Below are 57,671 nucleotides of genomic sequence, written 5' to 3'. Positions count from 1 at the left end.
GCATCGCGAACATCGTCGGGCTGATCACCTTGAGGTCGAGCCCGATGTTGAGCACCGCCAGCTCGGTCAGCCCCCGGCAGTTCATCAGCGCGCCCAGCGACCACGCGTCCCGCCGGCCGATCCCGGACAGCCTCGCGGCCGCGAGGCTCCCGCCCCACTTGCCCAGCATCGCCACGACGACGATCAGCGCGCACCACAGCCACAGCGTCGGATCCGCGCCGATCAGGTCGAACTTCGTGCGCAGTCCCGTGTAGACGAAGAACAGCGGCAGCAGCAGGGTCACCGTCAGCGCGTGCATCTGCTCGGTGGCCTGGCGGATCGGCAGCGACCCGCGGGGCGTGACGGCGCCGAAGAGGAACGCGCCGAAGATCGGGTGGATGCCGATGGCGTTGGTGGCCAGCGCGGACAGCAGCAGCCCGGCCAGCAGCACGGACACGACCGCCGTGGTCGGCAGCGCCTTCTGGCCGTGCTCGGTCGGGGCGAACAGCCGGCGCAGCAGCGGGCGGACGACGAAGAGCATCAGCGCGAAGAACGCGATCGTGAGCCCGATGGTCAGGCCGGTCGCGGCCAGGGAACCGGCGCTCGCGATGGCGACGACGAGAGCGAGCAGGCACCACGCGGTGATGTCGTCGACGGCGGCGCAGCTCAGCGCCAGTGCGGCGATCGGCAGCTTCGTCATCCCGCGGTCGGTGATGATCCGCGCCAGCACGGGGAACGCCGTGATGCTCATCGAGATCGCGAGGAACAGCGAGAACGGCAGCCGGTCGACGCCGGCGCCGAGCGTCGGGTGCAGGGCGAACGCGAGCAGCACCCCGGACAGGAACGGGATCGCGACGCTGACGTGGCTCACCAGCACCGCGGCCTTGCTGCGACGCCGAACGAGCGCGACGTCGAGCTCGTAGCCGACCAGGAACATGAAGATGACCAGGCCGATCTGGGCGAACGTGTTGATCGTCGAAGCGAGGTAGTCGGGGAAGATCCAGTGGTAGGCCGCGGGCCACACCCAGCCGAGGAACGACGGCCCGAGCAGGATGCCGGCGAAGATCTCGCCGATCACCGTCGGCTGCGCCAGCCGCCGCGCGAGGGCCGAGAGCAACCGGCAGGCCAGGAAGATCACCGGCAGGGCGAACAGCAGCTTGGCCACCGGGTCGGGCGCGCCGCTCGCGTGCCCGGTCGCCGTCGCGCCGCCGTCGGGGCTCGAGCGGAGCAGGAAGAACGCGACGACGACCGGGACGACCACCATCGCGAGGTAGGAGACCCAGGTCCGGCGGCGGCTCGCCGGGGCCGCCGGCTCGGCGGTGCCGGTGGTGCGCTCGTCGAGCGATGACATGACTGGCCTCTCCGATCACGCTGCCGGAAAAGGTCGTGAGCGGGAAACAGCGTCAGAACACTGTTTCCCACTCACGACCGGGAGTCTGGGCTAGAACAGCGCCAGTGCCGAAGAAGACGCCTTCAGGCTGCCGAGGTGCCCGTGCCACAGGTGCGTGGGGTCGGCCTCGACGGCGGCGACGTACTCCTTCATCGCCGTCAGCGCCGCCGGCTCCTCGGCGTCGTAGACGTCGCCCTGGAGCATCTGGATGACGTCCTTGCGGTAGCGGTCGTCGTCGATGAACGCGGTGAACAGCACGTTCAGCCGGTAGTACATCGAGATGAAGTCGTACCAGATGTTGACGCCCTTGCGGAGCGTGTTGACGTAGTTGTCGAACCGCTCGCGGCGGAAGTCGCCGGCCTGGTGCGCGGCGATGACGTCCTTGGCCGCCAGGCGCGCGCTGTTCATCGCGACGCTGACGCCGCTGGAGAAGATCGGGTCGACGAAGCGGGCGGCGTCGCCGATGAGCACCAGCGAGTCGCCGGCGATCTGCTTCATGCCGTAGCTGTAGTCGCCCTCGGTCTTGAACTTCCGCACGCGCTCGGCGTTCTTCAGCGCGTCCAGCATCTCCGGCCGGGTGCCGACGGAGTTCCAGAAGAAGCCCTCGAGGTCGTCCTTGTGCTCCTTGAACTTCTCCTTCTGGGTGACGACGCCGATCGAGGTGATGGTCTCGGTGATCGGGATCTGCCAGACCCAGGTGTTCTCCTGCGGCAGGAAGTGCACGTGGATGTAGTCCGCGTCCTCGGGCCGGCGCGCCAGCGACGCGCGGTCGAGGCCCTCGAACCACGTGTGCACGGCGTACTGGTTGAAGACCTTGTCCGGCACCTTCACCTTGAGCTGCTGGCCCAGCAGCGTCTGGCGGCCGGACGCGTCGAGCACGCAGCGGACGGCGACCTCCACGGGCTGCTCGCCGATCTTGGCCTGCAGCACCGGGCGGTCGCGGTCGGTGAAGTCGACCCGGTTGACCCGGACGCCCTGGTAGACCTTCGCGCCGAGCTCCTCGGCGTGCTTGAGCAGCAGCGAGTCGAACTGGCCGCGGTCGACGTGCCAGGCGTAGACGCGGTCGACGCCGTCCTGGTCGCGCTCCTCGTAGGCGATCTCCGCGACGCCGAGGCCGTGCGAGCCGGCGTCGAAGTCCAGCGTGCTGGTCGGACGGGTGTCGGACGAGGTCCACGCGGCCCCGTACTTGCGGGGGAAGCCGGCCGCCTCGACCTTGCCGATGACGCCGATGTCGTGCATCACCGGGATGACCGCGGGCACGAGGGACTCGCCGACGTGCTCGCGGGGGAAGGTCTCCCCCTCGAAGACGGCCACCGAAAGGCCGGCCTTCGCCAGGTAGGAAGCCGCCGTGGAACCGGCCGGGCCGCCGCCGATGATGCCGACGTCGTAGTCGTAGGACACGGGTTCTCCGTTTCTGGGTCGGGGAAGGGGTCAGGCGACCGGGGCGCGCAGCGACGTCACCAGGTCGGCGATGCTTTCGATGTCCTTGAAGTGGCGGGCCACCATCTCCGTCGGCGGGACGCGCACGGAGAACTCCTCACGGATGTAGGCGACCAGCCGGGTGGTTTCGATCGAGTTCAGCAGACCCCAGTCCAGCAACGGCGTGGTCGTGGTCAGCTCGCCCACGTCCTTCCCGTCCAGCAGGTGCTTCTCGACGAACTCAACGAGCTTTCGCGTGATGTCGACGCGCTCGTCGTCTGCCATGGTTCTTTCCTCCAGTGACGGCACAGGTCCACGCACGGGTTCGTGCAGGATCAGTCGGTGCCCGCGTCGTGCGTGGCCTTGTTGCGCGAGCCGCGGCGCGGGCGCTCGAGCAGCACGGTCTCGGCGTTGATGTGCTTGCGCGGGGCGAAGGCGACGTAACGGCCGCCGGACATCTTGGCCTTGAAGTTCTTCATCCAGCCGTGGTGCCCGAAGTTGCCGAACTTGTCGAAGCCGACCAGCGAAATGCCGCTGCGGTCGTAGTGCCCGCCGACGAGCAGGCACCACTGCCGGTAGTCCGGGTATTCGTTGGTCAGGTGGCGGTAGGTGAGCACGAAGGCGAGGTAACGGCGGAAGTCCATGCCGTCCAGACCCTCTTCGTCGTAGACCCGGGAAATGGCCTGGGTGCTCTGGCCGAGCATTTCCGGGATCGGCGAGGCCGAGCAGACGAGCCAGTGCGACTCGTCGGTCATCGGGCTCTTGATCATGTTCTGCTCGACTTCCCAGCGGAAGTTGGTGTTGAGCTTCCCGGTCTCGATCATCTGCGCCTCGGAGATCTCCTGGGGCACGTAGATGAGCATTTCGTTGGTGGCCTCGAGCTCGTCGATCTCGGCCTGCGTGAACGGGCAGGGCTTCACGGCGATTTCAGTGGTCCCATAGACTCCGTAAACCATGTCTTCGAGGTTCTCGGGCATGCGCATGAGCGACCGTCCTGAATTCCATTTATCGCGTGGCTGGATGTGGCGTCGATTGGTTTTAGCACGGAGCCGACTGGGGAAATGCTCAGTAGAACTGGGACTTCTCCGTGGAATCCATCAGCGCGACGGTGTTGCTGGACGGGTTCACGACCGTGCTCACGAGGTCGAAGTACCCGGTCCCCACTTCGCGCTGGTGCCGCGTAGCGGTGTAGCCGGCCGCCTCTGCCGCGAACTCGCGCTCCTGCAGCTCGACGTACGCCGTCATGCCTTCCTCGGCGTAGTCCCGCGCCAGCGCGAACATCGAGTGGTTCAACGCGTGGAAGCCGGCGAGCGTGATGAACTGGAACTTGTAACCCATGTGCCCCAGCTCGCGCTGGAACTTCGCGATCGTCGCGTCGTCGAGGTGCTGCTTCCAGTTGAACGACGGCGAGCAGTTGTACGCCAGCAGCTGGTCCGGGTACTCGGCCTTGATCGCTTCGGCGAACCGGCGTGCGACCTCCAAGTCCGGTTTGGACGTTTCCATCCACAGTAGATCCGCGTAAGGCGCGTAAGCCAGGCCGCGCGCGACGCACGGCTCGATGCCGCCGCGGACTCGGTGGTAGCCCTCGGGCGTGCGCTCGCCGGTCAGGAACGGCTTGTCCCGGTCGTCGACGTCGCTGGTGATGAGGTTCGCGGCCTGGGCGTCCGTGCGGGCGATGACGAGGCTCGGGACGTCGCAGACGTCGGCGGCCAGGCGCGCGGCCTGCAGTGTGCGGACGTGCTGGGACGTCGGGATGAGCACCTTGCCGCCGAGGTGGCCGCACTTCTTCTCCGCGGCCAGCTGGTCTTCCCAGTGCACGCCCGCGGCGCCGCCGGCGATCATGCCCTTCATCAGCTCGAACGCGTTGAGCACGCCGCCGAAGCCCGCCTCGGCGTCCGCGACGATCGGCGCCAGCCAGTGCGGCGCGTCCTTCTCGTCCTCGGCCCAGCTGATCTGGTCGGCGCGCAGCAGAGCGTTGTTGATCCGGCGCACGACCTGCGGGACGGAGTTGGCCGGGTACAGGCTCTGGTCCGGATAGGTGTGGCCGGACAGGTTCGCGTCGGCGGCCACCTGCCAGCCGGAGAGGTAGATGGCCTTGAGGCCGGCGCGCACCTGCTGCACGGCCTGGTTGCCGGTCAACGCGCCCAGCGCGTGGACGTAGTCTTCGCTGTGCAGGAGGCTCCACAGCCGCTGCGCACCCAGCCGGGCGAGCGTGTGCTCTTCGGTCACGCTGCCGCGCAGCCGCAGGACGTCCTCGGCGGAGTAGTCCCGGCGGACTCCGCGCCACCGGGGGTCCTCGGCCCAGGACCGGGCCAGGTCGGCCGCCGCGGCTTCGCGGGGCGGCGCTGCGGTTACGGTCATGTCGTTCTCCTGACGTACGACGACGCGCGGCTCGTGGACGAGACCATTTAGCACCGCGCGAGCCCCGCCGAGCGCCACCCCGGAGCCAGGACGAAGCATTCCCCTAGTTCTTGCCGCGGGGCCCCGGCCGTCGCCGTGACCGGGGCGGATACTCGGTTCACGAGCCACCTCGCGAACGGAAGGCGTTTGATGGCAAAGGATCTGCGGACATTCCTGGCCGAGCTGGACCCGGACCAGGTGAAGGTCGTGCGCAAGCACGTCGACCCCGAGTTCGAGGTCACCGCGCTCGTCGACCGCATGGAGGACGACCCGGCCTACCCCGGCTTCCCCGCGGTGCTGTTCGAGAACGTCGGCGGCTCGGAGATCCCGCTGCTCATCAACCTGCACGGCACCTACGAGCGGCTCGCCCGCAGCATCGGCGCGGACGTCCACTCGATGGTCCCGGAGTACGCCCGGCGCGAAGGATCGGGGATCAAGCCCGTCACCGTGAACACCGCGCCGGTGCAGGAGGTCGTGCTGACCGGCGACGACATCGACGTCGGAATGCTGCCGCTGCTCAAGCACCAGGAGTTGGACGCGGGCAAGTACATCACCTCGGCCGTGACCATCTGCCGCGACCCCGACAGCGGCAAGATCAACGCGGGCATCTTCCGCCACCAGGCGCAGGGCCGCGACCAGGTCGGGATCCAGGTGAACCCGGCCCACCACACCGCTTACGTGCTGCGCAAACTGCGTGAGCAGAAGAAGCCGATGGAGGTGGCGCTGGTCATCGGCCACCACCCGGCGCTGCTGATGGGCGCGGTGTCCAAACTGGAGGGTATCGGCGGCGAGCTCGACGTCGTCGGCGGGCTGCTCGGCGAGCCGCTGGAAATGGTGCCTTGCAAGACGGTCGACCTCGAGGTGCCGGCGCACGCGGAAATCGTCATCGAGGGTGTGATCGACACCGACCCGGACGCGACGGCCGTCGAAGGCCCGTTCGGCGAGTACCCGCGGTTCTACACCCGCACCGGCCCGCAGCCGTACGTGAAGATCACCGCGATCACCATGCGCCGCAAGCCGATCTTCGTCGACGTCTTCAACGCCCACACCGAGCACAGCATGCTCGGCGGCCTCCCCCGGATGGGCAGCATCCACCGCCGGGTCAAGGAGGCGGTGCCGACGGTGACCGGCGTGCACCTGCCACTGTCCGGGATGGCGCGGTCGCACCTGTACCTGTCGATGAGCAAGCGCGTGGAGGGCGAGCCGAAGCTGGCGGCCTGCGCGGCGCTGGCGGTCGATCCCCTGCTCAAGCACGTGTTCGTGGTGGACGACGACGTCGACGTGTTCGACGAAGTCGAGACGCTCTGGTGCCTGGCGACGCGCTTCCAGGCCGACCGCGACCTGACGATCATGCCGGGTTTCCTCGGCGGCCAGCTCAACCCGGTGACCTACGGGCACAACCGGGACGAGAAGGGCCCGATGGAGACGAAGCTGATCTTCGACTGCACGAAACCCGTGCCGCCGGCGGTGTTCCCGCCGTCCTGCCGGGTACCGCCGGAGGTGGTGGCACGGGTGGACCACCGCGTGCTGCTGGAGGACGGGGACGCGCTGGCGTCCTATCTGGACTGAAGATCGCCCGCACCGCCATTCGACGCCGGTGCGGGCGATCTTCCACCAAAACGAAAGGCCCTTCCGAGGAAGGGGCCTTTTCACTGGGGTGCCGGACCGTGCCAGCGTTCGACCAGCTCGTCCGGCGGCTTGATGCCCAGCACGTCGCACAGCCGGCCGACCTGGTGGTCCACCAGGTCCCCCAACGACTTCGGGCGCCCGTAGAACGCCGGCATCAGCGGCGCCAGGATCCCGCCCATCTCCGTCACCTGCGTCATCGCGCGCAGGTGACCCAGGTGCAACGGCGTCTCCCGCAAAGCGACGACGAGCTTCCGCCGTTCCTTCAATGTCACGTCGGCCGCCCGGACCAGCAGACTGTCGTTCTGCGACCAGGCAATCGCCCCGAGACTGCGCACCGAACACGGCAGCACGATCATCGCGTCGATCGGGAACGACCCGCTCGAAATCGGCGCCGCGATGTCCCCGGGCCGGTAGACGCAGTCCGCCAGGGAAGTCACGGACTCCGGTGTCCAGTCCGTCTCGAACGCGATCGTCTGCCGCGCCGCCGGCGTCACCACCAAGTGTGTCTCGACCTCCGGCATGCCCTTGAGGATCTCCAGCAGCCGGATGCCGTAGATCGCGCCGCTGGAGCCGGACATCCCGACCACCAGCCGGAACGGCTCAGTCATGCTTCGCCCGCCTCCGCTCCGCCTGCTGCTCCTTGACGACCTCGACCGGGCCGCGCCGGGCCTCCTCCTCGACCATCCGCCGCCACTCGGTCAGCGAGACGTCGGGGCGGTACAGCCGCTCCGGCGGGGCGTCGGTGACCTCGACCATCAGCCGGTCCTCGTCGTTGAACATGCCGTGGAACACCCAGCGCGCCCACGTCCAGTAGTAGAGCCAAAACCGCCGGTTGCGCCACTTGCCCTGGTTCATCACGGCGAGCTGGACGTACGTGTGGTCTTCCGCGGTCGCCGCGACCCACCACTCGAAGTGCGACCACTCCGCGTACTTCACCCGCAGCGTGCCCGGCAGCCGCAGCGACACCTTCGTCTTGTTGCCTTCGCGCCGGCGGTACCACTTCTTCTTCGGGAAGTCACCGAGGCCGGGAAAGGAGGCGCTGTAGTGCATCTTGTCCTTGCGGCGGGTGATCCACGGGCCGTCGCGGATCACCTTCATCTCGCTCCACACCGGCATCTTCACGCGCTTGGTCCACAACGCGTTGCGGTGCAGCCATTTCGCGTGGCCGTCGTCGAACCCGTTCTCAGCGCCGAAGCGCCAGTTGCCGTCGCGCACGGTGATCCGGCCGACGACGATCGCATTCGGGTCCAGCAGCTCTTCGGGAACGTCGTCCTCGAAGGGACGCGCCGGGCCGTCGCCCAGCCACAGCCAGACCAGGCCGCGGGCCTCCTCGACCGGGTACGTCCGCACGGTGACCTTGCCGCAGATCGGCGACTCGGGACCGTCGGTGATCGCCGCGACCAGCACACCGGTCTCCAGGTCGAACGTCCAGCCGTGGTAGCAGCAGCTCCACGTGCCCGGGAACTCCTGCGACGACATGTCGTGGCTCAGCGGGACCCCGCGGTGCGGGCACCGGTCGTGCAGCGCGCGGACCGCGCCGCCGTCGCGGATCAGCATGATCTTCTCGCCGAGCACGCGCACCGCGCGCGGCTTGCGGCCGATCTTGCGCGACCACGCGACCGGGTACCAGTACTCGCGGAAGCCGAGCGCCGCCTTTTCGTAGCGCGGCCAGGTCGACCAGTCCCGGCGGCCGGGGCCGCCGACGGTCGCCTGCCGCCGCGCGGGTGGGGCCTCGTCGCCGACGGTGTCCGTCATCGGTCTTCTCCTCGACTGGTCGCAGGGAGTTCACGCAGTTCGGCGCGGTGCCGGGTGGTCACGTCCACCACGACCCCGATGAGCAGGTCGACCAGCCGGCGCATGGCGGGCAGGTCCGCGACGCCCATGGAGAACCCCGCGAAGGGGCTCGGCACGGCGGCGGGCGGCAGGCCGATCCGCGCGGTCGGGATGCCGTGCCGGCGCAGCACCCCGCCGTCGGACAGGCCGCTGCCCGGCTTGCCCGGCACGTGCGGCCGACCCTCGACGTCCTCCCAGGCCCGGATCAGCCGGGTGACGACCGGGCTGTCCGCGGGGGTGGCCGAGCCGGCCTGCCCCGCCACCAGCTCGACCTCGACGCCGACCGCGGGTTCGGCCGCGCGCAGCTCGGCGACGACCGCCTCGAACTGGCCGGCGACGTCGTTCACCGTGGTGCGCGGGTTGACCCGCAGGTCGACCCAGAACTCGCAGGTCGCCGGGTTGAACGCCGGTTTGGTGCCGTCGCCGGCCCGGATCGCGGTGATCGCGCCCTGCGGCGCCACCTGTCCCGAGGAGTTGCGCGCGGTGTACTCGGCGAACCAGCTCTCCAGCCGCCCGATCATCCGGGCGGCGGCGAGGATCGCGTTGGTGTAGTGGCCTTTGTGCCGGCTGCCGGTGTAGCCGACCGAACCGCGCACGACGACGCGGAAGATCGCGAACCCGACCTCCTCGTGCACCACCGAGTAACCCGGCTTGAGCACGATCGCGAGGTCGGCGGAGCACTGGCCGTGGTCCACCAGGAACTGGGTGCCGACGTTCATGCCCGAGTTGCGCCGCGAGGACGTCTCACTGCCCAGCACCGGCATGCTGCCGCCGACCAGCGCGACCACCAGCTGCCCGTCCAGCGGTACGCCGCAGCGGTGCACGGCGAGCGCGGCGGCCAGCGCGCAGCTGGCGAACGCCTTCGGGTTCTCCGCGCCGAGCCCGACGACCTTGTCGCCGTAGCGCTGCGCGGGCAGCGTGAAGTCGTCGCGGGGCCGCTCGCCGAGCCACGGCGAGTCCTCCCGGCCCGGCGCGAACGCGGTGTCGAGCGGCGCGAGCAGGAGCAGCTGCGCCCCCGCGCGGCCGGTGCCGACCCGGGTGACGAGGTTGGCTTGGCGCTCGTCGATGGACTGCAGCCGGCTGTCGAGCCCGGACGAGGTCATCACGTCGCGGAAGTACTCGGCCAGCTCCCGCTCGCAGCCGGTCGGGCTGGGGATGTCGGTGGCGGCCTGGCACAGCAGGGCCAGCTCGTCCTCGTCGACCTCGGCGCGGGCGGCCTTGACCCACTCCCGCTGCCACCCGGACAGCTTCGTGATGTCCGGGTCGATGGCGTCCGGGGTCATGACGTCTTGATCTCGGTGCCGGTCACGTGGTGGTGGCCCCACAGGCTGGTCGGCCCAGCCAGCTGCCGCGTCGACCACCCGTCGGTGTCCACGTCGAGACCGTCCCAGCCGTACTCGATCTCCCAGCCGGACGGCGTCTCGAGGTAGAAGGACACTGCTCGGTCGTTGCTGTGCCGGCCCAGCGTGCGCGTGACGATCCGGCGGTCGTAAGCGACGTCGATCGTCGAGCCGACGTCGTCGAGCGTCGTCGTCTCCAGCATGATGTGGCGCAGGCCGGGCTCGTCGGTCTCCACCAGCGCGATCGAGTGGTGCCGCGGGTTGCAGTGCAGGAACGCGATGAAGCCTTTGAACGTGTCGCTGACGCCGAAGCCGAGCGTGTCCACCAGGAACGCCAGCGTCTCGGCGTAGTTCGTGACGCCGACGACGGCGTGGCCCATGCCGTGCTCGCCGGTCCGGTAGCCGTCGAGGGCGCGCGTCAGGCGCAGCGGCCGGAAGTCGGCTTCCTGCCCGTAGCACAGCTCGTGCCGCAGCCCGGACGGGTCCTCGAGCCACAGCATGCCCGCGACGCGCCGGTCGGCGCACTCCGCCGCGGTCGCCCGGGTCACCGCGACGCCGGCCGCGACCAGCTCGCGCTCGAGAGCGGCCAGGTCGGCGGCGCTCGCCACCTCCCAGCCCAGCCACGACAACCCCTCGGTGTCGCCGTGGCGGACGTCGAAGCGGTAGGCCCGTTCGTCCATGCGCAGCAGCAGGCGCCCGTCGTCGACCCACCGGCCGGGCAGGCCGAGGACGTCCGCGGCGAACGTCTCCCAGGCCGGCAGGTCCTGAGTGGACAGTCCGGCGTAGGCGAGACTGCGGATGCGCATGGGGTCCGTCCTCCTGCTGGTCACTCCGCGCCGCCCAGGAACCCGAGCACCACGCGGTCGTGGTCGTCCGGCTGCTCCCACTGCGGCCAGTGCGCGGCGTCGGCGACGCAGTGGAAGGCCGCGCCGGGGATGAGTTCCGCGATCCGGCGGCCCACGTCGGGCCCGCTGCCGGGGTTGTGGTCCGACCACAGCACGAGCGTCGGCACGCTCACCGTGGCGAGCCGGTCCTCGGAGATCCGCCGGTTCGGCCCGGAGCCGAACCCGAAGGAGTTCTCGAACACCGTGCGCAGCGCGGCGTTCGTGGCCGGCTCGGCGTAGATCCGGCGGCGGACCTCGACCAGCTCGTCGGTGACGCGGTCGGGGGTCGCCATCAGCCACTCCAGCCGGGTGCGGATGGTCTCCGGCGTCGGGTTCCCGATCGCGGCCAGCGACCGGGCGCGCAGGGCCTCGCGCCCCTCGGCCGGTCGTTCGTTGACCGAGCCCGGGTCCCACTTGATGCCGGCCGTGGTGTTGAGCACCAGCTTCCCGACGCGGTCGGGGTGCTCCAGCGCCAGGGTCAGCGCGACCCAGCCGCCGAGCGACTCGCCTTCGAGGTGCGCGCGTTCGATGCCCTGGGAGTCGAGCAGGTCGAGCACCTGGCCGACGTAGCTGCCGACGGCGTCGTGGGTGAACTCCGGCTTGGCGGAGAAGCCGTGCCAGAGCAGGTCGATCGCCATCGCGCGGTAGTGCTCGCCGAGCCGGGTCACGTTGCGCGCGTAGGCCTCGGCGTGCCCGCCGACCCCGTGCAGCAAGACCAGGGCCTCGCCGTCACCGGCCTCGATGACGCGGGTCCGGTGCTGGTCGCCGAGGTAATGGGTCCGGCTGCCGAGCAGGTCGGTCCAGATGGTCACCTCGGTACTCCCAACGGTCGGCGGGCCCGGCCGGGACCGGTGGCGCGGGTGTTCGTGGCAGGGGCGGCAGGACTCGAACCTGCAACCGTCGGTGTTGGAAACCGCTGCTCTGGCCAGTTGAGAGCTACACCCCTTCGCGACCGGTTTCCCGGTGCGAGATCATTGTGCGACGGAACTTTTGGGGAAGTTCCTAGCTTGCCGCCGCGCCGAACCGGTCCGGGGTGAAGACGTCCACCAGGGCGTCGGGCTCGCCGTCGACGATCCGGGCCGCCAGGGCCTTGCCGAACAGCGGCGCCAGCGTGACGCCCGCGCTCGCAACGGCCTCGTAGTACCCCGGCACAGCCGCCAGCGGCCCGACGCTCGGCAGCTCGTCACGCGCACACCGCGCGTCGACCACCTCGGCCGTGCGGACGGTCGCGGTCCCCAGCAGCGGCACGACCTTCGCCGCCCGGTCCAGGAGGTCCTTCACGAACTCCGGGTCGGGCGTCCCCGAGCGCGGGGGCAACCCGCGGTCGACGCGGTCCGAACGCAGGACCACGCGCCCGGGCCCGTCCGGGCGGATGCTGACCTCGGGGGCGCGCAGGATGTACGGCAGCGGGTCGCCGTCGACCAGCAGGTGAGCGATCAGGCTGCGCCGCGGCGGCCCGAGGAACGGACGCGCGCCGGCCAGCGCGCCGATCTCGTCCGCGGCCGAGCCGGTGGCGTTGACCACGACGTCGGCCTCGATGCGGCGGCCGTCCGCGAGCCCGGCACCGCCGGACACCGACGTCACCTCGGCGTCCAGTTCCAGCGTGGCCCCGAGGGAAACCGCCTGGTCGAGCAAGTGCCGGGTGAAGGCGACCGCGTCGATCCAGCCCTCGGACGGCAGGTACGCGACCGGTCCCGATGAGGGGAGGACCACCGACGTGCCGTCCGCGGCGTACTGCTCGACCGGGCAGCCCCACTCCTCGAGCTGGGCGAGGTAGCCGGTGAACGACTCGTCGTCGGTCCACGCGACCGTGCCGGTGCGGTGCCACCAGGGCGCGGAGTCCCCGGCCAGGGCCGTGTGCTCGGCGATGCCGGCCTGGTTCAGCTCGAAGTACGACTTCGGGAAGCGCCGGTAGGCCGTCGCGGTGGCGAAGCCGACTTCCGTGGTGCCCGCGGCGGGCCGGTCCGCGCGGTCGACGCAGTGCACGCGCGCCCCGCGCCGGGCGAGGTGGTAGGTCACCGCGGCGCCGATGACCCCGGCGCCGATGACGACCACCCTCGGCGCCATCAGTAGAGCCCTTCCGGCGCGGCCTGGCTGACCTGCAGCGGGCGGACGTTGTAGACGCCGTCGACCGGCCACTCGCCCTTGGTGTCGTAGCGGGTGGCCTCGTCGCGCTCCAGCAGGTTGGGCAGGAAGAGGTCCTCGTGCAGCACGGTGAGCTTCAACTGTCCTTTGTCGACGTTCTTCCGGAAGTCCGCGGGGTCCACAACGGACATCGTCACCTGCGGGTAGGTCGGGGCGTACGGCAGGATCGCGCCGCCGTCCTCGGGGTGCAGGCTCACCGCGTTGCCGAAGGTGTTGCCGTAGCCCGACCGCACGAGCCCGCCGTCGAGGGCCTTGACGAAGTCCTGGTACATCCGCGGGCTCATGTGCGTACCGCCCAGGCGCACGCCGTCGAGCGCGGCGACCAGCTCGGGCTGGCGCGCGATCAGCTTCTGCAGCAGCGCGGGCGTGGTGTTGAGGTAGTGGACGTGCTGCGAGCGCAGGATGTCGACGATCTGGCCCAGGACGTGGTCGGTGTACTCCCCCAGCTCCTTCATCTTGCCGGCGCGGATGAGCTGCTTGATCCACCGCGGGTCCATGTCGATGCCGTACACGAGCCCAGCGAGCTGCTCGGACAGCTCGATCGCGCCGTTGCCGATCTGGTGCGGCCCGCTCGGCGTCGCCTGCAGCCAGGTGCGCCCGGCCCGGTAGCCGTCGAAGAGGTACGACCAGCGCCGCCACTCGACGCGGTGGGTCATCATGTCCTCGGTGTAGAACACGCGCACCGGGTCGCCGGTGGTGCCGCCGGACTCCCAGACGCGCCCGATCAGCGGCCGCGGCACGATCCGCGGGACCAGGTCGGCGGGGTCCAGGCCGCGCAGGTCGCCGGGCGGGAACGGGCCGAACTCGGCGAGCTGGTCGTACCGCGTGATGTCCATCGGGTCGAAGGACAGCTCGGTGGCGCGCTTGAGCCAGTACGGGCTGCCGAGCTCCGGGTTGAAGTGCCGCCGCACCACGTGCCGCGTCCACGCGTCGAGGTCGAGGGACAACCAGTGGTCGGTCAGGCTGGCACGTTCGTGCGTGCGGGTGCTCACGGTCTCTCCTAGCTTCAGGGGGCGACGAGGTCGACGGCGTGGTCGTAGATCGCGGTCATGGCTTCGGTGACGTGGTGCGGCTCGGTGATGCGCACGACGGGGAACGGGAAGTCGAGCACGCCGGCGGGCAGCGTCGGGCCGAGCACGAACGCGAGCCGGACTCCCCGGGCCCTCATGCCGGCGCAGACGTGCGGCAGGCTCATCGTCGTGGTCTTGTTGCGCTGGAACAGATCCCGGACCTCGTCGGCCGTCGTGAGAGCGCGTTCTTCGAGGAACGAGCAGACCGGGATCCGCGGGTCGGCCACGGTCATCGCCGCCACGGTCGGCGCCATGAAGTCGGTCGCGTACCGGCGCAGCGGCGAGTGGACGGCGAACGGCTGGCCGTCGATGACGCTGACCAGGCCGGGCGGGCTCTGCGCGACGAGCTTCCCGAGGGCCTCGGCCGTGCCGCTGAGCATGAGCAGCCGCGCGGTGCCGTCGGCGAGCACGCCGAAGTCGCCGCCGAGGTACACGCCCGGACGCCGGTCGCCGTAGTAGTACGTGGGGTCTTCGGTGACCGGGAGGAAGGCGATGGCCGCGCCCTGGGCCGGGGGCGCCGGGTCCGGCAGCGGCGTCTTCGCCTCGCGCACCAGCAGGTCGAACAGGGTGCGGCGGTCCACCGAGCCGGCCACGGAGCTCGCGATCAGGCCGCCGAGGCTGATGCCGCCGGCGACGCCGGGGTGGATGCCGGACTCGGCGAGGACGTCGTGGATGCCGAACGCCAGCGCGGCCAGCCGGATGCCGGCCAGGCTGAAGCGGTCGTGGTCGTTGCGGGGTTCGAACTCGCCGCGCAGCAGCACGCGCGGTTCGAGGCCGGTCCAGTCGCGGACCTCTTCGTACGTCCGGCGCATCGCCGGGTAGGCCTCATAGAGGTGCGCGCCGTGGTCCGGGTCGGGATCGGAGATGTTCGCACCGAAGAGATACCCCAGAGTCACCGAATTCCCCTTACGCACGATCCGACGCGGTTGCCGCGACGCTACTGACCGGGTGGTGGGTGCCGCCGGGCTAGCACCCGGGCTCTAGGCAAAACCTCAGCTCCGGGCCCGGGAGTTCTTAAGGGTTATCCCAGGTTTGGCTTGCTAGGGCGGGTATCGCGGGTGAGGCGGGTGGCTCGACGCTGGCGGCTCGACAGCCCATCCGTCGGAGGGATCAGAACGTGGAGTATGGCGTCTCGCTGTTGCCGGACTGCGATCCGCGGACCACGTCCGCCTCGCAGTACTTCCAGGACGTGCTGGAGGTCAGCGTCCTCGCCGACCGGCTCGGCCTCGACTACGTCAAGATGACCGAGCACTACCTGCGCTCGTACGGGGGGTATTCGCCGAGCCCGCTGGCGTTCCTGTCGGCCGTGGCCGCGCGCACGCAGTCGATCCGCCTGATGACCGGCGGCATCCAGGCGTCGTTCCACCACCCCATCCAGATCGCCGCGCACGCGGCCCAGGTCGACGTGATGAGCGGCGGCCGCCTGGACGTCGGCTTCGCGCGGGCGTTCCTGCCGTACGAGTTCGAGGCGTTCGGCGTCGACATGGACACCAGCCGCGAACGCTTCCTGGCGACGATCGAGGCGGTGGTCCGGTTGTGGTCCGAAAAGGACGTCACCGAGAAGACGCCGTTCTTCGAGTACGAGAACGCGAACTCGCTGCCGGCCCCGGTGCAGCAGCCCGGGCCGCCGGTGTGGGTGGCCGCGCTGGCGACCCCGGCGAGCTTCGACTGGACCGGCCGCAAGGGCTTCAACCTGCTGATCAGCTCGACGCAGCTGAACGAGATGGCCCGCAAGCGGGAGTACGTCGAGCTGTACCGCAGCGCCTTCCTCGAGCAGCACGGCGATTCCGGTCGCAAGCCGAAGTTCGCGGTGAGCATCCCGCTGCTGATCGCCGACAGCGACGAAGAGGCCCGCGATCTGGCGGTGCCGTACATGGTCAAGTCGTTCAACGCGTTCAAGGAAGCGATTCTCTCCTGGCACAACGTGGAATCGCCCGCGTACGAGGGCTACACGGCGATGGCCCGTCAGATGGCCAGTTTCGACCTGGAGACCGACGGGCTGGAGGCCAAGGCGGTCGTCGGCTCGCCGGACACCGTGCGCGGGCGGATCGAGGAGGTGCGGGACGTGCTCGGCCCGGACGTCATCCTGTGGAACCTGGACTTCGGCGGCCAGCCGGCCGAGACGATGAGCCGCACGCTGAACCTGTTCGCGGACAAAGTGATGCCCGCGTTCGCCTGACTCCCCTGGAGAGCGCGGAAGGCCCGGTGACCGAGTCACCGGGCCTTCCGTCGTGCGGTACGGGGTCAGCCGCTGAAGCCGAGGCCGCCCTGGGCGGCGATCATCGTCAACCGGATGCCGCGCAGCGCCTTCTCCAGGCCCGGCGCCACCTCGCCCACGCGGTCGGTCAGCTCTTCGATGCGGTCCTTGTACTCGCCCTTGCTCTCCTTGCGCGTCACCACGCTCGGCACCGTGCCCGCCGCCGCCAGGGCCACCAGTGCGGCGTCGTCCGCGCCGATCTCGGCCGCCGGCGTCGAGCCGTGCAGAACCTCGACCGCGTGCTCCTGCAGGGCCTTCGCGATCGCGGGGTCCGTCAGGGTCACGTGGGTCTTCGGCACGACGCCGAGGACCTTCTTCTCTTCGAGCACGAGCAGCTTCTGCTCCACCAGCTGCTCCTCGATCTCTTCGAGGGTCTCCTTGTAGTCGTGCCGGATCCACGACTTCCAGCTGCGCTTTTCGTTGCCGATCTGGGCCAGCAGCCGGTCGAGCACCGGGTCGCCGGTCGGGTCGGACTTCACCAGGACGGCGTCACCGTCTTCGTCGGCGACGTTCCCGCGCAGTGCCAGCTCGGTGAGCACGCCGGCCCGGGTCAGGAACGCCGTGCGCGTGCGGTCGTAGAGGTCTTCCTTCTCGACGTCGTAGGCGAGGAGGTAGGCGCGGTAGTGAACGGAGGTCGGCGTGTCGGTCATGTCGGTCACCCGTTTCTGTGGCATTGCGTACCACTCGATCTTGACGGAGCGGAACCGGTGCGGAAAACGGCCAAAGGTTGACAACCGGTGACGGAAGGTTGTCGGTTCACAACCTTAGTTGTTCCGGCGGGCGGAGTAACCGGGCTTAGCAGTCTCCCCAGACGTCCGCCGATCGGGTGGACTCGCGCCCGACCGGGCCGTTAAGAGAAAGGGACCACTCACCACTATCCGCAATGGACGGCTCATGACCGCTCGAAGTGCCAGGCGTGGGGTGCTGTTCCTCTCCCTCCTCGGCCTGCTCGCCCCCGTCGTGCCCGCCGGCGCCGCACCGCAGGCGGTTCCGGCCGTATCCACCCTCCAGCAGGTCGTGCCGGCCCCGGTGTCGGTGACGCCGGACCCGGCCGTCCGCTACCGGCTCGGCCCGGACGCGGTCGTGTTCACCTCCGGCGGCGCCGACGCCCACCAGGTCGGCGACTACCTCGCCGGCCTGCTGCGCCCGGCGACCCGGTTCCGGCTCCCCGTCATCACCACGCCCGCGCTGCCGATGGCACTGCCCGGGATCTCGCTCGTACTCGGCGGTGCGGACCCCCGCGTCGGCGCCGAGGGCTACCAGCTCGACAGCACCGCGTCCGGCGTGACCATCCGGGCCGCGCGGCCCGCCGGCCTCTTCAACGGCGTCCAGACACTGCGCCAGCTCCTGCCCGCCTCGCTCAGCGGGACGCTCACGGTGCCCGGCGGCCACATCCTCGACTACCCGCGCTACGCCTACCGCGGCGCCATGCTCGACGTCGCCCGGCACTTCCTGCCGGTGGCCGACGTCAAGAAGTACATCGACGACATCGCGCTGTACAAGGTCAACAACCTGCACTTCCACCTGACCGACGACCAGGGCTGGCGGATCCAGATCGCCGGCTGGCCGAACCTGACCGCGAAGGGCGCGAGCACCGGGTCCGGCGGCGGCGCGGGCGGCTTCTACACCCAGGCGCAGTACCGCGACATCGTCGCCTACGCGCAGAGCCGGCACGTCACGATCGTGCCGGAGATCGAGATGCCGTCGCACTTCGGCGCGGCGCTGTCCTCCTACGCGGAGCTCAACTGCGACGGCGTCGCGGTCCCGGTCTACACCGGACTCACCCCGGCGCCGAAGTCGGACCTGTGCGTCGACAAGCCCGTCACGTACAAGTTCATCGACGACGTGCTGACGCAGGTCGCGGCGCTGACCCCGGGCGGCTACCTCGACGTCGGCGGCGACGAGATCCAGGACCTCACCGACGCGCAGTACACGGCGTTCATGAAGAAGGTCGCGCCGATGGTGGCCAAGCTCGGCAAGAAGCTGCTGGGCTGGGCCGAGATGCTCACCGCGACGCCGCCGCAGGGCGCGACCGGCGAGTTCTGGATCTACGACGGCACGCAGAACCAGGTCGGCGAAGCCAGCCAGAAGGGCGCCAAGCTGATCATGGCGCCGTGCGTCTACACCTACCTTGACATGAAGTACGCGCCCGGCGTCCCGGCCGGTGACCTCGGCCTCGAGTGGGCGGGCGACATCAGCGTCCAGGCCGCCTACGGCTGGGACCCGACGGCGGTGGTGCCCGGCGCGCTGACCTCGAACATCGACGGCGTCGAAGCTCCCTTGTGGACGGACACCGTGCGCAGCCTCGACGACGCCCGCTACCTCGCCTTCCCGCGGCTGCCGGCGATCGCCGAGATCGGCTGGTCCCCGCAGGCGAGCCACGACTGGACGTCGTTCGCGTCCCGGCTGGCGGCTCAGGGTCCGCGCTGGACGGCACTGGGCGTGAAGTTCTACCCGGCACCGGAGATCCCGTGGCAGAAGAACTGAGGTCCACCATGGCGAACAAGGACGGGCGGGTCTGGGAGGCCTACTGGACGGACCTCCCGGACCGCGCGGGCGCGGCGTTCTGGGACTGCGAGCCCGCCGACGGCGCGGCCGCGCACGCCGAGCTGTTCAAGGCGCACTTCGACCCCGCGCTGCCGCTCGTCGACCTGGGCTGCGGCAACGGGACCCAGACCCGGTACCTGGCCGGGCTCTACGACCGGGTCGTCGGCGTCGACATCGCCGAAGCCGCGTTGAACCGGGCGCGGACGGAGAACGGCGCGGACAACATCTCCTACGAGCTGCTCGACGTGCTGGACTCCTCGGCGGTGGCGGCGTTCCGGTCGCGGTACGGCGACGTGAACATCTACCTGTCGGGCGTGATCCACCAGCTGCCGGTCGACCGGCGGGTGGCGTGCGCGCGCAACCTGGCCGTGCTGGCCGGGGCGCGCGGGTGCGTGTTCAACCAGGAGCTGACGCCGGCGAGCTACACGTACATGCAGCAGCTCATCGCCGACCCCGCCAACGACCTGCCGAAGCTGGAGCGCGTGTCGATCTACTTCGGCATCGGCCTCCAGCCGGCGGCGGGCGAGGCGGAGCTGGAGACGGTGTACGAGGTGGCCGGCTTCACCATCGTGGACGGCGGCGAGCTGCTGCTGCGCACGACGGAGGCGCTGGCCGACGGTTCGAACCTGAACCTGCCGACCCACTACGTCCTCGCGCGGAACTCCTGAACACGAAGGTAAGGGCGGTCCCGGCTCCGGGACCGCCCTTCACCGTTTCCCGGTCAGTGCACCGCGGCCAGCTTGGCCCGGTCGGTCTTGCCGTTGGCCGTGCGGGGCAGCTCGTCGGCCACGCTCACCTCGTCGACGATCATGTACTTCGGCAGGTGCGCCGCGCAGTGGGCCTTCATCCCCAGCAGCGTCACGCGCTCGCCGGGGCGCGGGACGACCACCGCGCGCAGGCGCGCGTCGATGCCCGTTCCCGCGACGACCACCGCCACCTCGGCCACCGCCGGGTGGCGGGCCAGGGCCGTCTCGATCTCACCCAGCTCGATGCGGTGGCCGCGGAGCTTGACCATCGCGTCGCGGCGGCCCGCGTACTCGAGCTCGCCCGCCGCGTCGTACCGGCCGAGGTCGCCCGTGCGGTAGCCGCCCAGCTGCGGCGGCGCGCCCCAGTAGCCCAGCATCACCGTCGGGCCCTCGGCGACGATCTCGCCCTCGGAAGACAGCGTCAGCGTGGCACCCGAGCACGCCCGCCCGATCGGCAGGCCACCGGTGCGCGCGAGGTCCGCGTCGGTCACCTCGTAGCTGGTGACGACGTTGGTCTCGGTCGGGCCGTACCAGTTGAACAGCCGGACGTCCGGCCACGCGCGGCGCAGCGTCTGCACCCCCGCGATCGGGAACGGCTCCCCGGCGAAGACGCAGACCCGCAGCGACGCCGGGGCCGGCCGGTCAAGGAGGCCGCCGTGGCGCATCATCAGCAGCAGCGCGGACGGCACCGAATACCAGACGCTGATCCCGCGCCCGTGCAGGAACTCCGTCAGCTCGGCAGGCGAGTACGACAGATCCGAACCGGCCAGGTCCACGGACGCGCCGGCGAGGAACGCGCCGTAGAGGTCGAACACCGACAGGTCGAAGTTGAACGGCGCGTGGTTGGCCAGCCGGTCGCCCGCGTGCAGGCCGGTCTCGGCAGCGGCCCACTCGACGAACGCGAGCGCGTTGCGATGGCTGATCAGGACGCCCTTCGGCGCGCCCGTCGAGCCGGAGGTGTAGAGGATGTAGGCGGGCTCGTCCGGCCCGACGTGCTCGAGCGGCGGCGGTGTGTCGCTTGTGGACAGTTCCTCGAACGAACTGAGCGGTGGTGGGTTCGGGCCCCAGTCGGCCGCCGTGTCGGTGACGACCAGTGCCGGCGTGCAGCCGTCGGCGATGAGCCGCACCCGCGAGACCGGGTTCGACGGCGCGACCGGCACGTAGACCGCGCCCAGCCGCAGTGCCGCCTGCATCAGCGCCACGACCTCGACGCTCTTCTCCGCCCAGATCAGCACGCGGTCGCCGCGGCGGACCCCGGCCGCGTGCAGCCCGGCGGCCTGGCGGCCGGCCAGCTCGTCGAGGTCCCGGTAGGTGACGGTCGTGTCGCCGCAGTGCACCGCCGGCGCGTCCGGCGTCCGCTCGGCCGCGGCGAGGACCAGTTCGTGCAGCATCACAACCCCAGTTCCATCGCGACGAGCTGCCGTTGGACGTCGGACGCGCCGGAGAAGATCGTCCCGCCGATCGCGTCCCGCAACGCGGCCTCGATCCCCTGTTCGCGCAGGTAGCCGCGGCTGCCGAACAGCTGCACGGCGTCAGTCGCGCTCGCCACCGTGCCTTCCGACACCGCGAGCTTCGACAGCGCCGCGAACAGCGCCGCGTCTTCGCCCTGGTCCAGCGCCCAGCACGCCCGGTACAGCAGCAGGCGGGCGCTTTCGGCCCGCAGCTTCATCTCCACGACCCGGTTGGACACCGACTGGAACTCCGCGAGCCGCTTGCCGAACTGGCGGCGGTCGCGCACGTGCTCGAGGCAGCGCTCGATCAGCCGGTCCTGGACACCGAGGTACAGCGCGAACAGGCAGGCGCGTTCCCAGCCCATCGAGTGCTGGAAGATCGCCGAGCCCTGGCCGGGTTCGCCGAGGACGGCGTCGGCGGGCACGAAGCAGTCGGTGAAGGTGATCTCGCAGGCCAGGCAGCCTTCCATGCCGAGCTTGCCGAACGGCTCGCCTCGGCTGATCCCGTCCGAACGAGCGTCGAGGGCGAACGCCGTGATGCCCCAGTGGCCGGCGGCCGGGTCGGTGACCGCGTAGGTGACCAGGACGTCGGCGACGGGACCGTTGCTGACGAAGCTCTTGACGCCGTTGAGCCGGTAGCCACCGTCGACGGGGGTCGCTGTGGTCCGCAGCGCGCCGACGTCGGACCCCGCTTCGGGCTCGGTCATCGCGTTGCCCGCGATGAGGTCCCCGGCCGCGAGACCGGGCAACAGCCGTTCGCGGACGGTTTCCGGTGCGAAGTCGACGATCGGCATGGTGCAGGCGAACAGGTGCGCGGCCGCGCCGAAAACCAAGCCGGTGTCGGGGCAGCCCCGCCCGGCGGCTTCGAACACCCGCGCCGTGTCCAGGGCGGTCAGGCCGCCTCCGCCGTGTTCGGTGGGCACGCTGGCGCCGAGGACGCCGAACTTGCCGAGCAGCGCCCAGTTTTCGCGGCTGAACGCATACTCGGGTGCGGCCGGGAAGGCCGCGCGGGTGTCGGCTACCGTCCGGTCGTAGCGCTGCCGCTGGTCCGCGGTCCAGCCGAAGTCCATCCGCCACCTCCACGAGTGTCCGCGCCCGAGGCTAACGGCGGGATGTCTGGCGAAATCCCTGAATGCGCGGTGCGAGCATGGCCGGTGTGACCCGACACGTCGTGCTCTGCACCCTGCCCGGCTACGGACACGTGACGCCCGTTCTGGACGTCCTCGGCGAGCTGGTCCGGCGCGGCCACCGGGTCACGGTGGCGACCGGCAGTGCGTTCGCCGGCCGGGTCGCGGCGACGGGCGCCCGGCCGGTCGGGTACGACGAGCGGGCCGACGACCCGGGTTCCCATCGGCTCGCGGCGGCGCTGACCGGCGCGTCCAGCTGTCTCGAACCGCTGGCGCCCGTGCGGAAGCTCCTGGCGGACGACCCACCTGACGTGCTGGCCTTCGATTCGACGATGTGGATCGCGGGGCGCGTGCTCGCCCACGACGTCCCGTGCCCGACGGTCCAGCTTTCGGCGTGTTTCGCTTCGAACGAGCACTACTCGCTGCCCGCGCACGTCGCGCGTTACCCGGCTCCGGAGTCCACAGTGGACTCCTACGACTTCGTCGCCGACCTTCAAGGCCTGCTCGCGGCCGAAGCTCCCGGCCGGACCGCGGAGGAGTTCCTCGACGACGCCCGCGACCACAAGCTGGTCCTCATTCCCCGCGGCTTCCAGTACGCGGGTGAGACGTTCGACGACCGGCACACGTTCACGGGACCGTGCTTCGGCCCGCAGCGGCCGCTGACGGGCTGGGAACCACCGTCCAACGGGAACCCGGTGCTGCTGGTGTCCCTGGGGACGTCGGCGTTCAACGACCAGCCGGACTTCTTCCGCCAGTGCGCCCGCGCGTTCGCTTCGCTGCCCTGGAACGTCGTCATGACCCTGGGCGGCGGCGTGGATCCGGAGTCGCTGGGCGAGCTGCCGCCGAACGTCGAGGCGCGGCAGTGGGTTCCGCACCCGGCGGTGCTGCGGCACGCGTCGGCCTTCGTGACGTCGGCGGGCATGGGCAGCGTGATGGAGGCGTTCTACTGCGGGACCCCGCTCGTGCTGGTGCCGATGCACGGCGAGCAGGAGGTCAACACCGAGCGGGTGGTGGAGCTGGGCCTCGGGGTCCGGCTCCCGCGCACCGAGGTGACCCCGGAATCGATCCGCGACGCGGTCCTGAAAGTCGCGGCGGACGAAGGCATCGGCGCCCGCATGCGGGCCATGCGCGAGCACACGCGCGAAGGCGGCGGCGCGGTCACCGCCGCAAACCGCATCCTCGCCCTCTGAGACACCGAAGGGGACCTCCCACCACGGGAAGTCCCCTCCGGCACAGCGAAAACATCAGCCGGAGTCGCGCTTGCCCATCAGGGAGAACGCCACCACCAAGGCCACCGCGACCCACGTCAGCAGCGTCCCGCCGCCGGTCAGCGGCCCCAGGTACGTCGCCGAGTCCGTCTTGAGCTGGGCCGTGCTCAGCTGCTCCGCGGCCGACGCCGGGAAGTACGCCAGGATGTCGCGCTGCACCCACGCCGGCAGCAGCGCGCCCAGGATCGCCGGGGCGAAGATGAAGCCGATCGCCGTCGCGATCGCGCCCGCCGCGCTGCGCATCATCACGCCGAACGACAGGGCCAGCAGCGCGAACGCCGCGAACTCCGCGCCCCAGCCGAGGAGGCTGCGCAGCACGCCGGGACCACCGAGGCCCAGCGTGGGGATGTTCGGGTTGATGCCGAGGACCAGCTGGCCGATGAAGAACGCCGCCGCCGCGAACACCGTGCCGAGCGCGAACGCCAGCAGCCCGACGACGACGGCCTTCGAGACCAGGACCCGGCCGCGGTGCGGCGTGATGGCCAGGGTCAGGCGCATCATCCCGGTCGAGTACTCCCCGGACACCGCCAGCACGCCGAGCACCGAGATCAGGATGAGCCCGAGGTTCATCCCGACCATGGCGGTGCCCGCGGAGTCGAAATCCGCGGTCTGGCCGGCGGGCAGGTTCTGGTAGTCCTGCTCGGTCAGGAAGCTGAACAGCACGGAGAACCCGACGCTGACGACGGCCGCGGCGATGACGACGATCCAGGTCGACCGGACCGACCGGAGCTTCGTCCACTCGGCGGCGAGCGTGTTCGTGATGCCGGGCGCGGTCTTCGTTTCCGGCAGCGAGGCCGTTGCGGTCGTCATGTCAGTCCGTCCCTTCCGACGCGAGCGCCCGCACCGTCTCGAGCACCTTCTCCTCGGCCGGCGGCGCGCCGCTGTGCGACCGGTACTGCACGCTGTCCTTGGTGAGGTCCATGAACGCGGCCTCGAGGCTGGCGCGGACCGGCGTGAGCTCGTGCAGCCCGAGCCGGCGCTCCAGCGCGAGGTCGCCGATCTCCGGCGCGTCCAGCCCGACGACGTTGAGCGACCCGTCGTCCAGCTTCGTCACCTTGGCACCCGCGCGTTCGAGGGCTTCGGCGAGCTCGGTCGCCTTCGGCGAGACGACGTGGACGTGGCTGCGCGCGCTGCGCTGGGTGAATTCGGTGATCGGCATGTCGGCGATCAGCTCGCCGCGGCCGATCACGATGACGTGCTCGGCGGTCTCTTCCATCTCGTTCATCAGGTGGCTGGACACGAAGACCGTCCGACCTTCGGCGGCGAGGTCCTGCATCAGCGTCCGGATCCAGTAGATGCCCTCGGGGTCGAGGCCGTTGACCGGCTCGTCGAACAGCAGGGTCGGCGGGTCGCCGAGCAGCGCCGTCGCGATGCCGAGCCGCTGGTACATGCCGAGGGAGAAGTTCGCGACCTTCTTGCCCGCGACGTCGCTGAGGCCGACGGCGTCGAGCACCTCGTCGACGCGCTTGCGCGGGATGCCGCCGGCCTGCGCCACCCACTGCAGGTGCCGGTAGGCGGTGCGCGCGCCGTGGACGGCCTTGGCGTCGAGCAGCGCGCCGACCTCGCGCATCGGCGCGGGCAGGTCGCGGTAGGCCTTGCCGTTGACGGTGACCGAGCCGCCGCTGGGGGCGTCCAGGCCGAGGATCATCCGCATGGTGGTCGACTTGCCCGCGCCGTTGGGGCCCAGGAACCCGGTCACGACGCCGGGCTTGATGTCGAACGACAGCCCGTGGACGGCCGTGGTGTCCCCGTACCGCTTCGTCAGATCTCGTGCTGTGATCAAGCGCCTGCTCCGTACTTCGATACTTCGATCCTGTGTGCCTGGGTCAAGTGAACCGGCTGCCACGGCCGTCCTGCTACGGCACAAGGTGGCTTGTCGCCGCAACCAAAGTTGCAACCCCCGGACCCGCGTGATCTTCCCAGCACGCGGTGCGACCGGCAACTCGGGAACGTCAACTTTCGATGGTCGAATGACGACTTTCGAGGACTCACAACGCAGTTCGCGCTGTGCTTGAATCGAACCCAAGCAATTCGTCGTCGAGTGTTATCGAGGAGTTTCCCATGGCCAAAGAACAAGGCGGCCGCCCGTTCGTTTCCCTCGTCATGGGGCTGATCCTGGTCGCGGGCGGGATCGCGATCATCCTCAACGCGGGCGAGCACACCATCGGCGTGATCGGCGGCGCGGTGACGATTCTCGCGGGCTTGGCGTTCTTCGTCCGCAGCGCCACCTCCCGCAAGACGACGGCCGCGGGCCGGCGCCGGTTCTTCATTTCCTGAAAGCACTTCCGGACGGGCTCGGCGGCCGTCCTGGTGTCCCGGTCGGGGGGTCACCAGGACGGCCGCTTCGGCGTTTCAGCCCTCGTCGGTGCCGAGGGCCAGCCGCACCAGGTCGTCGACGTCCAGGTCACTGAAGTCGTCGTCCTCGCGGGTCTCCACTTCGGACTCCGGGAACAGTTCCCCGCCGAGACACCCCGCCAGCGCGGCCGGCGTCGGGTAGTCGAAGATCAGCGTCGCCGGCAGGCGGACGCCCGTCGCCGCGGTGAGGCGGTTGCGCAGCTCGACCGCCGTCAGCGAATCGAAGCCCAGCTCCTTGAACACCCGGGCCGGGTCGACGACGCCGCCGTGGCCGAGCACCGCGCCCACCTGCGCGCACACCAGGTCCAGCAGCGCCTGCCGCCGGTCTTCGGCGGACATCGCCGCCAGGCGGTCCCGCCGGCCGGGGGCGTCCTCGGCCGCGCGGCGCCGGACGGTGGTCCGGACCAGCCCGCGCAGCTGCTCGGGGACGTCGGGCCCCAGCGCCCGCGGGTCCACCAGCATCGGCACCAGCACCGCGTCGGGCGCGTCCAGGGCCGCATCGAACAGCGCCAGCCCCTGGTCCGCCGGCAGTGGCGGCAGCCCCGACCGCGCCATCCGGCGGACGTCGGCGTCGGACAGCGCGGCCGTCATGCCCCCGACCGGCAGCCACGGGCCCCAGGCCAGCGCCTGTGCGGGCAGCCCCGCCGAACGCCGTTGCCGGGCCAGCGCGTCCAGGAAAGCGTTTGCGGCGGCGTAGTTGCCCTGCCCGGGCGCGCCGAGCACACCCGCCGCCGAGGAGAACAGGACGAACGCCGACAGATCGAGGTCCCGGGTCAGCTCGTCCAGGTTGGCCGCGGCGGCCACCTTCGGCCGCAGCACGGTGTCCAGCCGGTCCGGGGAAAGCGCTTCGACGAGCCCGTCGTCGAGCACCCCGGCCGCGTGGACCACCGCGGTCAGCCGCACCTCGGCCAAGAGCTTCGCCAGCGCCTCGAGGTCGGCCGCGTCGCACGCGACGACGGAAGTCTCGGCCCCCAGCGCGGACAACTCGGCCCGCAGCTCGTCGACGCCCTCGGCCGCCGGGCCGCGCCGGCTCGTCAGCAGCAGGTGCCGGGCGCCGGACCCGGCGAGGTGCCGGGCCAGCAGCCGTCCGAGCCCGCCGGTGCCGCCGGTGATCAGCACGGTCCCTTCCGGGTCGAGCGGCGCGGGGACGGTCAGCACGACCTTGCCGACGTGCTTGGCCTGGCTCACGTGCCGGAACGCGGCGGGCGCGCGCCGGACGTCCCACGCGGTGACCGGCACCGGCGTCAGCACGCCGTCGTCGAACCAGCCCAGCAGCCGGTCGAACAGCTCGCGGATCCGGTCGTACCCGGCCTCGACCAGGTCGAACGCCTGGTACCGGACGCCGGGGTGCACGGCCGCGACTTCTGCGGGGTCGCGCACGTCGGTCTTGCCCATCTCCAGGAACCGGCCGCCGCGCGGCAGCAGCCGCAGCGACGCGTCCACGAAGTCCCCGGCGAGCGAGTCGAGCACGACGTCGACGCCGCGTCCGCCGGTCGCCGCGCGGAACTCGGCCTCGAAGTCCAGGGTGCGCGACGACGCGATGTGGTCGTCCGCCAGGCCCGACGCCCGCAGGGTGTCCTGCTTGCCGACGCTCGCGGTGCCGTAGACGTCCGCGCCGAGCAGCCGCGCGAGCTGCACCGCGGCCATGCCGACGCCGCCGGCCGCCGCGTGCACCAGGACGCTTTCGCCGGGCCGCAGGTCGCCCAGGTCGGTCAAGGCGTAGAGCGCGGTCAGGAACACCACCGGCACCGACGCGCCCTGCGCGAACGACAGCCCGGCGGGCAGCCGGCAGACCATCCGCTCGTCGACCTCGGCCACCGGCCCGAACGCGCCGCCGAACAAGCCCATCACCCGGTCTCCGGGCGCGAACCGCGTGACGCCGGCGCCGACCGCCGTGACAACTCCGGCGCCCTCCAGCCCCGGCGAGGTCACCGGGCCGGGGTACATGCCCAGGGCGTTCAGGACGTCCCGGAAGTTCACGCCGGCGGCTCGCACCGCGATCCGCACCGCGCCCGCCGCGACCGGCTCGGCGAACTCGGGGCAGGGCACGACGGTCAGCCCGTCGAGGGTGCCGCGCTCGGCGATGTCGACCCGCCACGGCCCGGCGGGCACGCTGAATGCGTCCGTTTCCTTCGCCAGCCGCGCCATGCGGGCCGTGCCGGCGCGGAGAGCGACCTGGTTCTCCCCCGTCGACAGCGCGGCGACGGGTTCGGCCGAGCCGTCGGAGTCGACCAGCACGAACCGGCCGGGGTGCTCCGACTGCGCCGAGCGCACCAGGCCCCAGACCGCGGCGAGCGCGGGATCGGCCGGGCCGTCACCGTCGTCGGCGACGACCGCGCCCGAGGTGAGCAGGGCCAGCTTCGCCGCGGCGAAGCGGTCGTCGGCGAGCCAGGTCTGGACGAGGGCCAGCGCGTCGTGCGTCGCCTCTCGTACGGGCCGAGTCGCGAAGGGCACCACGACGACGTCGGGAACGTCGGCGACACCGGCGAGCGAATCGACGACTGTCCACGATGGATCTTCTCGGTCGCCGTCGTGGATCGGCCAGGTGAGCCGGTACAGCGCGTCGGGCCGGGCCGCCAGCCGGTCCGGTTCGAATTCGCGCAGCGTCAAGGAGTCCACAGTGGCCACCGGTCGCCCGGCGGAGTCGGCGACGGTGATCGCGAGGGACTCGGCGCCGGTCTTGGTGAGCCGCACACGCAGGCCGCGCGCCCCTTCGGCGTGCAGCGCCACCCCGCGCCAGGAGAACGGCAGCCGGCCGTGCGGGGCGGGCGCGAACGGGAGGAACGCCGCCGCGTGCAGGACCGCGTCGAGCAGGGCCGGGTGCAGCCCGAACGCCGACGCGTCCGTGTCCTCGGGCAGCTCGACTTCCGCGAAGACGTCCTCGCCGTGCCGCCACGCCCGCCGCAGCCCCTGGAAGACCGGCCCGTAGCCGAATCCGCTGTCCGCGAGCCGGTCGTAGAGTCCATCGGTGTCGAGAAGCTCCGCGTCCGGGGGCGGCCAGGTGGTGAGGTCGCCGCCGCGGGACGGGACCGCCGTCGTCAGGACACCGGTCGCGTGGAGCGTCCACGGGCTGTCGGGCGCCGCGCCCTCCTGTCGCGAGTGGATGGTCAGTGGGCAGGCGCCCGACTCGTCCGGCGCGCCGGTCAGGACCTGCAGCTGCACGCCCCCGGCCGCGGGCAGCACCAGCGGCGCTCCGAGGGTCAGCTCTTCGACCTGCGGGCGGCCGGCGCGGTCGCCCGCGTCGACGGCGAGGTCGACGAACGCCGTCCCGGGGAAGAGCACCGAGCCGCCGATGCCGTGGTCGGCGAGCCAGGGGTGGGTGCGCAGCGAGAGCCGGCCGGTACCGAGAACGCCCGCGGACCCGGCCAGTTCGGTGGTCGCGCCGAGGAACGGGTGCGGGCTCGCGACGAGCCCGGCGGTCGCGACGTCACCGGCCCGCCCCGCGCTCGGCCAGAAGCGGCGGCGCTGGAAGGGGTACGTGGGCAGGTCGGCCCGGGCGGCCGCCGGGTGCAGGGCCGTCCAGTCCGGGGAGAAGCCGTGCACGTGGGCTTCCGCCACCGCGGTCAGCAGGGTCTCGACGTCCGGTCGCTTCCGCCGCTGGGTCGCGGTGACGAACACCTCGTCTTCGACGCAGTCGCCGACCAGGGCCGAGAGCACGGCGTCCGGGCCCACTTCGACGAACCGGGTGACACCGCGGGCCGCCAGCCAGGCGACCCCGTCGGCGAACCGGACGGTGTCCCGCACGTGCCGGACCCAGTACTCGGGATCGGTGGCGTTCGAGAACACCTTGATCTTCGGGTCCTGATAGGACAGTCCGCGGGCGACCTCGCGGAACCGCGCGAGCATCGGGTCCATCAGCGGGGAGTGGAACGCGTGGCTGGTGCGCAGCCGCTTGGTCTCGCGGCCCAGTTGCGTGAAGTGCGCGGCGATGCCGAGGACGTCTTCCTCCACACCGGACACGACGACCGACGCGGGCCCGTTGACGGCGGCGATGTCCACTGAGGCCGTGAGCAGCGGCCGGACCTCGTCTTCGGTGGCCCGCACGGCCACCATCGCGCCGGTCGCGGGCAGTTCCTGCATGAGCCGGCCGCGCGCGGCGACCAGCGTGCAGGCGTCGTCGAGGCTCAGCACCCCGGCCACGTGAGCGGCCGCGAGTTCACCGATGGAATGGCCCAGGACGAAGTCCGGCGTCAGGCCCCACGACTCGAGCAGACGGAACAGGGCCACCTCGAAGGCGAACAGCGCGGGCTGGGTGAACCGCGTCTGGTCGAGTCGCTCGCCGCCCTCGGCGATCACGTCGCGCAGCGGGAGGTCGAACCGCCCGCAGGCTGCGTCGAAGGCCTCGGCGAACACGGGGAACTCCTCGCGCAGCGCGAGTCCCATGCCTGCGCGCTGGGCGCCTTGACCGGTAAACAGGAACGCCGAACGCCCTTCGTCGGTGACGCGGCCGCGGACGACGCCTTCGCCGCCCTCGGCCAGCAGCCGGAGGTTCCGCACGGCGGTGGCCGGGTCGGGTGCCGCGACGACGGCCCGGTGGTCGAACGCCGTGCGGGCGGCCAGTGCGGCGCCGATGCCGTCGATTCCTTGTTCGGCCAGCGGAAGCAGAGCGGCGGCCTGGGCGGACAAAGCTGCTTCGGTGTGGCCGGACAGCGGCCACAGTTTCACTGTCGCTTTGTCTACAATGGACTTACTGGTCGGCGGCGCTTCTTCCAGCACGGCGTGCGCGTTGGTGCCGCTGAAGCCGAACGCGGACACGGCGGCCCGGCGCGGCCGTCCCTCCGCGGGCCAGGCGACCGGCTCGGTCAGCAGCCGGACGTGCCCGGCGGTCCAGTCGACGCGTTCCGAGGGGACGTCGGCGTGCAGCGTGCGCGGCAGCACCTCGTGGTTCAGCGCCAGGACCGTCTTGATGACGCCGGCGACCCCGGCGGCGGCCTGGGTGTGGCCGAGGTTCGACTTGATCGCGCCGAGCCACAGTGGACGGTCGCGGTCCTGCCCGTAGGTCGCGAGCAGCGCCTGGGCTTCGATCGGGTCGCCGAGCCGGGTGCCGGTGCCGTGCGCTTCCACGGCGTCCACTTCGGACGGAGGGAGCCCGGCGTCGGCGAGCGCGGCGCGGATGACCCGCTGCTGCGACGGGCCGTTCGGAGCGGTGAGGCCGTTGCTCGAGCCGTCCTGGTTCACGGCCGAGCCGCGCAGCACGGCGAGCACGCGGCGGCCGTTGCGCTGCGCGTCGGAAAGCCGTTCCAGCAGCAGGATTCCGGCGCCTTCCGACCAGCCGGTGCCGTCGGCGTCGTCGGAGAAGGCCTTGCAACGGCCGTCCTCGGCGAGGCCGCGCTGCTTGCTGAACTCCACGAAGCCGGCGGGCGTGGCCATCACGGTGACACCGCCGGCCAACGCCAGCGAGCATTCGCCGGCCCGCAGCGACTGCGCGGCGAGGTGCAGCGCGACCAGCGACGACGAGCACGCGGTGTCGACGGTGACGGCCGGGCCTTCGAGCCCGAAGGTGTAGGAGACGCGGCCGGAGAGGACGCTCGCGGCGTTGCCGGTGCCGAGGTGCCCGGCGACGTCGTCGGCGGAGTCGCGCAGGAGGGTCGAGTAGTCCTGGCCGTTGGTGCCGGCGAAGACGCCGGTCCGGCTGCCGCGCAGGGCCGCCGGGTCGAGCCCGGCGCGTTCGAAGGCTTCCCAGGCGGTCTCCAGCAGCAGGCGTTGCTGCGGGTCCATGGCGACGGCCTCGCGCGGCGAGACTTCGAAGAACTCCGGGTCGAAGCCGGCGGCGTCGTCGAGGAAGCCGCCTTCGCGGGTGTAGCAGGTGCCGGGGTGGTCGGGGTCCGGGTGGTAGAGGCGGTCGAGGTCCCAGCCGCGGTCGCCGGGGAACGCCGAGATGACGTCCCGGCCGGCTTCGAGGAGGTCCCAGAGCTGCTCGGGCGTGCTGACGCCACCGGGGAAGCGGCAGCTCATGGCCACGATGGCAATCGGCTCGCCAGTCCTCGGGCCGGCGGGTTCGGAGTCGGCGGGCGCCCCCGACGCGCCGCCGCTCGCCCCCGCGGGGCCGAGATCCGCCTCGCCGAGCAGGTGGTCGGCGAGGGCGCGCGGGGTGGGGTGGTCGAAGACGAGGGTGGTGGGCAGGGTGAGGCCGGTTTCGCGGCTGAGGGCGTTGCGAAGTTCAACGGCAGTGAGCGAGTCGAACCCGAGATCGGCGAACGGCCGGTCCGCCCGCACGGCGGCGGAGGCGTGGCCGAGAACAGCGGCGACCTGCGCCCGGACGAGGTCGAGGGCAGCGGCGGGCCGGTCGGCTTCGGGCAGGCCGGCGAGCAGGGCCGGGAAGCCAGCCTTCGAGGCGGGACCACCGGCAAGCAGCTCCCGCAAACCGGACAGCGCGGCGGCGGGGTCTCCGCCGAACCCGGCGGCATCACCGGCGAGCAGCTCCCGCAAGCCGGACCGCGCGGCCGCGGAATCGCCGGTAAGCGCCGCGACGGCGCCATCGGCGAGCAGCCCCCGCAAGCCGGACAGCGCAGCGGCGAGCCGGGCGGTCTCTCCCCCGGCCAGCTCGGCGAGCAGGGGCTGGCTGGTGTCCAATCCCTCGTGGTCGAAGTCGATCGGTACCAAGACCGCCTCCGAGCCGGCCAGTGCGCGGTCGAACAGCGCCAGCGCGTCACGCGCCGCCAATGGCCGCACGCCGCCCTGGCGCATGCGGGCCACCTCTGTCTCCGCCAGGCGGCCCGTCATGCCGCCGTCCGGGACCCACGGGCCCCACGCCAGCGATACCGCGGCCAAGCCCAGCTCTCGCCGGTGCTCGGCGAGCGCGTCGAGGAACGCGTTCGCCGCCGCGTAGTTGCCCTGCCCCGCGCCACCAAGGACCCCCGCGGCCGATGAGAACAGCACGAAAGCCGACAAATCGAGATCGGCGGTCAGCTCGTGCAGGTACCACGCCGCGTCGAGCTTGGGCCGCAGCACCGCCTCCAGCCGGTCGGGCGTGAGCGTCGCGACGACGCCGTCGTCCAGCACCCCCGCCGCGTGGATCACCGCGGTCAACTCCGGGATACCGGAGACCAGCCCGGCCAACGCGGCTCGGTCGGTGACGTCGCAAGCGGCCAGCACCACGTCGGCACCTTCGGCCGCCAGTTCGGCCTGCAGTTCCCGCGCGCCGGGGGAATCCGCGCCGCGGCGGCCCGCGAGCACCAGGCTGCGGACGCCGTGCGCCCGGACCAGGTGCCGGGCGACGTGGCCGCCGAGCGATCCCGCCCCGCCGGTGACGAGCACCGTCCCTTCGAGACGACCAGATCCGTCCGAAGTGGACGCGACCAGCCGCGGCACGGTGACCTCACCATCGACGTAACTGGCCTCCGGCTCCTCCGTGACGAACGATCCGGGCAGCTCACCGGTGACGTCCGCCAGGACGAACCGCCCCGGGTGCTCGGCCTGCGCGGACCGGACCAACCCCCGTACCGCGGCCCCGGCCGGACCGCGCGTGACGAACACCAGCTTCGAACGCGCGTACCGATCATCGGCCAGCCAAGTCTGCAGCAGCTCCAAGGCTTCCCGCGTCAGCCGGTGCGCAGCCGCGACGACGTCGCCCTCGGCCTCACACCGGAAGGAGACCACCGGCGGGACCTCGGGGCCCAGGTCGTGCCAGTCGACCGCGTCGACGGCCGCGGCCGAGGTGGCAACCTGCGCGACGCGGTACAAGGCACCAGCCGGCTTGACCGCCCGCTGCCCGTCCAGCCAATAGCGCTCCCGCTGGAAGGCGTACGTCGGCAGGTCCACGACCCGCGCCCCGCGACCGGCGAACACCGACGACCAGTCCGGGCTGAACCCGGCCACGTGCAGCTTGCCGACGGCTTCGGTGAAGGTGCGCACCTCGTCGCGGTCCCGGCGCAGCACCGGGACCACCAGCGCGTCCGGCACGCAGTCACCGGCCATCGCGGCGGCGGCGCCACCGGGACCGGGCGTCACGAAGCGGGTCACCCGGTTCGCCGCGAGCCAGCGCATGCCGTCGTGGAACCGGACGGTGGCGCGGATGTGCTCGGTCCAGTACTCCGCCGAGGCGACGTCGGCGGGTTCACCGGTCACATTGGACACAACCGGAATCTTCGGCGCGGCATAGGAAATCGTCGAAGCGACCTCCCGGAACTCGTCCAGGATCGCGTCCATGTGCGGTGAGTGGAATGCGTGGCTGACGCGCAGCCGCTTCGACCCGGCGAACCGCTCGGCGATCTCCTCGACGGCGTCGACGTCCCCGGAGACGACCACGGCTCCGGGTCCGTTGACCGCCGCGAGGGCCACGCCGTCGCGCAGCAGCGGCCGCACCTCGTCCTCGGTGGCCCGCACCGACGCCATCGCGCCGGTCGCGGACACCGACTGCATGAGCCGCGCCCGCGCGGCGACCAGCCGGCAGGCGTCCGCCAGCGAGAACACCCCGGCGACGTGCGCGGCGGCCAGCTCGCCGATCGAGTGGCCCAGCACGAAGTCCGGCGTCAGGCCCCACGACTCCAGGAGCCGGTACAGCGCGACCTCGACGGCGAACAGCGCGGGCTGCGTCACCTCGGTGCGGTCCAGCTCGTCGCCGCCGAAGACCAGCTCCCGCAGCCCGGGGAAGCCCGCGCAGACCTCGTCGAAGGCTCGCGCGAACACGGGGAACGCGGCGTACAGCTGACGCCCCATACCCGGCTGCTGCGCCCCCTGACCGGGGAACACGTACGCCGTCTTGCCCGAGGTGGCCTCCCCGATCACCGGCGACGCCAGGCCCTCCCGCAGTTCCTCCACCGTCGAAGCCAAAACGACCGCGCGGTGTTCGAACGCGGCCCGCGTGGTGGCCAGTGAGTAGCCGACGTCCACCGGCCGCAGACCGTCCACACGCGACAGCAGCCGCTCGGCTTGGGCACGCAACGCCTCGGGACTCTTCGCCGAGAGAACCACCGGAACGAGTCCGGGAACGCCCGGCTCAGCGGGGTGAAGCGAAGGCTCGGGCGCCTGCTCGATGATCGTGTGCGCGTTGGTCCCGCTCACACCGAAGGACGAGACTCCCGCACGCCGCGGACGCTCCCCCGCGGGCCACGCGACGGCCTCCTGCAGCAACCGGACCGAACCGGCCCTCCAGTCCACTTTGGACGACGGGACTTCGGCGTGCAACGTGCGCGGCAGCACCTCGTTGCGCAACGCCATGACCATCTTGATGACGCCGCCGACACCGGCCGCGGCCTGCGTGTGGCCGAGGTTCGACTTGGCCGAACCGAGCCACAGCGGGTCGCCCGCGCGGTCACGGCCGTACGTCGCCAGCAGCGCCTGCACCTCGATCGGATCGCCGAGCGTGGTCCCGGTGCCGTGCCCTTCGACGACGTCGACGTCCGAAGTGGACAGACCGGCGTCGGCCAGCGCGGCGCGGATGACCCGCTGCTGCGACGGCCCGTTCGGCGCGGTCAGCCCGCTGCTCGCGCCGTCGGAGTTGACGGCGGACCCGCGTACGACCGCGAGCACCGGGTGGCCGTTGCGCTGCGCGTCGGAAAGCCTTTCCAGCAAAAGGAAACCAGCGCCCTCGCCCCAGCCTGTGCCGTCGGCGGCATCGGCGTAGGACCGGCACCGGCCGTCCGGCGAAAGGCCGCGCTGGCGGCTGAACCCGATGAACGTCACCGGCGTCGACATCACCGCGACGCCGCCGGCCAGCGCCAGCGAGCAGTCTCCGCGCCGCAGGGCCTGCGCGGCCCAGTGCAGCGCCACCAGCGACGACGAACACGCCGTGTCGACGGTGACGGCCGGGCCTTCGAGACCGAAGGTGTAGGCCACCCGGCCGGACGCGATGCTGGCCGCGCTTCCGTTGCCCACATAGCCTTCGAGGCTCGCGGGCAGGTCGGTCAGCCGCGTCGCGTAGTCGTTGTACATGACCCCGGCGAACACGCCGGTGCTGCTGCCGCGCAGCGACGCCGGGTCGATGCCGCCGCGTTCGAACGCTTCCCACGCCGTTTCGAGCAGCAGCCGCTGCTGCGGGTCGATCGTCTGCGCCTCACGCGGAGAGATGCCGAAGAACTCCGGGTCGAACCGGTCGGCGTCGTGCAGGAAACCGCCGTGGCGCGTGTAGCACTTGCCGGCGCGCTCGGGGTCGGGGTCGTAGAGCGCGTCGAGGTCCCAGCCGCGGTTGACGGGGAAGCCCGAGATCGCGTCGCGGCCCGAAGCCACGAGGTCCCACAGGTCCTCCGGCGAGCGGACGCCGCCGGGGTAGCGGCAGCTCATCGCCACGATCGCGATCGGCTCGTGCTCGCGGTCCTCCGCGTCGCGCAGCCGCTCGCGCGTCCGGTACAGGTCCGCGGTGACCTTCTTGAGGTACCCGCGCAGCTTGTCGTCGTCGCTCATGCCTTTTCCCCATCGCCGGCCCGTACGGCGCGTTCGAGCACGTCCGCCGCCCGTTTCGCACCGCCGGACGCCCGGATCGCGGCCCGCATCCGCGCGACCTCCTTGGCCACGGCCGCGTCGGCCGCGACCGCCAGGACGGCGTCGCGGACGTCGTCGCCGGTCACGTCGTCGAGCAGCGCGCGGCCCAGGCCCAGCCGTTCGACCTGCGCCGCCGTCACCCGCGCCTCCGGGCGCTGCGGGACGGCGACCACCGGGACGCCGTGGCCGAACGCGTCCATCAGCGAGCCCGTCCCGGCCTGGCACACGACGACGTCGGTGTGCGGGAGAACAGCGCGGTGGTCGAGCCAGGAGTGCAGCTCGACGTTGTCCGGCATGGCCGCCGCGACGTCGTCGCCGACGTGGCCCGCGGTGGTCATGACGACCCGCCACCCGGTGCCCGCGAACGCCTGCCCGCACGCGGTGAAGAAGCCGGGGTTGCTGTTGGACGACGTGCCCAGTGACACCAGCACGACAGGCACGTCCGCGCCGGGCGGCAGCCAGCTGCCGGCGGCGCCGCCGTCGTCGCCGGTCGGGCCGACGAACACGAACTCGTCGCCGAAGCACTCCGCGCGCGGCTGGAACGCGCGGGGCACGAACACGAGGTTCGCCACGACTTCCCCGCCCCCGGACGGGAAGTCCGGCGGGGTGTCGAGGCCGAACTCCGCCAGCAGCGCGGTGATGCGCTCGCCGCACGCCGCCAGCGCGGGGTGCGCGGGGTCGAGCGGCGGGCCGGCCAGCTCGACCTCGCTGCCGTTGAGCGGGACCTCGTCGTTGCCGCCGAACCCGGCGAACAGCCGGACGACACCGCACCCGGCGCGCCGCGCGACGAGCCCGCCGACGTCGGTGCTCAGCACGTCCTCGACCACCAGGTCCACCGGGCGGTCCGCGAACGCGGGCCACGCGGTGGCGAGCGGGGCGTAGGCCTCGTCGAGGTAGTGCGCGAGCACGGTGGCGAGGTCGTCGGCGGAGTGCACGTCGGGCACCGACTCCGGGAACGCGGACGGGTAGGTCAGCACCGTCGCGCCGGTTTCGGCGACCACGCCGGCGAACCGCTCGGCGACCACATAAGACACTTCGTGCCCGCGCGCGAGCAGCTCGCGCACGACCGGCAGCGTCGGCCGGAGGTGACCGAAGCCCGGGAAACCGAAGAAGGCGACATGCCCGCCGGAGACGTCCACGGCGGTCACCCTAGGTCGGCGCGCGGCCCGCCCCGGGCGGCTGCACAGGAAATCCGGTGAATCGCCTAGTGTCCCCGCGAAAGCGGCCCGAAGACCAGCATTCCTCCTAGATTTCCCCGGCTAGAACTAGGACATCCCGTCCGCCGGCCACGCGAGGTGAAATCCATGGAGCGCCCCACCGGAACCGGCCTGCTCCGCAAACCGGACGTGACGCTGCCCCACCGGCTGGCCAAGTCGGCAGCCGCCACCGGCGGCGTCGCGACCCCGAACGCGCTCGTCGCGGGCTGGATCGCCGAACGCAACCTGGCCCACCGCCACGAAGTCCGGCGGATCGAGTTCGGCGAGCTCCGGCAGTGGGGTTTCGAAGCCGGCAGCGGGAACCTGCGGCACGAGAGCGGCCGCTTCTTCGGCGTCGAGGGCCTGGAGGTCGACACCGACCACGGGCCCGTCACGCACTGGTCGCAGCCGATCATCAACCAGCCGGAGATCGGCATCCTCGGCATCCTGGTCAAGGAGATCGACGGCGTCCTGCACTGCCTGATGCAGGCGAAGTCGGAGCCGGGCAACGTCAACGGCGTCCAGATCTCGCCGACCGTCCAGGCGACGAAGAGCAACTACACCCGCGTGCACGGCGGGCGGCCGGTCCCCTACCTGGACCACTTCCGCGACCCGGACCCGGAGACCGTGCTCGCCGACGTCCTGCAGTCGGAGCAGGGTTCGTGGTTCTACCGCAAGCGCAACCGGAACATGATCGTCGAGGCCGCCGGGTTCGAGGCCGACGGCGAGCTGCCCGACGACTTCCGCTGGCTCACCCTCGGCCAGCTCCACGAACTGCTCAAGCAGGACAACCTCGTCAACATGGACGCCCGCACGGTGCTGTCGTGCATGCCCGCCGGGCTCGAAGGCCTCGAAGCCGACGCCGTGAGCGACCTCGCCGCGGCGGTGGCGCGCTCGTCGGCCCAGCACAGCGGGAGCCTGCACACGCGCACCGAGGTGCTCAGCTGGATCACCTCGCGCCAGGCCCAGCACGTCGTGCGCACCAGTTCGCTCCCGTTGCGCGAGGTCGCGAACTGGGTCCGGACGCCGGCCGCGATCTCCCACGAGCTCGGCCTGTTCTTCAGCATCATCGCCGTCGACATCACCACCAACGGCCGCGAGGTCGCGCGGTGGACGCAGCCGCTGGTCCGCCCGCACGGCGCGGGTGTGGTGGCGCTGCTGGTCAAACGCGTCGACGGGGTGCTGCACGCGCTGCTCAACGCGCGGGTCGAACCCGGCTACCTCGACGTGGTGGAGCTCGCGCCGACTGTGCAGTGCACGCCGGACAACTACGTGTTCACCCCGGCCGCGGACCGGCCGCCGTTCCTCGACACGGTGCTGGGCAGACGCGACGACCAAGTGCTCTTCGCCGCTCAGCTCTCGGAGGAGGGCGGCCGGTTCCACCACGCCTACAGCGACTACCAGATCATCGAGGTGCCCGCGGACTTCCCGGACGCCGGGCTCGCCGACTTCCGGTGGCTCACCCTCAACCAGCTCAACGAGCTGCTGCGGCACAGCCACTACGTCAACGTGCAGGCCCGCAGCCTGATCGCGTGCCTGCGGGGGCTGCGGTGAACCGGCCGCTGCGCCTGGGCGCGCTGGGCTGCTCGTCGATCGCCGCGCGGCGCACGCTGCCCGCGCTGGCCGCCGTCCGCGAACTGGAGCTGACCGAAGTCGCGGCCCGCCTGCCGCAGAAGGCCGTGGACTTCGCCCGGCGCTTCGGCGTCACCGCGTCGACCTACGGCGAGCTGCTCGACAGCCCCGACGTCGACGCCGTGTACATCTCGTTGCCGACCGCCCTGCACCACGAGTGGACGCGCAAGGCGTTGCTGGCCGGGAAGCACGTGCTGTGCGAGAAGCCGCTCACGCTGACCCTCGACCAGGCCGAGGACCTCGCCGAGCTGGCGGCGAAGCAGGACTTGGTGCTGCGCGAAAACTTCACGTTCGTGCACCACCCGCAGCACGCGAAGGTGCGGGAGCTGCTCGACGGCGGCCGGCTGGGCGAGCTCCGGACGTTCACCGCGTCGTTCGGCATCCCGCCGTTGCCGGCCGCCGACATCCGCTACCAGGCCTCACTCGGCGGCGGGGCGCTGCTCGACGTCGGCGTGTACCCCCTGCGCGCCGCGCTTTTCCTGCTGGGACCCGAACTCCGGGTCACCGGGGCCACGCTGCGGTTCGACGACACCGGCGTGGACGTCGCCGGGCACGCGCTGCTCACGTCGGCGAGCGGGGTCACCGCGTCCCTCGACTTCGGGTTCCAGCACAGCTACCGGTCGCGGTACGAGCTCTGGGGCAGCGCCGCCGCGTTGTCGCTCGACCGCGCCTTTACCCCGCCTCCGGCACGGCAGCCCGTGCTGCGCATCGAAGAGCAAGACCACGTCGAAGAGCTCTGGCTGCCGCCAGCGCACCAGTTCGAGCTGTCGCTGCGCTCGTTCGCCGTCGCCGCGCTGGCCGGGCGCGACGACTCCGAAGCCGCTTGGCTCGCCTCGTCCGTGGCCACCGCGCGGCTGGCCGGCGAAGTGTTCACCCACGCCGGGGCGGTGACCCGCTGATGGAGATCATCGGCACCGGCTTCATCGCCCGCCACACCCGGCGGTACTTCGGCGACCGGCACCCGGACGTCACCCTCATCGCGGCGGGCGTCTCGACGGTGCTCGTCAACGACGTGTCGGCGTTCCAGCGCGAGTCCACTTTGGTCTACGACGTGATCCGCCGCTGCCGCGCCGCCGGCCGCACGGTGATCTTCCTGTCCACCGCGTCGACCGGGATGTACGGCGCCGACCAGTCGGTCGGCAGCGAGGGCGGCGCGGTCTTCCCGCTCACCCCGTACGGCCGGCACAAGCTGTGCCTCGAACACGTCTGCGCGCTCTCGGGCGCGCGGTGGCTCGTGCTGCGGTTGTCGCACATCGTCGGGCGGGGGCAGTCACCGCACCAGCTGCTGCCGTCGCTGACCCGCCAGCTGCTCGCGGGCTCGGTCACGCTGCATTCCGGGGTCTCCCGCGACCTGCTCGACGTCGACGACATGATGCGGATGACCGACTCCCTGCTCACCGGGGGCGTCCGCGACGAGGTCGTCAACGTGGCGTCCGGGCGGTCGGAGACCATCGAGGACATCGTCGACGGGCTGGAGGAGCGCCTCGGCACCCGCGCCGAGCGCAAGCTGGTCGACATGCCGGCCAAGCGCGGCGAGGTGCGGATCGACAAGCTGCGGGGCCTGGTCACCGGCTTCGACGACTTCGGTATCGGCCCCGGCTACCTGGAGTCGCTGCTCGACCGCAACATCGACGAGCTGGCCGACAACGCCCGCCGCCACCTGAAGGCCGCGGCCGCCGTCGGCTGACCGTCCTTTGTGGATTCCCTCTCGCGCAAGCGGCACGACGTCCGGCGCGCCGTACTGGGGGCTGGGTGCGCCGGACGTCGTACCTCGCAGGCGGGAGGGGGGAGTGCTCCCGCCGGGTCATCGGCCGCTCACGGCGGCGCGGAGCCGCGCTGTCCCCCGGTCATCGATTTCCCCCTCCGGCCCGCGCGCGCGGTGCTCCGGTACTGAGCTTCCCGGGCCGGGACGTGCTGCGGCTAGCGGAAAAGGTCGCTGGCGCCGACAACCTAAGTTGATCGAGGAGGAGGCATCCGGCCCCGGATGGAGTAGCCGCGGCCGGGTGTACTAGCGGGCAGGCTCTCCGGCCGCCCGTACCAGACCGCGCCGAATGGTCTTGACCATTGCGCCGGGACGTACTTAGCGTTCGACCGTCCCCACCGTCGCGGACGCGTGCCGCCGCCACGCACGTGCCGCTCTCCCCCGAGGAGGCGCCATGCTGTCCAGGCGTACCTTCGTCACCGCCGGTCTGGCCGCCGTGGCCGGCGCACCGCTGTGGTCGGCCGCCACCGCGCCGGCCGCGCGGGCCGCGGCCAACCTGCCGTTGACGCTCAAGAACAATTCGGGCAACGGCACCGTCTACGCCTACATCAGCGGCGCCGACACCTCGGGCTGGCCCGGGTTCGTCACGGCGAGCGGCCAGTTCCAGCGCCTGTCCAACCCGTCCTCGCCGGTGACCCCGATCCCCGACTACTCCATCCCGTTGAACGGCTCGGGTTCCCAGGTCACGGTGACGCTGCGCGACTACATCATCGGCGGCCGGGTGTGGTTCTCGACGGACCAGAAGATCCAGTTCTTCGTCAACCCGGGCCCCGGCCTGGTGCAGCCCGGCTTCACCAGCTCGGACCCGAACTGGCGGACCAACTGGACGTTCGCCGAGTTCACCTACAACAGCGCGAACCTCTACGCGAACATCAGCTACGTCGACATGGTCGCGCTGCCGGTGTCGATGGCCACGACGGGCGCGGCCGGGTCGCAGTCGGTCAGCCCGCTGCCGAACGGCGCGCTCGGCGCCATCGCCGACGGGCTGCGCGCCCAGCACTCCACCGACGGCGCGCCGTGGGACCAGCTGGTCGTCACCGACTCCTCCGGCAAGGTGGTGCGCGTGCTCGCGCCGGGCCACTCCCCGACCGACTTCGGCGGCTACTGGAGCGGGTACCTGAACGCCGTCTGGGACCACTACCGCTCGACGCCGCTGACGATCAACGGGCAAGGCAGCATCGGGTCGTACACGGGCACCGTCAGCGGCGACACGCTGGTGTTCGCCGGCCTGAACACCAACGGCGTGCCGTTCACCAAGCCGAGCGCGATCGACATCTTCGGCTGCGCGAGCGGGCCGCTGTACAACTCCGGCGGCGACGCCCGCGGCGCGATCGCGGCCCGGCTCGCGGCCGCGCTCAACCGCAGCAGCCTGCTGGTCGCGGGCGGCAACAACCAGCCCGACGGCGTCTCCCCTTCGCAGTACTACAAGGACGCCACGACAAACCACTACGCGCGCCTGGTCCACCAGAACGCGTCGATCGGCTACGCCTTCCCGTACGACGACGTGGGCCCGACGGGCAGCCAGCCGGTCGACGGTCACCTCCAGGACCCGGCGCCGACGTCCTGGACGGTGGCGCTGGGTTCGGGCGGGGGCGGCACCACCCCACCGCCGACCGGCACGAGCGCGTACTCGACGATCCAGGCGGAGTCCTTCAGCGCCCAGAGCGGCACGCAGAACGAGGCGTGCAGCGACTCGGGCGGCGGCACGGACGTCGGCTGGATCGCCAACGGCGACTGGCTGAAGTATTCGGGCGTCGACTTCGGGTCGAGCTCGCCGCGCCAGTTCGTCGCCCGGCTGGCGTCGGGCGCGGCGGCGGGGGTGAGCGGCGCGATCCGGGCGCGGATCGACAGCACGTCGGGCCCGGTGCTCGCGGAGATCGACTTCGCCAACAACGGGGGCTGGCAGTCGTGGCAGTCGGTCCCGGCGAACGTCGTGAGCTCGGCGACCGGCGTCCACGACCTGTACCTGACGTTCTCCGGCGGCTCGGCGGACTTCGTCAACATCAACTGGTTCACGTTCACGCGCTGACGCTCGGAGGGAAAGCCCAGGCCGGTGGCCTGGGCTTTTTCGTGCCGGACATCCCCCGCGGGGGTGTTCGCGGGTCGCGAGCACGTCACGTCGGCGGGGTGGCAAGGTTTCACGGACGCAGGCGCCGGGCTCGCGAAGGGGGCGAGCCCGGCGCTATTTCCGTTCGGGGCGGGCCAGGCCGGTCGTCGCGACGTCGGCCCAGCCCACCGCGGCCGCGCGCAGCATGGCGAACGGCGGCGCGTCCACGTCCCCGTCCAGGACCGCGTGCAGCGCGGCGACGTCGTACAGCGTCACGTCCAGCCCGGCGCCGGTCCGCGCCCGGGACCCGCCGAGCACCGTCAGCGCCGCGGTCAGGTCGCCGTGGAACAGCGCGGAGCTGCACACGGTGTCCACTTCGGGCACCGCCCAGTCGCTCGGGAACCGCCACCCGCTGGTGACGCTCGCCCGCCGCCACCGGTCGCGCAACCGCCACACGGCCTCGCCGACACCCTCTCGATCGCCCACCGGCCCGCCCTCCCGTCGGTCTCGGGAGTGCGAGGGCGCTCGTCGCCAGCCGTGACGCCACCACGGCCCCGAACCCGCCGGCTGAGTTAACCCGGAAGAGTGATGGGCTCTCGAAGGGGCTACCGGGCCGGTCACGGTCCGGCGGTCGTCACCTGCGGCTCGGGAAGGTCGGGCTCGTCGCCGTCGGCGGTGGACCCCGGCCACTGCAGGCCGGTCTCGGCAACCACCGCGTCGAAGATGGGCGTCGCGACGGGGTTCATCGCCGCTTCCCGGGCACGGGGGCGCGGAGGTCGACGGCGTCCACGGCGGCCCGGCACGTCACGCAGGCCTCGACGTGGGCGGCGACCGGCTCCGCCTCGTCGTCCGTCAGCTCCCCGCGCAGCCACGAGCCGAGCCGGCGCCGCGCTTCGGGACACGACCGCTCGCCCGTCGCGGGGAAGCGCCGGGCCTGCAGGTAGGCGTGCCGCAGCGCCTCGCGGGCGCGCGCGGCCAGCGCCTCGGCCCCGGTGGGCGAGACTCCCAGCACGGGCGCGAGTTCGGCCGCCGTGCGCCCGTCGGCGACGGTGCTCCGCAGCGCCGTCCGCAACCGGGCCGGCAGGGCGTGGAAAGCCGCCGTGGTCAGCTCGTCGTCCCCGGCCGAGGGCACCGGCCGGGGTCCGTTCCCCCGGCCGGCCAGGTCGCGCATCGTCGCCACGAGGTACGGCCGGAGGTACTGCCGCGGCCCGCCCCCGGCGCGCAGCACCGCGAGGACGCAGGTGAACGCCTCGGCGACCAGTTCGTCCCAGTCGGCGGGCCGGCCGCCCCCGTCCGCGGCGAGGCGGCGCAGGGGTTCGGCGTGCCGGCGGAAGAGCCGGTCGGCCGCGCCGGCGTCACCCCGGCGGAACTCGGCGATCAGCCGGGCGTCCGGCGGTCCGCCGTCGTCCAACGCTCCCCACATCGCGTACTCCGATCTCCCCCGCCGACACGCTCCGTGATTATTCGGGCCCCAAAGTAACAGATACAGAAGCGTAGCCCCTACCCTGCTCCCCGGTAGGGTTTCCCGGGTGACGTCCTCCTCAGCGCAACCCGGCGACGGCCGCGCGGCCCGCTGGGCGGGGCAGCGCGAGCGCCGGCGTCGCGAGTTCGTCGACGCCGCCCTGCGGGCGATCGCCGAGCACGGCCCCGACGTGTCGACCGAGCGCATCGCCGACGTCGCCGGCGTGGCGCGTCCCCAGCTGTACAAGCACTTCGAGGACGCGACCGACCTGAAGCGGGCGATCGCCGACCGGGCGACCGGGCTGATCACCACCGCGCTGCTGCCGGTGTGGGAGCCGCAGGGCAGCGCGCTGCAGATGATCACCGTCGCGGTCGACGCGCACACCGGCTGGCTCGCCGGCCACGGCAACCTCTACCGCTACCTGACCCGGCACGCCCAGACCGGCGGGCGCGACGCGATCTCCGACGTCAAGACGGTGATCGCGCGCCAGCTCACGCAGGTGTTCGAGTTCTACCTGACGGCGTTCGAGCTGGACGCGCGGCTCGCCGAAGTCCTTTCGTTCGGCGTCGTCGGCCTGGTCGATTCCTCCACCGCGCAATGGCTCGAGAGCCCCCGCGGCGTCACGCGGACCCAGCTCACGGACCTGCTCACCCACTGGATCTGGCGCATCCTCGACGACTCCCTCCGCGCCGGCGGCATCGAGCTCGACCCGCATCTGCCCCTCCCACCGCCGCCGCGCCCGCCGGGGATCAGACGGTGAGCACCACCTTCCCGCGCAGGTGCCCGCGCTCGATCAGCCGGTGCGCGTCGGCGATGCGCTCGAACGGGAAGGTTTCCTGCACGTGGACCCGCAGCTCGCCGCGGCCGGCGAGGTCGGCGAGCCCGCGCAGGGCGACCGGGTCGGGGTCGACCGCGATGCCGCTGAACCGCCGGCCCGCCGCCTCGACCTTCGCGATGAGCTCCGTGTCCTCGTCGGCGACCGCCGTCACGAGGTGACCTCCGGGGCGCAGCACCGCGAGTGAGCGCTCGGCGGTGTCGCCGCCGAGCGTGTCGAGCACCAGGTCGACGTCGGAGACCACCTCGGTGAAGTCGACCGCCGTGTAGTCGACGACCTCGTCGGCGCCGAGCCCCTCGACGAACTCCCGCTTGCTGCCGCCGGCGGTGGCGATGACGTGCGCGCCCAGGGATTTCGCGAGCTGGACCGCGATGTGGCCGACGCCGCCGCCACCGCCGTGGACCAGCACGCGGTCGCCTTCGGTCACCCCGCCCAGGTCGACGAGGCCCTGCCACGCCGTCAGCCCGGCGACCGGCAGCGCCGCCGCCTCGACGTGGGAGAGCGCCGCCGGCTTGTGCGCCAGGTGCAGGGCCGGTGCCGCGACGAACTCGGCGTACCCGTTGGCCGCCCGCGGGAACAGCGGCATGCCGAACACCTCGTCGCCGGGCTTGAACCGCCACGTCTGCGGCGACGCCTCGACCACGCCGCTGATGTCCCAGCCGAGGACGAACGGCGGCGGGCCGAGCAACGGGAATTCGCCGGCGCGCAGGCGCGGTTCGAGGGGATTCAGCCCGATCGCCTCGACGCGGACGAGGACCTCGCCCGGCCCGACCAAGGGCGCGGGCGCGTCCTCGACGGTGAGGACCTCCGGGCCCCCGAAGGTGTGCTGGGTGATGATTCGCATACCTCGACGATGGCCGCCGCCGCGCGGGCGTACCACCGGTGTCGCGCCAGAACTTTCCGATAACCCGCCAAGCTAGGCTGGGTGCCGATGATCGAACTTGTCCGGGCCGGCGATCCGGCGGTGTGCGAGCCCTTGGCCCACGGCGACGTCGTGCCCGCGCACTTCCACGACTTCGGCCAGCTCAGGTACGCCGCGTCCGGGGCGCTGGTCACCTCGACCCGGGCCGGTACGTGGGTGGCGCCGGCGAACCGCATCACGTGGGTGCCGCCGTTCCACGTCCACAGCAGCCGATCGCACGGCCGGACCGACATCCGGCTGCTCGAGGTTCCGGCGGAACGGGCCGGGCAGCTGCCGGCGGAGCCGTCGGTGTTCGAGGCGAGTCCGCTGCTGCGCGAGGCCTACCTCGCGAAGCTCGACGACCCGGCCGACGGGCCGCGCGCCGGGCTGCTGCTGGAAGTCGTCCTCTCGGAGCTCACGCGCGCCCGGCGGGAACCGTTGCGCCTGCCGGAACCGCGCGACGACCGGCTCAAGGCCGTCACCGACCTGCTGCACGCCGACCCGGCCAGCCCGGCGACGCTGGCGGAGCTGGGCCGCCGGACCGGCTCGAGCGAGCGGACCCTCAGCCGGCTGTTCGGCAGCGAGCTGTCGATGGGCTTCCACCAGTGGCGCACGCTGTTGCGGGTGCAGCGGGCGTTGCTCGAACTCGGCGAAGGCACGTCGGTGACGGACACGGCGATCCGGCTGGGCTGGGCGAACCCGGGCAGCTTCATCGACGCGTTCACCGAGCTCGTCGGGCAGACCCCCGGCCGCTACCGCGCCGCCACGCGGTAGCACCTCAGTACTCGACGCTGCCGTTCAGGATGAGCGGTAGTTTCCGCGGTCCCGGCAAGGCCACGAACGGACAGCCGGCGAGACCTTCCCGCAGGGTCGCCGACTCGTCGCCGGGGGCGATCCACAACAGCGCGCCGCTGCGCAGCCACTTCGTCAGGGCGAAGTCGTAGTCGGCCCGGCTCGGGCTGTCGGCGTCCCAGCCGCCGCGGACGCCGTCCCGGAAGACCGGGAGCTGGCCTTGCCCCAGGTGTCGACGAGCCGCACGGGCGGTTTCGGGCCGAAGTAGCTGATCGCCCAGCCGGTGTGGGCACCGACGGGCACCTCCGCGATCACCGCCCGGATGCCGGGGTTGGCGAGGACCCGGGGCACCACGAACGGCACGCCCGGCCCCGGGTTGACGACGTAAGGCGTGTGCTCCACGGGCTCGGCCAGCCGCATCGCGCCGGTCATGGCCAGCCACGCGCGGGGCAGGCGCTCCGGGAGGTGGCGGATGGCGGAGTCGTACTCCCAGAACCGGCCGTCCAGCCCGAAGGTGTCGATGCGCCAGCGCACCGGTTCGCCGCTGTCCGGGCACCGGGCGACGGTCACCTCCGGCAGCAGTTCCTCGTACCGGCGGAAGATTTCCTCGACCCGCCGCCACAACGGGAGCGCCTTCTTGATCCGGCCGGCTTCGTCGTGGCGATCGGCCCGGGCGCGCAGGCGATTCGCCTCCGCCATCAACCGCGCCCGCTCGGCGGTGGAGTCCGGTTCGCTCACAACTGCACGTCGGGTTTGACGATCAGCACCCGTTTCCCGCCGGGCACGAACCGGACGACGCCCTCTATCCGTGCCTGTGTCGGCGATCTCCCGCGCCGAGGCGTCCTTGCCCGCGCCGACCTTGCCCTGGACCTCGGTCTTGACCTCGTCGGCCTTGCCGGATCCGCTGAAGTTGTCGGCCTCGTCGAGGTTCTTCGGCGCCTTGTCGGCGACGGCTTTCTTGACGGCCTCGACGAAGGCTTGCTTGTCGAACTCCTTGGGCTGGGCGGCATCCATGTCCTCCGCGTGGGCCGCCTTGCCCCGGGCTTCCCGGTCGTCGGCGGGCGCTTCGGCGGCATCCTGGGCGGCGCCCGCTTCGGCGGCGGCCGGCGGATGGCTCGAGCCGACGGCCCTCTTCTTGGTGTCGACGTCTTTCTTGAGGGCTTTGAACTTCGGATCCGTCCCCGGCGAGCGCGGCCCCGCGGAGACCTGGCTCGCGACGGCTTGGTTGCCGACGAGATCCTGGCGCACCGGCACCGGCAACGCGGCGGGTACGGCACCGTGAGGCAGCCCGCTCATCGCCGCGGTCACGGCGGCGTTGCCGGCCACCGGGCGGGCGACGTCCGTGACGCCGCGCGCTTTCGGGGGCGCCGGCACCACCGCCGACGACGCAAGCGGTCGCGGGCTGAGGGCCTTGAGAGGTGGTGGCATCCGGCGCCTTCGTCGATCGGCTCGGGAACAGGATGCCAGCCGGCCTGTCGCGACGCTGTGATCCGGACGTCACCGGTGCGTCACCGCGCAGTCCGGACGCCGCCTCTTTACACAACCCGCCCCACCTCCATACCCTCAGACTGGAAGCGCTCCCAGAGGCCAGGAGGCGGCGTGCGCACTTCGATGACGAAGGCGATTTCCCGGGTGGTCGTCGCACTGCTCGTGCTCGGCCTGAGCCTGGTGGTCCCCGCGGATACCGCTGCCGCCGCCGGGAAGTTCGACTACGGCGAGGCGCTGCAGAAAGCCGTCTGGTTCTACGACGCCCAGCGCTCCGGCGTGTTGCCCGCCGGCAACCGGGTCTCCTGGCGCGGCCCGTCCGCCCTCGACGACGGCAAGGACGCCGGCCTGGACCTGACCGGCGGGTTCTACGACGCCGGTGACCACGTCAAGTTCGGGCAGCCGTTCGAGTTCAGCATGACGATGCTCGCCTGGGGCGGCCTGGAAAACCGCGCCGCCTACCGGGATTCCGGCCAGTGGCCGTACCTGCTGGCGAACCTGCGCTGGGGCGCCGACTGGCTGATCAAGGCGCACCCGCAGCCCGACGTGCTGTACGGCCAGGTCGGCAAGGGCGACGACGACCACAAGTGGTGGGGCCCGGCCGAGACGATGACCATGGCGCGGCCCGCCTACCGCGTCGACGACTCCTGTCCCGGCTCGGACCTCGCCGGCGAGGCCGCCGCGCAGCTGGCCTCCGGCTCACTGGTGTTCCAGGCCGACGATCCCGCCTACGCGGCCACCCTGCTCACGCACGCCAAGCAGCTGTACTCGTTCGCCGACAACCACCGAGGCGTCTACTCGAACTGCATCACCGACGCCCAGAACTTCTACAAGTCCTGGAGCGGTTACCAGGACGAGCTGGTGTGGGGCGCGATCTGGCTCTACAAGGCCACCGGCGACAGCGCCTACCTGGCCAAGGCGCGCAGCGAGTACGAGAAGCTGTCCACCGAACCGCAGACCACCACCCGGTCCTACCGCTGGACGCTGGCCTGGGACGACAAGTCTTACGGCGCCTACGTCCTGCTCGCCCAGCTCACGGGCGACCCGGAGTACGTCGCCGACGCCAACCGCTGGCTGGACTGGTGGACCACCGGCGTCAACGGCCAGCGTGTGCCCTACTCCCCCGGCGGCCAGGCCGTGCTCGACCAGTGGGGCTCGCTGCGGTACGCGGCGAACACCGCGTTCGTGGCGCTGACGTACTCGGACTGGTTGCGCGCCAGTGATGCCACGCGCGCGGCGACGTACCACGCTTTCGGCGTCCGGCAGATCGACTACGCGCTGGGCGACAACCCCCGCGGCGCGAGCTTCGAGGTCGGGTTCGGCGTCGACCCGCCCCGCAACCCGCACCACCGCACCGCGCACGGCTCCTGGGCCGACAGCATCAACGAACCGGCGCAGAGCCGGCACACCTTGTACGGCGCGCTCGTCGGCGGCCCCTCCTCGCCCAACGACGCGTACACCGACGACCGGACCAACTACACGACCAACGAGGTGGCTCTCGACTACAACGCCGGCTTCACCGGCGCGCTGGCCCGCCTCTACGGCGAGTACGGCGGCGCGCCACTGGCGTCCTTCCCACCGGCGGAAACCCCGGACGGCCCGGAAATCCTGGCCCAAGGCGCGCTCAACCAACCCGACGGCGGCACGTTCACCGAGGTCAAGGCGTATGTGATCAACAAGTCGGCGTGGCCGGCGCGCACGTTCACCGGCTCGCTGCGCTACTACTTCACGCTCGACGGCGCCACCACGCCCGGCCAGATCTCGGTTTCCTCCGCGTACAACCAGTGTGACGCGCCGGCCGTGCGCCCGTTCTCCGGCTCGGTCTACTACGTCGACGTGTCGTGTTCCGGCGGTGTCGCGCCCGGCGGGCAGTCCCGCTACCGCAAGGAAGTGCAGTTCCGGATCACGAGCACCGGCACCTGGGATCCCGGCAACGACTGGTCGCACACCGGCCTCGCCCCCAGCGGTTCCGCGCCCGCGAACGCCTCGCGGCTGGTGCTCGCGCAGGGCTCCACCGTGCTGTGGGGCAGCCCGCCCGGACCATCCACAGAGGACACCACCCCGCCGTCGGCACCGACCGGGGTCACCGCCGTCGCGGGCAGCACCAGCGTCAGTCTTATGTGGACGGCGGCCACCGACGACGTCGGCGTCGCCGGGTACGACGTGCTGAACGCGGCCGGCGCGACGATCGGCAGCACCACGAGCACGGGCTACCAGGTCACCGGCCTCACCCCCGGCACCGCGTACACGTTCTCGGTGCGCGCCCGGGACGCCGCCGGCAACCAGTCTCCGCCTGGCGGCCCGGTGTCGGTCACGACCACGACCACGGGCGGCAACACCGGCACGCTCGCCGTCCAGCAGCGTTCCGGCAGCGGAGCCACCGACAACCAGATCCGCACCAGCCTCCAGATCGTCAACCGGGGCACCACGTCCGTGGCCCTGAACGGCGTCACCGCGCGCTACTGGTTCACCGGCGACGCGACCAACCCGAGCTACCAAGTCTGGTGCGACTACGCGGTGGCCGGCTGCGCCAACGTCACGCTGCGCGTGGTGAAGCTCAGCACGCCGCGGGCGGGAGCCGACGCCTACGTCGAGGCCGGTTTCAGCGGCGGCACCCTCGCCGCCGGCGCGAGCACCGGCGAGCTCCAGATCCGGGTCGCCAAGGCCGACTGGGCGGCGTTCGACCAGGCCGACGACTACAGCTACCGCGCGGCGGCGTCGTTCACCGACCTCGCGACCGTCACCGCGTACCAGGCCGGCGCCCTCGCCTGGGGCACCGAGCCCTGATCGGCTACTTCGGTTCGCTCGGCAGGTCGGCGGCGACGGCGAGCAGGGCGGCGGCGCTGTCGGCCAGCAGGGCCGGGAAGTCGGCCTGTTCGCCGAGCACCCACCGCCGGGTGGCCGACGCCAGGATCGCCATGCCGAGCGCGGTGGCCAGCCGCGCGGTCTGCTCGTCGTGGCCGCGGCGGCACAGCGCCGCGGTGGTCACCTCGGACAGCATCGCTTCCTTGATCAGGCTGCGTTCGCGCAGCGGCGGGTTGGCCGCGATGACGGTACGCAGCTCGATCAGCAGTTCGGGCGGACGCAGCACGTCGGGCACGGCAGTGAACGCGGCCATCAGCGTCGCGAGCGCGCCGGTTCCCGCGGGCACCTCGTCGATGCCCGCTTCCAGGCAGGCCTGCAGCTCGTCGCCGGCGAACAGCACCTCCCGCTTGTCGGTGAACCAGCGGTAGAACGACCGCTCGGTCAGCCCGGCGTGCTTGGCGATCTGCGCGACCGTGGTGCGGTCGTAGCCCTGATCGCGGAACAGCTCCAACGCGGCCCGCTCGAGCCGCTCACGCGTGTTGCCTTCCCACCGAGCCATGGCTCCAGCATAGCGACAGCAGATGCTGTCATCACTGTGCTACCGTCGAGTGACGACAGCATCTGCTGTCACTCAGTCTCGGGTCAGGAGATCGTCATGCGCACCCTGCGTTTCCACCACACCGGCGAACCCCTCGACGTCCTGCGGCTCGAGGAAGCCGAGCCGCCCCACCCGGCCCCGGGACAGATCCGGGTCGCGGTCGAGGTCTGCACGATCAACCCCGCCGACCTGGCGTTGTGCCGGGGCCTCTACCCCGGCGACCTGCCTCGCGGGATCGGGCTCGAGGTCGCCGGCACGGTCGACGCCATCGGCGAGGACGTCACCGGCGTCCGGCCCGGGGACGCGGTGTTCGGCCCGGCCCCGTTCACCGGCCCGACCGCGGGAGCGTCCGACCACGCGGTGCTCGACACCTGGTTCCCCCGGCCACCCGCGCTGGCTCCGGCGGCGGCCGCCGCGCTGCCCATGGCCGTGGACACCGCGCAACTCGGCCTGGACCTCCTGGCCATCACCCCAGCCACAACCCTCCTCATCAGCGGCGGCGGCACGACCACCGGCTTCGCCGCCGTACAACTCGCCCGCCGAACCGGAGCCCGCGTGATCACCACGGCGGGCCCCACACACGCCGAGGCCTTGCGCGCCACCGGAGCCGAGGTCACCCCGTACGGCACGGGCATGGCCGAGCGGGTAGACGAGCTGGCGGGCGGGCCGGTGGACGTCGTCCTGGACGTCTCACCGCCCGCCGACGCCACGATTCCCGAACTCCTCCGCACGGTCACCGACCCCAAGCACGTCCTGACCATCAGCAACCTGGCCGCAGCCCGCGAGCTGGGCGCCCGCGACGCGTTCACCGAAGGCCCGTTGGGCCACCGCTACGACGTCGTCGCGGAGTGCGCCGAGCTCGCCGCGGAGGGCCGGTTCGGCATCCCGATCGCCAGGGTCATTTCCCTCACCGACTGGCGGGAGGCCATCGAGCTGAGCCAGTCCCAGCGTCCCGGCGGCAAGGTCGTCCTCCAGGTGGGAGGCTCTGAGCTGGTCTGATCGAGGTCGCGAAGTCGGCGACCCGCCGGGATGTGTACTGGCACACCAACGTCACCGGATCGATGGAACGCCGGCGTACAGCCGAGCAAGCCCGATCTGCGCGAAATCATCAGCGGCGCCTGGAAGTTCCACAACCTCGTCGGGTAGCCGACCGCTGAGTGCCGGCCGGCCGGCAGGACGAACACCCGCGCGGTCGCTGGCGGACATCGCCGAGGCGGCCGCGCGGGTATTCACCCAGCGCGGGGTACCGAGAGGCCGCCATTCCCGGCACCCGCGCTGATCGCGCTGTTCGCGGTCGGCGCGGTGCACGCCGAGTCGACCAGCCGGAGCCGGCGCCGCTGGCCGGCGGTCATCGTCCTATCGGGACTGATCGCGGTCCTGATCGGCTGGCCCGAATTCGCCGGCCAGGTCAAATCCGCGGAAAACCGGATACCACCCGGCACCCCGGTCTTCACGAGTTTTCCCTTGCCTTGCGCCATTCGGGGTAATTCCGGAACGTCCGCCGCACACCGGCCGGATTCCGATGGTTTCCTCGTACCTGGCTTGGCGACGGGGGGCGAACAACCGGATGAGCGATCCGATATCGGACAAAGCGGAGAATGCGACAGCCCGCGTCGATCAATTGGTCGAGCAAGCGAAGCAAAAAGCGCAGCGCTACCGCGCGATGCAGCAAGCCGTCGAGCGAGTTTCGGTGTCGGCAGCCAGCAAAGACGGCACCGCCACGGTCACCGTCGACTCCGCGGGGAACGTCACCGACCTGCGGATCACCGACCGCGTCCGGGAGATGTCCGGCGATCAGGTCGCTAAAGCGGTGCTGGCCGCGCTGCGCACCGCGCAGGCGAAGCTGCCGGACCGGCTCGACGAGGTCATGGCGGACACCATCGGCGACGATCCGCAGACCCGCGACACCATCGTCGGCAGCTACCGGGCGAAGTTCCCGGAGCCGGAACCCGAGCCGGACGAAACTCCGGCGCCGCCGACCAGCCGGATCGGCCGGCTCGCCGACGAACCCGAGGCAGCGCCGCCACCGCGCCCGCCACGGCGGCCGGCCCCACCCGACGATGACGACGAGGGCTTCGGCGGCCCGGTCATGATCCGCGAATAGCCGGACGGGAGGCGACCATGCCGGACGGTGCGGCGAACGGCGGCGGCTACCAAGTCCGCCCGGACGAACTGCTCACCCACGCGAAAGCGGTCGAGCAGGTCGGGCAGACGCTCGGGCAGGCGCTCGCCGCGGCCGAGCAGGTCACGATGGGTGTGCAGGCGTACGGCCTCATCTGCGGCCCGCTCTTCGTGCCGATGGTGCTCGGGGTCAGTGCGCCCGGCATGATCACCCTCGGCGCCGCGCAGGAGGCCATGGGCACGCTGGCGCAGTCGGTCCGGCAGGCGGCGAAGACCTACCAGGACGCCGAACAGGCGCACTCGCAGCGGATCACCGGCCTCGGCAAGGACCTTTCGTGAGCAATCCGCTGGTCGCCGCCAAACCGGACTCGACGACCTGGCACACCGGCGTCAACGTCCTCGACGACGCGATCGGCGCCTACGACGGCATCAAGTCCGGTTCGTGGATCGAGGGCGGCATCGCGGCGCTCGGCACCGCGATGGACCTGCTGACCATCGCGATGAACCCGGTCGGCACGCTCATCTCCTACGGTCTCAACTGGCTGATCGAGCACGTCCAGCCGTTGCAGGACGCGCTGAACCAGCTGGCCGGCGACGCCGACCAGATCACCGCCTACGCGCAGACCTGGGGCAATATCGCGAAGGCCGTGGAAAAGGCGGCCAAAGACCTCGGCGACAGCGTGCGGAAGGACACCGCGAACTGGGCCGGCCGGGCCGCGGACGCTTACCGCGCGAACGTCAAAGACAAGATCGACCACCTCAACGCGGCCGCGACCTGCGCGAACGGGATCAGCACCGTGGTGGAGGTCGTCGGGGTGATCACCGCCGCGGTGCGCGCCATGGTCCGCGACATGATCACCCAGGCGGTCGGCGACTTCATCCAGGACGCGCTGGAGGAGGTCTGCTCGCTCGGCCTCGGCACGCCGGTCGTCGTGGCGCAGGTGGTCGAGCAGGTGTCGGCGTGGATCGAGAAGATCGGCGCGCTGGTCAAGAAGCTCATCAACTCGGTCGAGAAGCTGCGGCCGCTGATGTCGAAGCTCGAAGAGATCTTCGCCGCGGTCAAGAAGGTCATGTCCGAGCTGCACGGGCGTCCCGGCGAAGGCGGCACGCACGTCTCGTCGGCCGAGCCCGGCCACTCCGCGCCGCACGAACCCGGCGCCCCGCACGACGGCACGTCGCCGTCGTCCGCGCCGGAACCGGACGGCAGCGTCCCCGACGGCACGCCGCCCGGCAGCCACGGCACCGACCCGGCCGCGCCCGGCAGCCACGATCCGGAGGCGGCCGGCGGCCAGAAGTCCGAGGGCACCGGCGGCTGCGACGGCAAGGGCGGCGACCCGGTCGACGCGGTGTCCGGCCAGATGATCACCGCGGGCACCGACGTCGAGCTGCCCGGGCTGCTGCCGCTGGTGCTGAACCGCGCGTACGCCTCCGGCTACGCCGACGGCCGTTCCTTCGGCCCCGGCTGGGCGTCCACAGTGGACCAGCGGCTGGTGCTGACCGACGACTTCGTCCGGTACTACGGCGTGGACGCGGAAGTGCTCAGCTACATCCACCCGGCCAGCGACGGCTCGCCGGTGCTGCCGAGCTTCGGCGCCCGCTGGCCGTTGAGCTGGGACGCGGCCGCGGAAACCTACCTGATCGTCGACGAGGAATCAGGCTGGACGCGCCGGTTCACCGCGCACCCCACGGCGCCGGACGAATGGCAGATCAGCTCGCTGTCGGACCGCAGCGGGCACGGCGTCGACTACCTGCGCGACGAAGCCGGCCGCCCGCTCGCGGTCACGCATTCCGGCGGCTACCGGGTCGCCGTCGACACCGTCGACGGCGCGGACGGCCTCCGCATTGCCGGGTACCGCCTGCTCGGCGGCGGTGAGAACGGCGAAGACGTGCCGATCGTGTCGTTCCGCTACGACCGGCGCGGCCGGCTCTCCGGCATCGTGAACTCGACCGGCGCGCCGTACCAGTACGACTACGACGACGCGGACCGGATCGTCGCCTGGACCGACCGCACCGGTTACCGCTACGAGTACGCCTACGGCCCGGACGGCCGCGTCGTCCGCGGCACCGGCGTCGACGGCTACCTCGACGCGACCTTCGACTACGACCTGGCCGGCCGGGTCACCGTCGTCACCGACAGCCTCGGCGGGCGCACCGAATACCACTACGACGAGCACAACCACATCACCGCGGTGGTCGACCCCAACGGCGGCGTGGAACGCCCCGAGTTCGACCGGTTCCACCGGCTGCTGTCGTTCACGGACAAGAACGGCGCGGTCACCCGCTACGAACGCGACGAGAACGGCGACCCGACGCGGATCGACTACCCCGACGGCACCGCGCTCACCATCGAGTACGACCCGCGCTGGCGGCTGCCCGTCACCGTGACCCAGCCGAACGGCGCGGTCTGGCGGCACACCTACGACGACGCCGGCCGCATCGTGTCCACTGTGGACCCGCTGGGCGCGGTCGCGACCAGCGAACTGGACGAGCGAGGCCACCTGGCCGCCGCCGTCGAACCGGACGGCGCCCGCTGGACCTACACCAGCGACGGCGCCGGGCGCCCGCTGTCGATCACCTCGCCGGACGGCGAAACCACGACGTTCCGGCTCGACGGCTTCGGCCGGGCGGTCGAAGCGACCGACCCGCGCGGCCGCACCACCCGGTACGGCTGGACCCGCGAAGGCGCGCTGGCCTGGCACGCCGCCGCCAACGGCGACCGCGAGGAACGGTTCTACGACCTCGAAGGCAGCTTGGTCCGGGCCCGCTCGGCCTCCGGCGCGACCACCGTGTTCGAACGCGGCCCGTTCGGTCTGCTCACCGCGCGCACCGGCCAGGACGGCGTCCGGCACACCTTCACCCACGACACCGAACTGCAGCTCACCGGCGTCCGCAACCCGGCCGGGCAAACCTGGTCCTACCGCTACGACGCGGCCGGAAACCTGGTCGGCGAACGGGATTTCACCGGCCGGGCGCTCGAATACCGGGTCGACGCGATGGGCGCGATGATCTCGCGCGCCGAAGCGGGCGGCGCGGTGACCGAACTGACCCGCGACGTCCGCGGCCGGGTGTCCCGGCAGACCTCCGGCGAAACGACCATCGCCTACGACTACGACGAAGGCGGCCGGCTGCGCCGGGTCGCCGACGACGCGGTCGAAGTGACCTACGAACGCGACCTGCTCGGCCGTCCGGTCGCCGAATCCGTCGACGGCCGGGTGCTGCGCAGCGAGTACGACCTGACCGGCCGCCGCGTCCGCCGGATCACCCCGTCCGGCGTCGAAGCGCGGTGGCACTACGACCGGCAGCGCCGGGAAACCGCGCTGACCGGGACCGCCGGGACGGTCTCGTTCGAGTACCGCGAAGGCCGGGAGGTGCTCCGCCGCCTCGGCGAAAACGCGATCCTGGCCCAACGGCACGACGAACTGGGCCGCCTCGCCGGTCAGACGCTCTCTTCCGCCGGCGAACCGGATCGCGTGCTCCAGGAACGCGGTTTCCGGTACCGCGCCGACGGTCAGGTGCTCGCGATCGACGACCGGGTGCACGGCGCGCGCGTCTTCGCACTCACTCCGGGCGGCCGGGTCACCGGCGTGCAAGCCGCGGGCTGGACCGAACAGTACGCCTACGACGCGCTGGGAAACCTGGTCTCCGCCCAGCCTGGTCCGTCCACTGAGGACGACTCGGACGTGGCCGGCCCCCGTGCGGTGGAAGGAATGCTGCTGCGCAGCGCGGGCCGGACTACCTACTCCTACGACACTTCCGGCCGGGTCGTCCGGGAAGTC

At 71.7% G+C, this 57,671-nt stretch carries 42 protein-coding genes, 1 tRNA gene and 1 pseudogene (2 of these 44 running past the window's edge); 17 read left to right on the top strand and 27 right to left on the bottom strand.

The window, feature by feature from the left end; translation table 11 throughout:
- The 5 genes from ACZ7OH_RS21315 to aceA all read right to left on the bottom strand — a co-directional run.
- Positions 1-1,330 carry the 5' portion of a cation:proton antiporter domain-containing protein gene (locus ACZ7OH_RS21315; protein ID WP_470282347.1) on the bottom strand. Its footprint begins 77 nt before the window's first position, so 1,330 of the gene's 1,407 nt are visible here — the first part of the coding sequence; the start codon lies at positions 1,328-1,330; its stop codon lies beyond the left edge, outside the window.
- Positions 1,331-1,420: 90 nt separating this feature from the next.
- Entirely contained in the window at positions 1,421-2,770 is a 1,350-nt protein-coding gene (locus ACZ7OH_RS21310; protein ID WP_400904828.1) for an NAD(P)/FAD-dependent oxidoreductase, read from the bottom strand.
- A gap of 30 nt (positions 2,771-2,800) precedes the next feature.
- Complete coding sequence (locus ACZ7OH_RS21305) at positions 2,801-3,073, bottom strand: acyl carrier protein (protein WP_285480534.1); 273 nt, start codon at positions 3,071-3,073, stop codon at positions 2,801-2,803.
- Between the two features lie 50 nt (positions 3,074-3,123).
- A complete protein-coding gene (locus tag ACZ7OH_RS21300; protein ID WP_470282346.1) occupies positions 3,124-3,744 on the bottom strand; it encodes a hypothetical protein in 621 nt (206 codons plus the stop codon).
- A gap of 109 nt (positions 3,745-3,853) precedes the next feature.
- Positions 3,854-5,149, bottom strand: coding sequence for an isocitrate lyase (aceA, locus tag ACZ7OH_RS21295; RefSeq protein ID WP_470282345.1), 1,296 nt, complete (start codon positions 5,147-5,149; stop codon positions 3,854-3,856).
- Between the two features lie 189 nt (positions 5,150-5,338).
- On the opposite strand from aceA, the gene ACZ7OH_RS21290 reads away from it, so the two are divergent.
- Entirely contained in the window at positions 5,339-6,757 is a 1,419-nt protein-coding gene (locus ACZ7OH_RS21290) for a UbiD family decarboxylase (protein ID WP_470282344.1), read from the top strand.
- 80 nt (positions 6,758-6,837) lie between these two features.
- On the opposite strand, the gene ACZ7OH_RS21285 is transcribed toward ACZ7OH_RS21290, so the two are convergent.
- From ACZ7OH_RS21285 to ACZ7OH_RS21245, 9 genes are all read right to left on the bottom strand, one after another.
- On the bottom strand, positions 6,838-7,425 hold the full coding sequence (locus tag ACZ7OH_RS21285; protein ID WP_470282343.1) for a UbiX family flavin prenyltransferase: 588 nt from the start codon (positions 7,423-7,425) through the stop codon (positions 6,838-6,840).
- The gene (locus ACZ7OH_RS21280) at positions 7,418-8,572 is read right to left on the bottom strand and encodes a Rieske 2Fe-2S domain-containing protein (protein ID WP_470282342.1); all 1,155 of its coding nucleotides are present in this window, start codon (positions 8,570-8,572) and stop codon (positions 7,418-7,420) included. The genes ACZ7OH_RS21285 and ACZ7OH_RS21280 overlap by 8 nt, the downstream gene beginning before the upstream one ends.
- Positions 8,569-9,933: a M20 family metallopeptidase gene (locus tag ACZ7OH_RS21275; RefSeq protein ID WP_400904812.1), complete on the bottom strand. Its 1,365-nt coding sequence runs from the start codon at positions 9,931-9,933 to the stop codon at positions 8,569-8,571. The genes ACZ7OH_RS21280 and ACZ7OH_RS21275 overlap by 4 nt, the downstream gene beginning before the upstream one ends.
- Positions 9,930-10,796 (bottom strand): VOC family protein, encoded by an 867-nt coding sequence (locus ACZ7OH_RS21270; protein WP_470282341.1) that lies wholly within the window; start codon positions 10,794-10,796, stop codon positions 9,930-9,932. Before ACZ7OH_RS21270 ends, ACZ7OH_RS21275 begins: the two co-directional genes overlap by 4 nt.
- Before the next feature lie 20 nt (positions 10,797-10,816).
- Positions 10,817-11,686 (bottom strand): alpha/beta fold hydrolase, encoded by an 870-nt coding sequence (locus ACZ7OH_RS21265; RefSeq protein ID WP_470282340.1) that lies wholly within the window; start codon positions 11,684-11,686, stop codon positions 10,817-10,819.
- A 55-nt stretch (positions 11,687-11,741) separates the two neighbouring features.
- Positions 11,742-11,820, bottom strand: a tRNA-Trp gene (locus tag ACZ7OH_RS21260).
- A gap of 56 nt (positions 11,821-11,876) precedes the next feature.
- On the bottom strand, positions 11,877-12,941 hold the full coding sequence (locus tag ACZ7OH_RS21255) for an NAD(P)/FAD-dependent oxidoreductase (RefSeq protein WP_470282339.1): 1,065 nt from the start codon (positions 12,939-12,941) through the stop codon (positions 11,877-11,879).
- On the bottom strand, positions 12,941-14,011 hold the full coding sequence (locus ACZ7OH_RS21250; RefSeq protein ID WP_470282338.1) for a hypothetical protein: 1,071 nt from the start codon (positions 14,009-14,011) through the stop codon (positions 12,941-12,943). Before ACZ7OH_RS21250 ends, ACZ7OH_RS21255 begins: the two co-directional genes overlap by 1 nt.
- 14 nt (positions 14,012-14,025) lie before the next feature.
- A complete protein-coding gene (locus tag ACZ7OH_RS21245) occupies positions 14,026-14,985 on the bottom strand; it encodes a hypothetical protein (protein ID WP_470282337.1) in 960 nt (319 codons plus the stop codon).
- A gap of 221 nt (positions 14,986-15,206) precedes the next feature.
- Between ACZ7OH_RS21245 and ACZ7OH_RS21240 the strand changes: the two genes are divergently transcribed.
- Positions 15,207-16,268, top strand: coding sequence for an LLM class flavin-dependent oxidoreductase (locus ACZ7OH_RS21240; RefSeq protein ID WP_470282336.1), 1,062 nt, complete (start codon positions 15,207-15,209; stop codon positions 16,266-16,268).
- Between the two features lie 65 nt (positions 16,269-16,333).
- Here the strand turns inward: ACZ7OH_RS21240 and ACZ7OH_RS21235 are convergent, their stop codons facing one another.
- Positions 16,334-16,996 carry a GOLPH3/VPS74 family protein gene (locus ACZ7OH_RS21235; protein ID WP_470282335.1) on the bottom strand — a complete coding sequence of 221 codons (663 nt, stop codon included), beginning with the start codon at positions 16,994-16,996 and terminating at the stop codon, positions 16,334-16,336.
- Between the two features lie 244 nt (positions 16,997-17,240).
- On the opposite strand from ACZ7OH_RS21235, the gene ACZ7OH_RS21230 reads away from it, so the two are divergent.
- Entirely contained in the window at positions 17,241-18,833 is a 1,593-nt protein-coding gene (locus ACZ7OH_RS21230) for a beta-N-acetylhexosaminidase (RefSeq protein ID WP_470282334.1), read from the top strand.
- Complete coding sequence (locus tag ACZ7OH_RS21225; protein WP_470282333.1) at positions 18,818-19,561, top strand: class I SAM-dependent methyltransferase; 744 nt, start codon at positions 18,818-18,820, stop codon at positions 19,559-19,561. The genes ACZ7OH_RS21230 and ACZ7OH_RS21225 overlap by 16 nt, the downstream gene beginning before the upstream one ends.
- 53 nt (positions 19,562-19,614) lie before the next feature.
- Here ACZ7OH_RS21225 and ACZ7OH_RS21220 read toward each other — a convergent pair whose 3' ends face one another.
- Positions 19,615-21,030 carry an AMP-binding protein gene (locus ACZ7OH_RS21220; protein WP_470282332.1) on the bottom strand — a complete coding sequence of 472 codons (1,416 nt, stop codon included), beginning with the start codon at positions 21,028-21,030 and terminating at the stop codon, positions 19,615-19,617.
- Complete coding sequence (locus ACZ7OH_RS21215) at positions 21,030-22,160, bottom strand: acyl-CoA dehydrogenase family protein (protein WP_470282331.1); 1,131 nt, start codon at positions 22,158-22,160, stop codon at positions 21,030-21,032. The genes ACZ7OH_RS21220 and ACZ7OH_RS21215 overlap by 1 nt, the downstream gene beginning before the upstream one ends.
- An 86-nt stretch (positions 22,161-22,246) precedes the next feature.
- On the opposite strand from ACZ7OH_RS21215, the gene ACZ7OH_RS21210 reads away from it, so the two are divergent.
- Positions 22,247-23,407 carry a macrolide family glycosyltransferase gene (locus tag ACZ7OH_RS21210; RefSeq protein ID WP_470282330.1) on the top strand — a complete coding sequence of 387 codons (1,161 nt, stop codon included), beginning with the start codon at positions 22,247-22,249 and terminating at the stop codon, positions 23,405-23,407.
- A 54-nt stretch (positions 23,408-23,461) separates the two neighbouring features.
- On the opposite strand, the gene ACZ7OH_RS21205 is transcribed toward ACZ7OH_RS21210, so the two are convergent.
- Together ACZ7OH_RS21205 and ACZ7OH_RS21200 are read right to left on the bottom strand one after the other, a co-directional pair.
- Positions 23,462-24,295 (bottom strand): ABC transporter permease, encoded by an 834-nt coding sequence (locus ACZ7OH_RS21205; protein WP_470282329.1) that lies wholly within the window; start codon positions 24,293-24,295, stop codon positions 23,462-23,464.
- 1 nt (position 24,296) lies between these two features.
- Positions 24,297-25,268: an ABC transporter ATP-binding protein gene (locus ACZ7OH_RS21200; RefSeq protein WP_400904776.1), complete on the bottom strand. Its 972-nt coding sequence runs from the start codon at positions 25,266-25,268 to the stop codon at positions 24,297-24,299.
- A 278-nt stretch (positions 25,269-25,546) separates the two neighbouring features.
- Here ACZ7OH_RS21200 and ACZ7OH_RS21195 point away from each other — a divergent pair, with 278 nt between their 5' ends.
- The gene (locus ACZ7OH_RS21195) at positions 25,547-25,762 is read left to right on the top strand and encodes a hypothetical protein (RefSeq protein WP_400904774.1); all 216 of its coding nucleotides are present in this window, start codon (positions 25,547-25,549) and stop codon (positions 25,760-25,762) included.
- A gap of 75 nt (positions 25,763-25,837) precedes the next feature.
- Here the strand turns inward: ACZ7OH_RS21195 and ACZ7OH_RS21190 are convergent.
- Both ACZ7OH_RS21190 and ACZ7OH_RS21185 read right to left on the bottom strand, forming a co-directional pair.
- Positions 25,838-36,169: pseudogene (locus ACZ7OH_RS21190) on the bottom strand (SDR family NAD(P)-dependent oxidoreductase); the annotation flags it as partial.
- 8 nt (positions 36,170-36,177) lie between these two features.
- Positions 36,178-37,398, bottom strand: coding sequence for a macrolide family glycosyltransferase (locus tag ACZ7OH_RS21185; RefSeq protein WP_470282328.1), 1,221 nt, complete (start codon positions 37,396-37,398; stop codon positions 36,178-36,180).
- 165 nt (positions 37,399-37,563) lie between these two features.
- Between ACZ7OH_RS21185 and ACZ7OH_RS21180 the strand changes: the two genes are divergently transcribed.
- The 4 genes from ACZ7OH_RS21180 to ACZ7OH_RS21165 all read left to right on the top strand — a co-directional run bounded on the left by ACZ7OH_RS21180 (position 37,564) and on the right by ACZ7OH_RS21165 (position 42,878).
- Positions 37,564-39,009, top strand: coding sequence for an NDP-hexose 2,3-dehydratase family protein (locus ACZ7OH_RS21180; RefSeq protein WP_470282327.1), 1,446 nt, complete (start codon positions 37,564-37,566; stop codon positions 39,007-39,009).
- Positions 38,988-39,986: a Gfo/Idh/MocA family protein gene (locus ACZ7OH_RS21175; protein WP_470282326.1), complete on the top strand. Its 999-nt coding sequence runs from the start codon at positions 38,988-38,990 to the stop codon at positions 39,984-39,986. The genes ACZ7OH_RS21180 and ACZ7OH_RS21175 overlap by 22 nt, the downstream gene beginning before the upstream one ends.
- Positions 39,986-40,774, top strand: coding sequence for an NAD-dependent epimerase/dehydratase family protein (locus tag ACZ7OH_RS21170; RefSeq protein ID WP_470282325.1), 789 nt, complete (start codon positions 39,986-39,988; stop codon positions 40,772-40,774). Before ACZ7OH_RS21175 ends, ACZ7OH_RS21170 begins: the two co-directional genes overlap by 1 nt.
- 469 nt (positions 40,775-41,243) lie before the next feature.
- Positions 41,244-42,878, top strand: coding sequence for a beta-1,3-glucanase family protein (locus ACZ7OH_RS21165; protein ID WP_470282324.1), 1,635 nt, complete (start codon positions 41,244-41,246; stop codon positions 42,876-42,878).
- Between the two features lie 153 nt (positions 42,879-43,031).
- On the opposite strand, the gene ACZ7OH_RS21160 is transcribed toward ACZ7OH_RS21165, so the two are convergent.
- The 3 genes from ACZ7OH_RS21160 to ACZ7OH_RS21150 all read right to left on the bottom strand — a co-directional run bounded on the left by ACZ7OH_RS21160 (position 43,032) and on the right by ACZ7OH_RS21150 (position 44,319).
- Positions 43,032-43,382, bottom strand: a complete 351-nt coding sequence (locus ACZ7OH_RS21160) for a hypothetical protein (protein WP_470282323.1) — start codon at positions 43,380-43,382, stop codon at positions 43,032-43,034.
- Positions 43,383-43,513: 131 nt separating this feature from the next.
- A complete protein-coding gene (locus ACZ7OH_RS21155) occupies positions 43,514-43,642 on the bottom strand; it encodes a hypothetical protein (protein ID WP_470282322.1) in 129 nt (42 codons plus the stop codon).
- Positions 43,639-44,319 (bottom strand): zf-HC2 domain-containing protein, encoded by a 681-nt coding sequence (locus ACZ7OH_RS21150; RefSeq protein ID WP_470282321.1) that lies wholly within the window; start codon positions 44,317-44,319, stop codon positions 43,639-43,641. Before ACZ7OH_RS21150 ends, ACZ7OH_RS21155 begins: the two co-directional genes overlap by 4 nt.
- Positions 44,320-44,425: 106 nt before the next feature.
- On the opposite strand from ACZ7OH_RS21150, the gene ACZ7OH_RS21145 reads away from it, so the two are divergent.
- The gene (locus tag ACZ7OH_RS21145) at positions 44,426-45,118 is read left to right on the top strand and encodes a TetR/AcrR family transcriptional regulator (RefSeq protein WP_470282320.1); all 693 of its coding nucleotides are present in this window, start codon (positions 44,426-44,428) and stop codon (positions 45,116-45,118) included.
- Here the strand turns inward: ACZ7OH_RS21145 and ACZ7OH_RS21140 are convergent.
- Positions 45,108-46,037: an NADP-dependent oxidoreductase gene (locus ACZ7OH_RS21140; protein ID WP_470282319.1), complete on the bottom strand. Its 930-nt coding sequence runs from the start codon at positions 46,035-46,037 to the stop codon at positions 45,108-45,110. The two genes, ACZ7OH_RS21145 and ACZ7OH_RS21140, sit on opposite strands and share 11 nt — an antisense overlap.
- Before the next feature lie 87 nt (positions 46,038-46,124).
- On the opposite strand from ACZ7OH_RS21140, the gene ACZ7OH_RS21135 reads away from it, so the two are divergent.
- Positions 46,125-46,868, top strand: a complete 744-nt coding sequence (locus tag ACZ7OH_RS21135; protein WP_470282318.1) for an AraC family transcriptional regulator — start codon at positions 46,125-46,127, stop codon at positions 46,866-46,868.
- 153 nt (positions 46,869-47,021) lie between these two features.
- Here ACZ7OH_RS21135 and ACZ7OH_RS21130 read toward each other — a convergent pair whose 3' ends face one another.
- A complete protein-coding gene (locus ACZ7OH_RS21130) occupies positions 47,022-48,314 on the bottom strand; it encodes a hypothetical protein (protein WP_470282317.1) in 1,293 nt (430 codons plus the stop codon).
- Positions 48,315-48,485: 171 nt separating this feature from the next.
- On the opposite strand from ACZ7OH_RS21130, the gene ACZ7OH_RS21125 reads away from it, so the two are divergent.
- Complete coding sequence (locus ACZ7OH_RS21125) at positions 48,486-51,158, top strand: glycoside hydrolase family 9 protein (protein ID WP_470282316.1); 2,673 nt, start codon at positions 48,486-48,488, stop codon at positions 51,156-51,158.
- 4 nt (positions 51,159-51,162) lie between these two features.
- On the opposite strand, the gene ACZ7OH_RS21120 is transcribed toward ACZ7OH_RS21125, so the two are convergent.
- A complete protein-coding gene (locus ACZ7OH_RS21120) occupies positions 51,163-51,735 on the bottom strand; it encodes a TetR/AcrR family transcriptional regulator (protein ID WP_470282315.1) in 573 nt (190 codons plus the stop codon).
- A gap of 96 nt (positions 51,736-51,831) precedes the next feature.
- Here ACZ7OH_RS21120 and ACZ7OH_RS21115 point away from each other — a divergent pair, with 96 nt between their 5' ends.
- From ACZ7OH_RS21115 to ACZ7OH_RS21100, 4 genes are all read left to right on the top strand, one after another.
- The gene (locus ACZ7OH_RS21115; RefSeq protein ID WP_470282314.1) at positions 51,832-52,773 is read left to right on the top strand and encodes an NADP-dependent oxidoreductase; all 942 of its coding nucleotides are present in this window, start codon (positions 51,832-51,834) and stop codon (positions 52,771-52,773) included.
- A gap of 622 nt (positions 52,774-53,395) precedes the next feature.
- Complete coding sequence (locus tag ACZ7OH_RS21110; RefSeq protein ID WP_470282313.1) at positions 53,396-53,878, top strand: YbaB/EbfC family nucleoid-associated protein; 483 nt, start codon at positions 53,396-53,398, stop codon at positions 53,876-53,878.
- A gap of 17 nt (positions 53,879-53,895) precedes the next feature.
- Complete coding sequence (locus ACZ7OH_RS21105; RefSeq protein ID WP_470282312.1) at positions 53,896-54,234, top strand: type VII secretion target; 339 nt, start codon at positions 53,896-53,898, stop codon at positions 54,232-54,234.
- A protein-coding gene (locus ACZ7OH_RS21100; RefSeq protein ID WP_470282311.1) for an RHS repeat-associated core domain-containing protein crosses the window boundary here: on the top strand, positions 54,231-57,671 show its 5' portion. Its footprint extends 1,128 nt past the window's final position; the window shows 3,441 of its 4,569 coding nt (coding positions 1-3,441); the start codon lies at positions 54,231-54,233; its stop codon lies off the right edge, out of view. The genes ACZ7OH_RS21105 and ACZ7OH_RS21100 overlap by 4 nt, the downstream gene beginning before the upstream one ends.

Source organism: Amycolatopsis sp. NPDC114478 (assembly GCF_055633805.1).
Note: the sequence above shows the minus strand (reverse complement) of the source record. Positions and strands in the feature narration are given on the sequence as shown.

Coding starts and splice junctions, on each gene's coding strand:
- aceA (WP_470282345.1), bottom strand. CDS start 5,149: ATGACCGTAACCGCAGCGCCGCCCCGCGAAGCCGCGGCGGCCGACCTG.
- ACZ7OH_RS21115 (WP_470282314.1), top strand. CDS start 51,832: ATGCGCACCCTGCGTTTCCACCACACCGGCGAACCCCTCGACGTCCTG.
- ACZ7OH_RS21140 (WP_470282319.1), bottom strand. CDS start 46,037: ATGCGAATCATCACCCAGCACACCTTCGGGGGCCCGGAGGTCCTCACC.
- ACZ7OH_RS21300 (WP_470282346.1), bottom strand. CDS start 3,744: ATGGTTTACGGAGTCTATGGGACCACTGAAATCGCCGTGAAGCCCTGC.
- ACZ7OH_RS21135 (WP_470282318.1), top strand. CDS start 46,125: ATGATCGAACTTGTCCGGGCCGGCGATCCGGCGGTGTGCGAGCCCTTG.
- ACZ7OH_RS21105 (WP_470282312.1), top strand. CDS start 53,896: ATGCCGGACGGTGCGGCGAACGGCGGCGGCTACCAAGTCCGCCCGGAC.
- ACZ7OH_RS21220 (WP_470282332.1), bottom strand. CDS start 21,030: ATGCTGCACGAACTGGTCCTCGCCGCGGCCGAGCGGACGCCGGACGCG.
- ACZ7OH_RS21195 (WP_400904774.1), top strand. CDS start 25,547: ATGGCCAAAGAACAAGGCGGCCGCCCGTTCGTTTCCCTCGTCATGGGG.
- ACZ7OH_RS21275 (WP_400904812.1), bottom strand. CDS start 9,933: ATGACCCCGGACGCCATCGACCCGGACATCACGAAGCTGTCCGGGTGG.
- ACZ7OH_RS21255 (WP_470282339.1), bottom strand. CDS start 12,941: ATGGCGCCGAGGGTGGTCGTCATCGGCGCCGGGGTCATCGGCGCCGCG.
- ACZ7OH_RS21285 (WP_470282343.1), bottom strand. CDS start 7,425: ATGACTGAGCCGTTCCGGCTGGTGGTCGGGATGTCCGGCTCCAGCGGC.
- ACZ7OH_RS21130 (WP_470282317.1), bottom strand. CDS start 48,314: ATGCCACCACCTCTCAAGGCCCTCAGCCCGCGACCGCTTGCGTCGTCG.
- ACZ7OH_RS21270 (WP_470282341.1), bottom strand. CDS start 10,796: ATGCGCATCCGCAGTCTCGCCTACGCCGGACTGTCCACTCAGGACCTG.
- ACZ7OH_RS21150 (WP_470282321.1), bottom strand. CDS start 44,319: ATGTGGGGAGCGTTGGACGACGGCGGACCGCCGGACGCCCGGCTGATC.
- ACZ7OH_RS21215 (WP_470282331.1), bottom strand. CDS start 22,160: ATGGACTTCGGCTGGACCGCGGACCAGCGGCAGCGCTACGACCGGACG.
- ACZ7OH_RS21120 (WP_470282315.1), bottom strand. CDS start 51,735: ATGGCTCGGTGGGAAGGCAACACGCGTGAGCGGCTCGAGCGGGCCGCG.
- ACZ7OH_RS21305 (WP_285480534.1), bottom strand. CDS start 3,073: ATGGCAGACGACGAGCGCGTCGACATCACGCGAAAGCTCGTTGAGTTC.
- ACZ7OH_RS21170 (WP_470282325.1), top strand. CDS start 39,986: ATGGAGATCATCGGCACCGGCTTCATCGCCCGCCACACCCGGCGGTAC.
- ACZ7OH_RS21290 (WP_470282344.1), top strand. CDS start 5,339: ATGGCAAAGGATCTGCGGACATTCCTGGCCGAGCTGGACCCGGACCAG.
- ACZ7OH_RS21205 (WP_470282329.1), bottom strand. CDS start 24,295: ATGACGACCGCAACGGCCTCGCTGCCGGAAACGAAGACCGCGCCCGGC.
- ACZ7OH_RS21180 (WP_470282327.1), top strand. CDS start 37,564: ATGGAGCGCCCCACCGGAACCGGCCTGCTCCGCAAACCGGACGTGACG.
- ACZ7OH_RS21155 (WP_470282322.1), bottom strand. CDS start 43,642: ATGAACCCCGTCGCGACGCCCATCTTCGACGCGGTGGTTGCCGAGACC.
- ACZ7OH_RS21165 (WP_470282324.1), top strand. CDS start 41,244: ATGCTGTCCAGGCGTACCTTCGTCACCGCCGGTCTGGCCGCCGTGGCC.
- ACZ7OH_RS21230 (WP_470282334.1), top strand. CDS start 17,241: ATGACCGCTCGAAGTGCCAGGCGTGGGGTGCTGTTCCTCTCCCTCCTC.
- ACZ7OH_RS21235 (WP_470282335.1), bottom strand. CDS start 16,996: ATGACCGACACGCCGACCTCCGTTCACTACCGCGCCTACCTCCTCGCC.
- ACZ7OH_RS21280 (WP_470282342.1), bottom strand. CDS start 8,572: ATGACGGACACCGTCGGCGACGAGGCCCCACCCGCGCGGCGGCAGGCG.